The 57671-nt window shown below is 71.7% G+C and carries 42 protein-coding genes (1 of these 42 running past the window's edge); 17 read left to right on the top strand and 25 right to left on the bottom strand.

Annotated features, from left to right (window positions below; genetic code table 11):
* Window positions 1–242, bottom strand: the start of a protein-coding gene (locus QSK36_RS40630; RefSeq protein ID WP_285786095.1) for a family 43 glycosylhydrolase. 2692 nt of this gene lie to the left of the window's left edge; 242 of the gene's 2934 nt are visible here — the first part of the coding sequence; the start codon lies at window positions 240–242; its stop codon lies beyond the left edge, outside the window.
* Window positions 243–909: 667 nt separating this feature from the next.
* Here QSK36_RS40630 and QSK36_RS40625 point away from each other — a divergent pair.
* From QSK36_RS40625 to QSK36_RS40610, 4 genes are all read left to right on the top strand, one after another.
* Window positions 910–1716, top strand: a complete 807-nt coding sequence (locus QSK36_RS40625) for an SAM-dependent methyltransferase (RefSeq protein WP_285786094.1) — start codon at window positions 910–912, stop codon at window positions 1714–1716.
* Between the two features lie 498 nt (window positions 1717–2214).
* Window positions 2215–4263, top strand: a complete 2049-nt coding sequence (locus QSK36_RS40620) for a bifunctional aldolase/short-chain dehydrogenase (RefSeq protein WP_285786093.1) — start codon at window positions 2215–2217, stop codon at window positions 4261–4263.
* Window positions 4264–4841: 578 nt separating this feature from the next.
* On the top strand, window positions 4842–6935 hold the full coding sequence (locus QSK36_RS40615) for a S8 family peptidase (protein WP_285786092.1): 2094 nt from the start codon (window positions 4842–4844) through the stop codon (window positions 6933–6935).
* 720 nt (window positions 6936–7655) lie between these two features.
* Window positions 7656–11222, top strand: a complete 3567-nt coding sequence (locus tag QSK36_RS40610; protein WP_285786091.1) for a WD40 repeat domain-containing serine/threonine protein kinase — start codon at window positions 7656–7658, stop codon at window positions 11220–11222.
* A gap of 41 nt (window positions 11223–11263) precedes the next feature.
* On the opposite strand, the gene QSK36_RS40605 is transcribed toward QSK36_RS40610, so the two are convergent.
* The 6 genes from QSK36_RS40605 to QSK36_RS40580 are packed head-to-tail and all read right to left on the bottom strand — an operon-like array spanning window position 11264 to window position 17263.
* Window positions 11264–12211, bottom strand: a complete 948-nt coding sequence (locus QSK36_RS40605) for a fumarylacetoacetate hydrolase family protein (protein WP_285786090.1) — start codon at window positions 12209–12211, stop codon at window positions 11264–11266.
* A 13-nt stretch (window positions 12212–12224) separates the two neighbouring features.
* On the bottom strand, window positions 12225–13160 hold the full coding sequence (locus tag QSK36_RS40600) for a VOC family protein (RefSeq protein ID WP_285786089.1): 936 nt from the start codon (window positions 13158–13160) through the stop codon (window positions 12225–12227).
* A gap of 1 nt (window position 13161) precedes the next feature.
* Complete coding sequence (locus QSK36_RS40595; protein WP_285786088.1) at window positions 13162–14190, bottom strand: amidohydrolase family protein; 1029 nt, start codon at window positions 14188–14190, stop codon at window positions 13162–13164.
* A complete protein-coding gene (locus tag QSK36_RS40590; protein WP_285786087.1) occupies window positions 14187–15308 on the bottom strand; it encodes an FAD-dependent monooxygenase in 1122 nt (373 codons plus the stop codon). Before QSK36_RS40590 ends, QSK36_RS40595 begins: the two co-directional genes overlap by 4 nt.
* A gap of 6 nt (window positions 15309–15314) precedes the next feature.
* Window positions 15315–16259 (bottom strand): cyclase family protein, encoded by a 945-nt coding sequence (locus tag QSK36_RS40585; RefSeq protein WP_285786086.1) that lies wholly within the window; start codon window positions 16257–16259, stop codon window positions 15315–15317.
* Window positions 16256–17263, bottom strand: coding sequence for a fumarylacetoacetate hydrolase family protein (locus tag QSK36_RS40580; protein WP_285786085.1), 1008 nt, complete (start codon window positions 17261–17263; stop codon window positions 16256–16258). The genes QSK36_RS40585 and QSK36_RS40580 overlap by 4 nt, the downstream gene beginning before the upstream one ends.
* A gap of 106 nt (window positions 17264–17369) precedes the next feature.
* Between QSK36_RS40580 and QSK36_RS40575 the strand changes: the two genes are divergently transcribed.
* Together QSK36_RS40575 and QSK36_RS40570 are read left to right on the top strand one after the other, a co-directional pair.
* The gene (locus QSK36_RS40575; protein ID WP_182903492.1) at window positions 17370–18299 is read left to right on the top strand and encodes a LysR family transcriptional regulator; all 930 of its coding nucleotides are present in this window, start codon (window positions 17370–17372) and stop codon (window positions 18297–18299) included.
* A 91-nt stretch (window positions 18300–18390) separates the two neighbouring features.
* Window positions 18391–19581, top strand: a complete 1191-nt coding sequence (locus QSK36_RS40570; RefSeq protein WP_285786084.1) for an MFS transporter — start codon at window positions 18391–18393, stop codon at window positions 19579–19581.
* Between the two features lie 8 nt (window positions 19582–19589).
* On the opposite strand, the gene QSK36_RS40565 is transcribed toward QSK36_RS40570, so the two are convergent.
* From QSK36_RS40565 to QSK36_RS40555, 3 genes are read right to left on the bottom strand one after another with little or no spacing between them, the layout of a single operon-like run.
* On the bottom strand, window positions 19590–20162 hold the full coding sequence (locus tag QSK36_RS40565) for a maleylpyruvate isomerase family mycothiol-dependent enzyme (protein WP_285786083.1): 573 nt from the start codon (window positions 20160–20162) through the stop codon (window positions 19590–19592).
* Window positions 20149–20631 carry an SRPBCC family protein gene (locus QSK36_RS40560; protein ID WP_285786082.1) on the bottom strand — a complete coding sequence of 161 codons (483 nt, stop codon included), beginning with the start codon at window positions 20629–20631 and terminating at the stop codon, window positions 20149–20151. Before QSK36_RS40560 ends, QSK36_RS40565 begins: the two co-directional genes overlap by 14 nt.
* Complete coding sequence (locus tag QSK36_RS40555) at window positions 20564–20935, bottom strand: ArsR/SmtB family transcription factor (RefSeq protein ID WP_352241801.1); 372 nt, start codon at window positions 20933–20935, stop codon at window positions 20564–20566. Before QSK36_RS40555 ends, QSK36_RS40560 begins: the two co-directional genes overlap by 68 nt.
* A gap of 404 nt (window positions 20936–21339) precedes the next feature.
* Between QSK36_RS40555 and QSK36_RS40550 the strand changes: the two genes are divergently transcribed.
* Window positions 21340–21711, top strand: a complete 372-nt coding sequence (locus tag QSK36_RS40550; RefSeq protein ID WP_285786081.1) for a cupin domain-containing protein — start codon at window positions 21340–21342, stop codon at window positions 21709–21711.
* Between the two features lie 57 nt (window positions 21712–21768).
* On the opposite strand, the gene QSK36_RS40545 is transcribed toward QSK36_RS40550, so the two are convergent.
* On the bottom strand, window positions 21769–22476 hold the full coding sequence (locus QSK36_RS40545) for a sulfotransferase family protein (protein WP_285786080.1): 708 nt from the start codon (window positions 22474–22476) through the stop codon (window positions 21769–21771).
* Window positions 22477–22857: 381 nt separating this feature from the next.
* Between QSK36_RS40545 and QSK36_RS40540 the strand changes: the two genes are divergently transcribed.
* Complete coding sequence (locus QSK36_RS40540) at window positions 22858–25224, top strand: extracellular catalytic domain type 1 short-chain-length polyhydroxyalkanoate depolymerase (protein ID WP_285786079.1); 2367 nt, start codon at window positions 22858–22860, stop codon at window positions 25222–25224.
* Window positions 25225–25323: 99 nt separating this feature from the next.
* Here the strand turns inward: QSK36_RS40540 and QSK36_RS40535 are convergent, their stop codons facing one another.
* Window positions 25324–26490: a serine hydrolase domain-containing protein gene (locus QSK36_RS40535; RefSeq protein ID WP_285786078.1), complete on the bottom strand. Its 1167-nt coding sequence runs from the start codon at window positions 26488–26490 to the stop codon at window positions 25324–25326.
* A 230-nt stretch (window positions 26491–26720) separates the two neighbouring features.
* On the opposite strand from QSK36_RS40535, the gene QSK36_RS40530 reads away from it, so the two are divergent.
* The gene (locus QSK36_RS40530; protein ID WP_285786077.1) at window positions 26721–29771 is read left to right on the top strand and encodes an MGH1-like glycoside hydrolase domain-containing protein; all 3051 of its coding nucleotides are present in this window, start codon (window positions 26721–26723) and stop codon (window positions 29769–29771) included.
* 66 nt (window positions 29772–29837) lie between these two features.
* Here the strand turns inward: QSK36_RS40530 and ilvD are convergent, their stop codons facing one another.
* Window positions 29838–31679, bottom strand: coding sequence for a dihydroxy-acid dehydratase (gene ilvD / locus QSK36_RS40525; RefSeq protein WP_285786076.1), 1842 nt, complete (start codon window positions 31677–31679; stop codon window positions 29838–29840).
* Between the two features lie 84 nt (window positions 31680–31763).
* Between ilvD and QSK36_RS40520 the strand changes: the two genes are divergently transcribed.
* The gene (locus tag QSK36_RS40520; RefSeq protein WP_285786075.1) at window positions 31764–32597 is read left to right on the top strand and encodes a helix-turn-helix transcriptional regulator; all 834 of its coding nucleotides are present in this window, start codon (window positions 31764–31766) and stop codon (window positions 32595–32597) included.
* Here the strand turns inward: QSK36_RS40520 and QSK36_RS40515 are convergent.
* Window positions 32575–35349, bottom strand: a complete 2775-nt coding sequence (locus tag QSK36_RS40515; protein ID WP_285786074.1) for an AbfB domain-containing protein — start codon at window positions 35347–35349, stop codon at window positions 32575–32577. The two genes, QSK36_RS40520 and QSK36_RS40515, sit on opposite strands and share 23 nt — an antisense overlap.
* A 5-nt stretch (window positions 35350–35354) precedes the next feature.
* Window positions 35355–36887 carry a ricin-type beta-trefoil lectin domain protein gene (locus tag QSK36_RS40510; protein WP_285786073.1) on the bottom strand — a complete coding sequence of 511 codons (1533 nt, stop codon included), beginning with the start codon at window positions 36885–36887 and terminating at the stop codon, window positions 35355–35357.
* A 223-nt stretch (window positions 36888–37110) separates the two neighbouring features.
* On the opposite strand from QSK36_RS40510, the gene QSK36_RS40505 reads away from it, so the two are divergent.
* Complete coding sequence (locus tag QSK36_RS40505; protein ID WP_285786072.1) at window positions 37111–38835, top strand: protein kinase domain-containing protein; 1725 nt, start codon at window positions 37111–37113, stop codon at window positions 38833–38835.
* A 21-nt stretch (window positions 38836–38856) separates the two neighbouring features.
* Here QSK36_RS40505 and QSK36_RS40500 read toward each other — a convergent pair whose 3' ends face one another.
* Window positions 38857–39897 (bottom strand): LacI family DNA-binding transcriptional regulator, encoded by a 1041-nt coding sequence (locus QSK36_RS40500; protein WP_285786071.1) that lies wholly within the window; start codon window positions 39895–39897, stop codon window positions 38857–38859.
* A gap of 138 nt (window positions 39898–40035) precedes the next feature.
* Between QSK36_RS40500 and QSK36_RS40495 the strand changes: the two genes are divergently transcribed.
* Genes QSK36_RS40495 through QSK36_RS40480 form a run of 4 tightly spaced genes read left to right on the top strand, consistent with a single transcriptional unit; the run spans window position 40036 to window position 45241 of the window.
* The gene (locus tag QSK36_RS40495) at window positions 40036–41406 is read left to right on the top strand and encodes an ABC transporter substrate-binding protein (RefSeq protein ID WP_285786070.1); all 1371 of its coding nucleotides are present in this window, start codon (window positions 40036–40038) and stop codon (window positions 41404–41406) included.
* Window positions 41406–42332: a carbohydrate ABC transporter permease gene (locus QSK36_RS40490; protein WP_285786069.1), complete on the top strand. Its 927-nt coding sequence runs from the start codon at window positions 41406–41408 to the stop codon at window positions 42330–42332. The genes QSK36_RS40495 and QSK36_RS40490 overlap by 1 nt, the downstream gene beginning before the upstream one ends.
* Window positions 42329–43171 (top strand): carbohydrate ABC transporter permease, encoded by an 843-nt coding sequence (locus tag QSK36_RS40485; protein ID WP_182903514.1) that lies wholly within the window; start codon window positions 42329–42331, stop codon window positions 43169–43171. Before QSK36_RS40490 ends, QSK36_RS40485 begins: the two co-directional genes overlap by 4 nt.
* 30 nt (window positions 43172–43201) lie before the next feature.
* A complete protein-coding gene (locus tag QSK36_RS40480) occupies window positions 43202–45241 on the top strand; it encodes a glycoside hydrolase family 2 protein (RefSeq protein ID WP_285786068.1) in 2040 nt (679 codons plus the stop codon).
* A 49-nt stretch (window positions 45242–45290) separates the two neighbouring features.
* On the opposite strand, the gene QSK36_RS40475 is transcribed toward QSK36_RS40480, so the two are convergent.
* From QSK36_RS40475 to QSK36_RS40445, 7 genes are all read right to left on the bottom strand, one after another.
* Entirely contained in the window at window positions 45291–45611 is a 321-nt protein-coding gene (locus QSK36_RS40475; protein ID WP_285786067.1) for a DUF6510 family protein, read from the bottom strand.
* A 1-nt stretch (window position 45612) separates the two neighbouring features.
* On the bottom strand, window positions 45613–46308 hold the full coding sequence (locus QSK36_RS40470) for a ferredoxin reductase (protein WP_285786066.1): 696 nt from the start codon (window positions 46306–46308) through the stop codon (window positions 45613–45615).
* Window positions 46301–46900: a sulfite oxidase-like oxidoreductase gene (locus QSK36_RS40465; RefSeq protein ID WP_182903518.1), complete on the bottom strand. Its 600-nt coding sequence runs from the start codon at window positions 46898–46900 to the stop codon at window positions 46301–46303. The genes QSK36_RS40470 and QSK36_RS40465 overlap by 8 nt, the downstream gene beginning before the upstream one ends.
* 67 nt (window positions 46901–46967) lie before the next feature.
* Complete coding sequence (locus QSK36_RS40460) at window positions 46968–48137, bottom strand: zinc-dependent alcohol dehydrogenase (protein ID WP_285786065.1); 1170 nt, start codon at window positions 48135–48137, stop codon at window positions 46968–46970.
* Window positions 48138–48146: 9 nt separating this feature from the next.
* A complete protein-coding gene (locus QSK36_RS40455) occupies window positions 48147–48884 on the bottom strand; it encodes an SRPBCC family protein (protein ID WP_285786064.1) in 738 nt (245 codons plus the stop codon).
* A 261-nt stretch (window positions 48885–49145) separates the two neighbouring features.
* A complete protein-coding gene (locus QSK36_RS40450) occupies window positions 49146–50519 on the bottom strand; it encodes a phenylacetate--CoA ligase family protein (RefSeq protein WP_285786063.1) in 1374 nt (457 codons plus the stop codon).
* A 112-nt stretch (window positions 50520–50631) separates the two neighbouring features.
* Complete coding sequence (locus QSK36_RS40445; protein WP_183532899.1) at window positions 50632–51261, bottom strand: TetR/AcrR family transcriptional regulator; 630 nt, start codon at window positions 51259–51261, stop codon at window positions 50632–50634.
* Between the two features lie 195 nt (window positions 51262–51456).
* On the opposite strand from QSK36_RS40445, the gene QSK36_RS40440 reads away from it, so the two are divergent.
* Together QSK36_RS40440 and QSK36_RS40435 are read left to right on the top strand one after the other, a co-directional pair.
* A complete protein-coding gene (locus QSK36_RS40440) occupies window positions 51457–53457 on the top strand; it encodes an erythromycin esterase family protein (protein WP_183532897.1) in 2001 nt (666 codons plus the stop codon).
* Window positions 53458–53589: 132 nt separating this feature from the next.
* On the top strand, window positions 53590–54600 hold the full coding sequence (locus QSK36_RS40435; protein ID WP_285786062.1) for an alpha/beta fold hydrolase: 1011 nt from the start codon (window positions 53590–53592) through the stop codon (window positions 54598–54600).
* 55 nt (window positions 54601–54655) lie between these two features.
* On the opposite strand, the gene katG is transcribed toward QSK36_RS40435, so the two are convergent.
* Together katG and QSK36_RS40425 are read right to left on the bottom strand one after the other, a co-directional pair.
* On the bottom strand, window positions 54656–56887 hold the full coding sequence (katG, locus tag QSK36_RS40430; RefSeq protein ID WP_285786061.1) for a catalase/peroxidase HPI: 2232 nt from the start codon (window positions 56885–56887) through the stop codon (window positions 54656–54658).
* Window positions 56888–56920: 33 nt separating this feature from the next.
* Entirely contained in the window at window positions 56921–57358 is a 438-nt protein-coding gene (locus QSK36_RS40425; RefSeq protein ID WP_139580746.1) for a Fur family transcriptional regulator, read from the bottom strand.
* Between the last annotated feature and the right edge of the window lie 313 nt (window positions 57359–57671).

Genomic DNA, 57671 nt, shown 5'->3' with positions numbered 1-57671 from the left:
TTCTCCGCGGCCGGAACGCGCTCCACGCTGATGTCCGGCACGTCGGAGTTGAGGATCGGCACGGTGTAGGTGCCGTCACCGCGGTCGGTCGAGGTGTACGACGACTTCGGCGACCATCCGTCGGAGGCGTTCGCCACACCACCGTTGGACACGAGACCGCCGCACACGAGCGTGGCGGCCGTCGCGAGCGAGATCGTCCGGAACCGTCGGGGGACCGCCGTGGATCGGCGATTTTCGGGCACGCGAAACTCCTCTGATGAGCAATGTCAGGAAATGCCTGACAGGAGTGGGGGGTGGGATCTGAGTGGGCGGTCGACTGGCATGCGGGCGAACCGTCGGCCCGCGAAGGAGGACTCGTCCCGGGTCCGGCCGGGGTGGCGGTCCCGCTGGGAGGAGCGGAGCGTGCGGACTCGCGGTGAAGGCGATGTCCTACCGGTTATGCCGTGTGGAGAGGGCGGCGTTCACCTCAGGTGCGCAGGTAAGGCGGTCATGAGGGGATCGCGCATGAGGGAGGCCGTATTCGTGAGGGCGGGGCGGCGTGAAACGTTCCCGCCGAGGGGCGGGGTGAGCTGCGGCGGGGGGACCGCTCTCATCAGTGGGGCTCCTCGACCTGTTAGCGCTAACATTTTGGGCTGCGAGTGGATGACGGCGATGTTCCCGTGACCGTAGGTGGGGACGGCGCGCACTGTCAAGAGTGTGAGACGTGCACCGAGGCCGGTAACGTACTGTCCGTAAGTCGGTAAATTACCGTCTCGGCACGTCAAGGAGCGGTCCAGCAAGGTGGATAACGGATTCGCCTACACTCAGCCTCTTCGTGCCGGTTTCTGGCGTTCGATGACAAATTGGTGACGTGCCCCCCTTGTCGTGATCAAGGCCGTACCATCCTTGATGTACGACGAGGGGAGTGTTGTGGACGAGCGTAAGGCGCCGGCGGGCGTCGACCCGTTTACGCCGAGCGTGGCCCGGATGTATGACTACTACCTGGGCGGCAAGGACAATTTCGCGGCGGATCGCGAGGCCGCCGAGAAGATCATCGAGATCCTGCCCAACCTCCCCGACATCGCCCGGGAGAACCGCGAGTTCCTGATCCGGGCCGTCACCTACCTCGCGCGGCAGGGCATCCGCCAGTTCCTCGACGTCGGCGCCGGGCTTCCGACGCAGCGCAACGTCCACCAGGTCGCCCAGGAACTGGCCCCTGAGTCCCGGGTCGTCTACGTGGACAACGACCCCATCGTCCTCGTCCACGCGCGGGCCATCCTCGCCGAGAACGAGCGGGTGCGCGCGGTCGAGGCGGACATGCGCGACCCCGAGGCGCTGCTGCGGCATCCGGAGGTCCGGGAGCACATCGACTTCTCCCAGCCGGTCGCCGTCCTCCTACTCGGCGTGCTGCACTTCATCCCGGACGACGACGAGGCGATGAAGATCGTCACGGCGCTCCGGGGCCCGCTCGTGCCGGGCGGCTACCTGGTCGTGTCGCACGGCTCCCTCGGCGACCTGAGCGACGACCAGGAGGAGGAGGGCCGCAAGGTCTTCAGCCGGACCTCCGTCCCCGGCACCACCTCCCGGTCGTACGACCAGATCCTCGCGTTCTTTGACGGTCTCGACCTGGTCGAGCCGGGAGTGGTGCCGCTGCAGGAGTGGAGGCCCGACACCGACTACCCCTTCGTACGGGAGGGGAAGGCCGGCGCGCTCGGCGGCGTGGCCCGCGTCCGCTGACGCCGAAGTGGGGCACCTCGGCTGACGGAAGAGTGGGCAGGCGGGCTTCGGCGTGGTTCTCAGGCGGTCTCCCCGCTGAGGGGACGACAGGTCTGGAGTGGTTCGCTGTGGCGCGCCGGGTCGCGGAGTCGTCCGGAGATGAGACTCGATCCCGATCCCATGCGGGCCTACGCCCGGTCGGGCTACATCGGCAAGATCAGGGCTAAGCGGGTCGGCGGCACCCGGGCCGGCTGGGGCGCCTGACGTCTCGCGGAATCCTTCCGCGCCTCACCGGTCGCGCCTTACCGCCTGCCAGGTTCGCCGGCTGGGGTGCCTGACGTCTCGCGGAATCCTTCCGTGCCTCACCCCTCGCGCCTTACCGCCTGCCAGGTCCGGGGGCCGGTCTCCGGCCGGTCGGCCCGTCGCTGTAGCCTGCCGCCCGTCGTCCGTTTTGCCCTAACTCGTCCCATGAGGCCATCATCGTCCGGACCCATCGAACCACTCGTAGGGGGAAATTTCATGACCACGCCGGTTGAGCAGCTGCTCGAACGCGCGCACCTGCTGGGAGCCGATCCCCGCAACACGAACTTCGCCGGGGGCAACGCCTCGGCCAAGGGAACGGCGGTGGATCCGGTCACCGGCTCCGACGTGGAACTGATGTGGGTGAAGGGGTCGGGCGGCGATCTCGGCACGCTCACCGAGGCCGGCCTGGCCGTGCTCCGGCTCGACCGGTTGCGCGCGCTCACCGGCGTCTATCCGGGCGTCGAACGCGAGGACGAGATGGTCGCGGTCTTCGACCACTGCGCCTTCGGCAAGGGCGGGGCCGCGCCGTCGATCGACACCACGATGCACGGCCTGGTCGACGCGGCGCACGTGGACCACCTTCACCCCGACGCGGGGCTCGCCATCGCGGCCGCCGCCGACGGCGAGGAGCTGACCCGGCGCGTCTACGGCGACCGGGTCGTCTGGGTGCCCTGGCGGCGGCCCGGTTTCCAGCTCGGCCTGGACATCGCCGCCATCAAGGACGCCAACCCCCAGGCCGTCGGCTGCGTCCTCGGCGGGCACGGCATCACCGCCTGGGGCGACACCTCCGCCGAGTGCGCGGACAACTCCCTGTGGATCATCCGCACGGCGGAGGCGTACATCGCCGAGCACGGCAGGCCCGAGCCGTTCGGGCCGGTGAAGCCGGGCTACGAGCCGCTGCCGGAGCAGGCCAGGAGCGAGCGGGCGGCGGCGCTGTTCCCGGTGCTGCGCGGCCTGTGCTCGACCGACGTCCGCCAGGTCGGCCACTACACCGACACCCCCGAGGTGCTCGACTTCCTGTCCCGCGAACGCCACCCCGAGCTCGCTGAGCGCGGCACCTCCTGCCCCGACCACTTCCTGCGCACCAAGGTCGCGCCGATGGTGCTCGACCTGCCCGCCGGCGCACCGCTGGAAGACGCGATCTCCCGCCTCGGCGAGCTGCACGCCGCCTACCGCGAGGACTACCGCGCCTACTACACCCGGCACGCCACCCCCACCTCGCCGCCGCTGCGTGGCGCCGACCCCGCCATCGTGCTGGTTCCGGGCGTCGGGATGTTCTCCTTCGGCAAGGACAAGCAGACCGCCCGCGTCGCCGGCGAGTTCTTCCTCAACGCGATCAACGTGATGCGCGGCGCCGAGGCGCTGTCGGTCTACGCACCCATCGAGGAGGCCGAGAAGTTCCGCATCGAATACTGGGAGCTGGAGGAGGCCAAGCTGCGCCGCCTGCCGGCGCCCAAGCCGCTGGCCACCCGGATCGCGCTGGTCACCGGCGGCGGCTCGGGCATCGGCGCGGCCACCGCCCGCCGCCTGGCCGCCGAGGGCGCCTGCGTGGTGGTCGCCGACCGCGATCTGGCCGCCGCGGAGAAGGTCGCCGCCGAGATCGGGGCCCGCGCGTACCGCCCCGCCGACGCCGCCGTGGCCGTGCAGGCCGACGTCACCGACGAGGCCCAGGTCACCGAGGCCGTACGGCAGGCCGTGCTGACCTTCGGCGGGGTGGACCTGGTGGTCAACAACGCCGGGCTGTCCCTGTCGCGCTCCCTGCTGGAGACCACCGCCGACGACTGGGACCGCCAGCACGACGTGATGGCCCGCGGCTCGTTCCTCGTCTCCCGCGAGAGTGCCCGCATCATGATCGAACAGGGCATGGGCGGCGACATCGTCTACATCGTCTCCACGAACGCCGTGTTCGCCGGGCCCGACAACGTGGCCTACGGCGCGGCCAAGGCCGACCAGGCCCACCAGGTGCGCCTGCTCGCAGCCGAGCTCGGCGAACACGGCATCCGCGTCAACGGGATCAACCCCGACGGGGTGGTCCGCGGCTCCGGCATCTTCGCCTCCGGCTGGGGCGCCAACCGGGCGGCCGTCTACGGCGTGCCGGAGGACAAGCTGGGCGAGTTCTACGCCCAGCGCACCCTGCTCAAGCGCGAGGTGCTGCCCGAGCACGTCGCCGCCGCCGTCTTCGCCGTCACCGGCGGCGACCTGTCGCTCACCACCGGCCTGCACATCCCCGTCGACGCCGGAGTGGCCGCCGCGTTCCTGCGCTGACGAGCCGGTGCCCGGCTGGCACGAGATGCCGGCCGGACCCGGCGGGCAGGTCGCAGCCGGGTTCGGCGCCGTGGTCGTGGGCGGCCTGACGGTCCAGGTCGCCATGCCACAGCTGGACGACGAGCGGCTTGGTTTGTCGGTGTTTCCGGGTTCGCGTAACCCGCCATCGCCACCCCGCCGCGCGAAGTAGTAGAAGGTTCATGAAATAAAAATCTGTTACATCTCTTTCACGCATTGTTCGGCAGCTTGAAACCTCTACTTGTTTTCGCGGTGGATAACGCGCTTCGCTTCCTTGTGGTGACACCGTGTGGCCCTCTACACCAGGGGCAACGAAGAAAACAATATCGGCAGATGTGATCGAAGCCACATGTCTGCGCACGTCTGCCGATCTCGTCATCCTGCGGGGCCGATCATCACGGAAACCGCTTACATCGGCGCGCGGCACGCCGACTTCGTGATCATGGACTCGATGAAATAACACGAATTCCGCACATTTCAGAATTGCGCGGAAAAACTTAGCCTGTTTCCCGTAGTGATCAACTCAACCACTCGGGAGACAACCCTTGCGGAGATCATCCGTGGCCGTCGTCGTCACGACGGCCGCCCTCCTCGGCCTGCCCGCCGTGTCCGCCGCGGCGCAGACCGGCCCCTCAAGCCCCTCGAGCCCCTCAAGCCCCTCTGCCCCCTCCGGTTCTTCCGCGGCGTCGGGAGCCGCCGCGGAAGGCGACCACACGGTCACCCTCGTCACCGGTGACACGGTGAAGGCGCACCTGGAGAACCACGACCTGCGCGTGCTGTCGGTCGAGCCGGGTGAGGGACGTACGGGCATCACCTTCGCGGTCACCGATCGCGGTGATCAGGTGTCGGTGGTCCCGTCGGACGCGGCCCCCCTCATCCGGGCCAACCGGCTCGACCCCCAGCTCTTCGAGGTGGGCACGCTGATCGCGGACGGCTACGACGACGCGCGCAGCCAGACCATCCCGGTCCTGACGACCTACCCCAAGAGCGCCGGCAGCCAGAACGCCGAGCGGGCCGACGCCGCGTTCGGTTCGGCGGCCAAGCGCCGGCATGCCTTCCCCCGCCTGGGTGTCAGCGCGTTCGCGGTCGGCAAGAAGTCCGCCCCCGCCGGCTGGCGCGGCCTGACCGGCGGCTCTGCCAAGCCCAGCGGCCTGCAGGGTGGTGTCACCAAGCTGTGGCTGGACGGCAAGGTGTCGGCCGGCCTCGACCAGAGCGTCCCGCACATCGGCGCGCCGACCGCGTGGGCGAGCGGATACGACGGAACCGGCGTCAAGGTCGCGGTGCTGGACACCGGATACGACACCGACCACCCCGACCTGCAGGGCAAGGTGGTGGCCTCCGCCGACTTCACCGGCAACGCCAACGGCGTCGAGGACGGCAATTCGCACGGCACCCACGTCGCCTCGACCGTCGCCGGGTCCGGCGCCGCCTCGGGCGGGCTGTACAAGGGGGTCGCCCCGGGCGCGAGCCTGGTCGTCGGCAAGGTCCTCGGCGACGACAGCTGGGGCACCAGTTCCGCGATCATCGCGGGCATGGAATGGGCGGTCGGAGAGGAGGGCGCGAAGATCGTCAGCATGAGCATCCAGAGCGACCCGGCCAACACCGACCACCCTGTCGCCGCGGCGATCAACACGCTGACCTCGCAGTACGACGCGCTGTTCGTGGTCTGCTCGGGCAACTACGGCCCCGGCACGTCCACCATCAGCTCCATCGGCGTCGCGGCGTCGGCGCTGACCGTGGGTGCGGTGGACCTGACGGACACCGTGGCGGGCTTCTCCAGCCGCGGCCCCGTCGGCACCCAGGGCCTGAAGCCCGACATGACCGGGCCGGGGGTGGACATCACCGCGGCCGTGCCCGGTGGTGGCTACGGCACGATGAGCGGATGCTCGATGGCCACCCCGCACGTCGCGGGCACCGCCGCGCTCGTCAAGCAGCGGCACCCCGCCTGGGGCGCGCAGCGGCTGAAGGACGCCCTGATGGGCACGGCCGCGGCCGCCGCCGGGTCCACCCCCTACACCTACGGCACCGGGCGGGTCGACGCGGCCCGCGCGGTGAGCCAGCAGGTCACCGCGAACCCGCCGAGCGCCGCCCTGTCGGTCACCGCCGCCCAGCCCACGGCCACGCAGACCGTGACCTACACCAACGACTCCGCGACCCCGGTCACGCTCAACCTGGCCGTGTCGGCCACCGACTCCACCGGCAGCACGTCCGCCCCGTCCGGCCTGTTCACCCTGAGCGGCAACCAGGTGACGGTGCCGGCCAACGGCACCGCCCAGGCCACCGTCACCCTGCACCAGGTGAACAGCACCACCAGCGTGTACGGGGGTGTGCTGACCGCCACCGCGACCGGCGGCGCGTCGCTGCGCACCGCGCTCGGCGCGAGCATCGAGGTGCCTTCCACCACGACCACCGTCCGCGTCCACTACAACCCGGGCGCGGGCAACAGGATCGTCCTCCGCGGTGACGCACCCCTGAGCTGGACGGCCGGCCAGGACTGTGTCAGCAAGGCGGCCGATCTGTGGGAGTGCGGGGTGAACGTCCCCGTGGGGCAGCAGTTCTTCTACAAGCCCCTGGTCAACGACAGCCTCTGGTCCACCGGCTCGAACTACTACGGCGTCGGCGGACAGACCTACGACATCTATCCCAGCTTCTGAACGTTCGCATCAGCGCCCTGCCGGCCGTGGCCGGCAGGGCGTTCGCGCGTCACGGGTCCGGGTCGCCCAATGCGTCGGAGACGGACTCGACCTTGGGGTGCGCGGTGGATCGGCCGCTGTATCGCATCCTGATTTTGATGTCGCCCTCATCGTGACGCGCCACTTCCTCCAGACCGAGTCGCTGATAGAGGGCGTGCGCGCGGTGGTTGGCCGCCAGCACGTCCAGGCGTCGGCGGTGATGATCCGCGTGTTGCCGGGGTCGAACACGCGTGTGTGATGGTCCCGCTGGTCCTGCTCGTCCCATCCCCAGATCGCGGCGACGATGTCGCCCATGGCGGCCTTGTGCAGGCGGAAGCAGAACTCGTTGTCGGCGGCCGTGGCCGGTCGCAGTTCGATGGCGGTCACGGGACCTCCTTCAGAACACTCCGCCGCCGGCGCCGATGTCCCGACCGGTGACCCGGCGTGCGGCGTGGCTCGCGAGAAGGAATCGTAATCCGGCGGGTCGAGGGCCACGACCCGGGCAGGCCGGTGTACTCGCGCAGCGGCCACACGATGTGCGCCCCGAGCCGGGCTGATCACGAGTGAGAAACGTCCCGGCACCCGCATGATGGAACGGGCGCCGGGACTGCCCGCCCCGCACCGTGAGTCGCGGGCAGAACTTCTCCGCCCCGACCGGTGTCCAACCGCTCGTACCGGTCACGAGACGGAGGGAGTGGTCGCATGGCCGCGGCGTCCGCCCTGATCCCCGGCGACCCGCCGCGCCTGGGGGACTTCTGGCTCGCCGGGCGTCTCGGCGCGGGCGGCCAGGGAGTCGTGTACGAGGCCTACGATCCCGACGGCGTCCGTGTCGCCGTCAAGGTCCTCCACGGCGACACGGCGAGCGATCCCGGCCTGCGGTCGCGCTTCGGCAAGGAGGCCATGGCGGCACGTCGTGTCGCCTCCTTCTGCACGGCCCGGGTTCTCGCCGTCGACCTCGTGGGGCCCAAGCCGTACATCGTCAGCGAGTACGTCGAGGGCCCCAGCCTGCGCCAGGCGATCGCGTCCGGCCGCCGGTTCCGCGGGGACGAGCTGCACCGCCTGGCGACAGGCGTCGCGACCGCGCTGGCGGCCATCCACGACGCCGGCGTCATCCACCGCGATCTCAAGCCCGACAACGTCCTGCTCGGGCCCGACGGCCCGCGGGTCATCGACTTCGGCATCGCCAGGACGCTGGAGATGTCCCTCACCGCGAGCGGGCTCGTGACCGGCACGCCCACCTACATGGCGCCGGAGGTCTTCATGGGCGGGCGCGCCGGAGCCCCGGCCGACGTCTTCTCCTGGGGAGCCGTCGTCCTGTACGCCGCGATCGGCGACGACCCCTTCCGGGCGGAGAGCCTCGGTGCGGTCATGCATCGCGTGCTGGCCACCGACCCCGATCTCGATGTGCTGCCCGGCTCGCTGCGCTCGCTCGTCGAGGCCGCTCTCAGCAAGGATCCGCTCGAACGGCCCGCAGCGCGGGACCTGCTCCTCAGCCTGATCGCCGGCGCCGGCGGGGCTCCCGCCGATCTGCTCAGGGCGGGCAGCGCCGCGGCCGGACGGCTGGCTCTCGACACGACCTCGGATCCCGGGCTCGGAACGCTCGCCGAAGACGCCTACGGGTTGCTCGGCGAGTCCGAGCGTGCCCTGGTGCCCGACGTCTTCCTCCGGATGGTGACCGCGAGCGAGGGCGGAGCGCTCTCACTACGACCACTCCCGCGCGACGAGTTGTTCGGCGGCAGGTCCCCCGACGAGGCGGCGGCTCTCGACCGGATCCTCGGCGTCTTCGCCTACCTGCTCACCAGGCGGGGCGGCGACATCGTCCTCGCCCGGCCCGGCCTGCTGCGCGCCTGGCCCCGGCTGCGCAGGTGGGTGGACGACGAGCGCGGCGGCCTGGCCGTACACGGGATGATCCGTACGGCGGCCCGGCAGTGGGACGGCCACGGACGGCGCGAGGGCGACGTGCTGCAAGGCGGTCGGCTGGAGTCCGCCATGCACTGGGCCGCCGCCGGGCGCCGGCATCTCACGCTGAGCCCGCTGGAACGCGACTTCCTCGACGCGTGCGAGGCGGCCACCCGCCGCCGCCTCCGCCGGCGGCGGCTGCTCACCACCGTCCTCGCCGTCCTGCTCGCCGTGTCCGTGGCGGCCGGTGCGACGGCCGTACGGCAGAGCGGGGTCGTCGCAGAGCAACGCGACCACGCTCTCGCCGGTCAGGCCGCGACCGAGGCCGACGGCATGCGGACGTCGGACCCGGTGCGGGCGATGCTGCTCGGCGTCGCCTCCTGGCGGCTCGCCCACACGCCGCAGACCCGGGCCGCGCTGCAGAACGCCTGGTACCAGCGTGAGCGCACGGTCTTCACCGATCCCCAGCCCGCCGGCGAGTCCGTACGGATGATCACTGCCGATGGGCGCAGGCTCTTCAGCGTGTCCCCCCGGGGTGTCCGGATCTACGACCTCAGGAGCGGGAAGCCGGTCGGCGGATGGGACGGCCTCGGCTTCCGGAACGGGGACACGCTGCTGGATGCGGCGCTCAGCGCGAGCGGCAGGATCCTCGCCGTGGCGTCCGGCCGGACGGACGGCCCGCCGACCGACGTCCGCGCGTGGGACACGACGACCGGCAGGCCGACCGGCAAGGTGTTCGCACTGGACCCCGGCGCGCCGTTCAACGGCCTGGAGGCCGGGGCCGTCGACCGCTATCTGCAGGTCCACCAGGGTGACGGCACCGCGCTGTGGGACATCCGCACCGGCGCGTCCTACTCCTCGCTATCCGGGGTCATGGACGCGTCCTTCGGCCCGTCGGGCGACCTGGTGGCGTTCGCGGACCTTCTCGGCGGGTTCCACCTGTGGCGCCTGCCGGGCGGCCGGCCGGTGACTCGCTGGCACGAGAAGGACGCCTGCACGGGCTCCGCCCGGTCCATCGCGATCGGCCCGGACGGTCACACCCTGGCCTGCGCCACGACGTCGGGCATCTCGCTGATCGACCTCAGGACCGGACGGCTGCTCCCGGCTCAGCCGGGCGCGGGCGGCGGCCGGGTCCTCTTCAGCCCGGACGGGCGGCTCCTCGTGGTCCACGGCGAGCACGAATTCCAGCTCGTGGAGGTCGCGACGGGGAACACGTTGCTGACCGACCGGGTGGACACGGAGGGATTCGGCTTCGACGGCGCCGCCCTGCGCTACCTGGCCGACGACACGGTCGTGACACTCGACATCTCGGATCTCCTCACCCGGAGGCGGCTGCCGGGGGCCACGCCCGATGCCGCGCTGTACAGCCCCGACGGCCGGCTCCTGGTGACGCACGAGTCCGCGGCTCGTGATCTGGTGCTGTGGGACGCCGCTCGGCTGCGCCCCTCCGGCCCGCCGATCCGGCTGATGGAAGCGGACGCGCCGATGCTGTCGCTCGCGTTCAGCGGCGACGGGCGCCTCCTCGCCTTCGCGGACGGCATGGGCGCCAATGTCATCCGCGTGTGGGACACGATGCGGCACGTCGAGACGCGTCGCATCACCCTCGCCGGGGACTGGTACGCGCGGGGCCTGGCCATGAACGCCGACGGAAGCCTCCTCGTCGTGACGGCCGAAACCCCCGAACAGGACGGGACGCAGGAGCAGCACCGCCGGTTGCTCGTCCGGGACCTGCGGCAGAACCGGTGGATCAAGACGATCGACGTGAACAGCGAGATGCAGGCCGTCTTCCGGCCCGGAAGCGCGATGGTCGCCCCGTTCGATTCGAGGGCCAACCGCCTCATAGACCTGTCCACCGGCCGCCAGGCCGGGCCGGCGACGACCTCCGGGACCACCGGCACGAACGCGGTCCGCATCATGGCGGCGGGGTTCAGCCCGGACGGCCGGACCCTCGCAGTCGAAGACGCCTCCGGCCGCCTGACCTTCTGGGAACTGGCCACGGGCCGCAGACGCGGCCCGGTCCTGAGGGACGCCGGCACCGAGGCGATCTCCAGCCTGCTGTTCTCGCCGGTGGGCGACGCGGCCGCCACCGTCTCGGTGGACGGGACCGTCCAGCTGTGGGACGTCGCGACGCCCGCCAAGCTCGGGAGGCCGACGCCCGGCACAGGCGCCGACCTGGTGGCCGCCGCCGCCTTCGCCTCCGGCGGCCGTGTCCTGCATGTGCTGGACGATGCCGGGGTGGTGCGTGAGGTCACGGTCGATCCCGTCGCCCTGGTCGCCGCCGTATGTTCCCGTGCGGGTCGCACGCTGACGGAGGCCGAGTGGACCCGCTACCTCCCCGGCGCGCCGTACCAGGACGTCTGCTCCACCTGACCGGACCGCACCTGTCACGGCCCCACGCTCCTTCTCGCGAGTCAGGGGCGGCTCCGGGGCCGCACGCGGGCAGGAGGGATGGGCAGGGGCTCGGCGCCGGCGACGACGGTGTTGCGCACGGCGCCGATGCCTTCGACGGTCAGCTCGACCACGTCGCCCGGCCGGAGCGGGGGCGGATCCTGGCGGCCCCGCAGGCCCCACAGCTCGGCGAGGCATCCGCCGTTGCCGCAGGTGCCCGAGCCGAGCACGTCGCCGGGGCGCACCCAGGTGCCGCGCGAGGCGTAGGCGACCAGGTCCTCGAACGGCCAGCTCATGTTCGACAGCAGGTCGCGGCCGACCTCGGCGCCGTTCACCGACGCGGTGAGCGCCAGGCGCAGGAAGCCGTCGCCGTCCCGGTACGGCTCCAGCTCGTCGGCGGTGACCAGCCACGGGCCGAGGGTGGTCGCGGTGTCCTTGCCCTTTGCCGGGCCGAGGCTGACCCGCATCTCGCGGCTCTGCAGGTCGCGGGCCGACCAGTCGTTCATGATCAGGTAACCGGCGATGTGGTCGCGGGCCGACTCCGGGGTGAGGTCGCGGCCCTCACGGCCGATCACGGCGGCGACCTCCAGCTCGAAGTCGAACGCCCGGCAGCCGGGCGGCAGCGGCACGTCGTCGTACGGTCCGGCGACGGCGTAGGGGTTGGTGAAGTAGAACGCGGGAGCGTCGTACCACGCGTCGGGCACCCCGCTGCCGCCGTCCACGCTCCTGCGCACGCCCTCGACGTGCTCCTCGAACGCGACGAAGTCCCGCACGGTGGGCGGCTGGAACGGCGCATGGAGGCGGACGTCGTCCAGCGGGATCGGGTCTGCGGCGAGGCTCGGCGCCTCGTGGAGGCGGCCGTCCACGAGAAGGTCGAGCAGGCCCAGCCCCTCGGGCAGCGGCAGGACGGATCCGGCGTCCACTACTCCGGCAAGCACGCGCCCATGATGGGCGAATGTGGCGATTCGCATCCGACGGCCCTCGTCAGACCGGCGGCGCGACGAACACGCCGCGGTCGACGTCGTTGAAGGACTCCTTGGCGATCAGTTCGTTCATGGGGTTGGCCGTGCCCCACTGGTCGGTGACCTCGGGCTGGGAGAAGTCGTAGACGTGCGGGTGCCAGGCGTCCTCGTCCAGCTCCTCCAACTCGGTCGTGTACTCGACGGTGTTGCCGTGCGGGTCGAGGAAGTAGGAGAAGGTGTTGTCGCCCGCGAGGTGCCGGCCGGGCCCCCAGATCATCCGGACTCCGGCGCGCAGCAGACGGCCGGTGCCGTACATGTACTCGTCCAGGCCGCGCATCTCGAAGCTGATGTGGTGCAGGGAGGCGTGCGGGCCGCGGGCGATGGCCATGCTGTGGTGCTGCGGGTTGCACCGCATGAAGTGCATGACCTGCCCCATGTGGGGGGAGGCGAGCGTGTCGGACAGCGCGAAGCCCAGGTGGGTCTCGTACCAGTCGCGGGTCGCGTCGATGTCGGGGGAGTTCAGCACGACGTGCGACAGCCGTACGGGGACCGACTCCTTGGGCTCCAGCCTGCGGTGGGTCCGTACGGCGACGTCGGCGGAGACCTCGATCGTGCGGCCGTCGAGGTCGAAGAAGCGGAAGCCGTACCCGCCGCCGGGGGTGGCGAGCGGGCCCGGCTCGCCGACGAGCGTGACCCCCGCGGCGCCCAGCCGCCCGGCGAGAGCGTCCACGTCGGCGGGTGTGGCCGCGCCGAAGGAGACCAGGTCGAGCCGCTTCTCCGCGGACTTGCGCAGCCGGATGACGTACTGCTCGGGCGAGCCCTCGGCGGCCAGGAAGCTGATGCCGGTGTCGCCGGCGACCTCGGTGAGGCCCCAGACCCCGGAGTAGAACGCGCGCTGCTTGTCGTAGTCGGGCACGGCGAGGTCCACGTGCCGCAGATGGGTGATCGAACGTGACATGTCAGTCCTTGAGATCGAACAGATGGAGGGCGTTGCCGCCGCGGACGGCGTCGAAGGCGTCCCCGGCCGGCAGCGCGGCGCGCAGCCGGTCGAGCGGGTCCTCGACGCCCATGTCGAAGGGGTGGTCGGAGCCGAGCACGACCCGGTCCGGCCCGGCGGCCTCGACCAGCGCGCGCAGCGCCGCGGGCTCGTAGACGAGGGAGTCGAACCAGATCCGCCGCAGGTAGGCGCTGGGCGGCTCGGCGCAGCCCCGCGCCTCGGGCCGCACGCGCCAGCCGTGGTCGGCCCGGCCCGTGTAGGCGGGCAGGTAGCCGCCGCCGTGCGCGGCCAGAAGCCTCAGATGCGGATGCCGGTCGAGCACGCCGGAGAAGATGAGGTGGGACAGCGCGACGGCGTTCTCCGCTGGCTGGCCCACGATGTTGGACAGATACCAGTGGTCCAGCCGCTCGTCGAGTGTGCAGCCGAACGGGTGGAGGAAGACGACCGCGCCGGTCGCCGCCGCGTGCGCCCAGAACGGCTCGTACGCCGGGTCGGACAGCTCGCGACCTGTGCCCTTTTCACGCCCTCCGCCATTGGGGACAGCGGGCGCGTGGGAGGAGATCTCCACGCCCTTCAGCCCGAGGCCGAGCGCGTGGACCAGCGCCTCCACCATGAGCTCGGGGTGCTGGAGCGGGACCAGGCCGAGGCCGTACAGCCGCCCGGGGGCCTGCGCGCAGTGCGCGGCGGTGCGCTCGTTCGCCAGGCGCCACACCGTACGCGCCAGATCGGGGTCGGCCCAGTAGTGGTAGTGCGACGGGGACGGGCTGACGATCTGCACGTCCACCGCGGCGCGGTCCATGTCGGCCAGCCGCGCCGGCACCTGGGTGAGCCTGGCGAGACGCTCGGAGATCATGCGCCCGGAGACCTCCAGGGACGCGGGGCCGTTGCGGCGCGCGTCCAGCTCCCGGTGCGCGGCGTGGCCGGGCCGCCCGGCGACGGCCCGCTCGATCTCCGGCAGCAGCACGTGCGCGTGCGCGTCGATCGTGATCACGGCAGCTCCGTCACGAGCGCGCTGATCCGGCCGATGAGGCCGGGCACGTCGGCGTCCGGCACCGGATTCGACTGCCAGTCGGCGAGCCGCAGGGACGCCTCGACCACCGCCTTGGCCCGTTCGTGACGGCGGTCCATGTACGCGTCGAACAGCGACTGGCCGAGCCGGTCGGCGGCGAGCAGCAGCTCGGCCAGGACGGCGGCGTCCTCCAGGCACTGGGCCGCGCCCTGAGCGAGGGTCGGCGGGCAGGCGTGCGCGGCGTCGCCGGCGAGCACGACGCGGCCGCGGTTCCACGGCCGGTCCACCAGCAGCGACTCGAACCACGTGTAGTTGATGCGGTCCGGGTCGGTGATGTCCTCCCGGATCTCGTCCCAGGTGCCGCCGTACCCCTCGGCGAGGGCCCGCATGTGCGCGACCTTGTCCCCGACCGCCTCCCGGGGGCGGGCCTTCTCCACCAGGTAGGCGTACATGGTGTCCGGGCCGGTCGGGCAGTATCCGGCGATGAAGCAGGGACCGCCGTAGACGAGGTCGGTGCGCTCGACTCCGGCGGGGCGGCGGGTGTGCACGCGCCAGATCCCCATGCCGGTCGGCTGCGGGGCGACGTCGATCCCGATCAGCCCGCGCACCGCCGAGCGGATGCCGTCGGCGCCCACCACCAGGTCGTACGTGCCGGTGGTGCCGTCGGACAGCCGCACCTCCACCTGGTCGCCGGTGTCGGTCAGCGCCTCGGCGGTCACCCCGAACCTGGTCCGCGCCCCGGCCTCGCGTACGGCGTCGGCGAGGATGGCGGCCAGCTCGGGGCGGTTCATGCCGACAGTGGCCGGCAGGCCGGGGCCGCCGGTGCGGGCGTCGGGGATCTCGGCGAGCAGCGTGCCGTCGGGCGCGCGCAGTCCGAGCGAGTCGAACGGGAAGCCCGCCGCACTGACCCGGTCCCACAGCCCGAGGTCGCGCAGCACCCGCAGCGCGTTGCCCTGCAGGGTGATGCCCGAGCCGAGCGCCGTGGTCCCGGGCTGGATCTCCGCGATGTCCACGGTGACACCGGCGCGGGCGAGCGGGATCGCCAGGGCCGATCCGGCGGTGCCGCCGCCGACGATGAGGACGTTGCCTACTGCTGGCATGAGGACTCACTTGATGGCGAGGGGGTTGACGGGGGAGCCGACCGCGCCCGTGATCGGGAGCGGGGCGGCGGCGAGGAAGAACTCGTACACGCCGTCGGCGGCGCAGTGCGCGGCGAGCGCGTCCAGGTCCCACATCTCGCCGACGAGCAGGCCGATGTGCGGGATGGCCACCTGGTGCAGCGGCTGGAAGGCGCCCTCGAACTCGTTGGGGCGCACCTCGAAGCCCCACGTGTCGGTGGCGACGGCGGCGATCTCGGTGCGGTGCAGCCAACCGGCGCTCCAGAACGACAGGCCGGGGGCGGGGCCGCCGGCGTAGTCGCCCCAGCCCTCCCTCCTGACGCGGCTCAGCTGCCCGGTGCGCACGCACACGATGTCACCGCGGCCGACCACGACGCCGTGCGCCTCGGCCGCGGCGTTCAGGTGCTCCTCGGTGATCGCGAATCCGTCCGGCAGCTCCCCGCCGCCGATCACGCGCCCCACGTCCAGCAGCACGCCGCGCCCGGCGAGCGGCGCGGCCATGTGCTCGATGCCGGTGACCTGGTCGCCCTCACTGGTGACGACCCGGTCGGCGGGCCGGCCGTTCCAGGCCCTGCCGTGGTCGAAGATGTGACCGAGGCCGTCCCATTGGGTGGAGCACTGCAGCGGCATCGCGATCACGTCGTCCGCGCCGCCGAACCCGTGCGGGAACCCCTGGTCGCCGTGGACCGCGTCCATCCCGGTGTCCAGCATCGTGTGCACCGGGTTGGTGCGGCGGCGCCAGCCCTTCTGCGGGCCGTTCATGTCGAACCGCTGGGCCAGCGAGAACGACACACCCGTGCGGGCGCACGCCGCACCCTGGCGGCGCTTGGCCTCGTCGATGAAGTTGACCGTGCCGAGCACGTCGCCGGCGCCCCAGCGGCCCCAGTTGGAGTATTCCGCCGCGGCCGCGGCGATCGCGTTCTCCGGTGTCATGCCGCCTCGCTCACGCAGCGGTTGCGCTGGACGCCCAGCCCGGTGATCGCGCCCTCCATCACGTCGCCCGGCCGCAGCAGCCGGCCCCAGTGCATGCCGTTGCCGGCCGGGCTGCCGGTGAGCACCAGGTCGCCGGGCAGCAGTTCGACGGTCTGCGAGGCGTACGACACCAGCCGCGCCACGTCGAAGATCATGTCCTTGGTGGTCTCGTCCTGCATGACCTTCCCGTTGAGCCGGAGCGTCACGCGCAGGTTCCCGGGGTCGCCGGCGAAGGCGGCCGGCACCAGGTAGGGCCCGACCGGGGTGAACGTCGGTGCGTTCTTGGCCCGCAGCCAGTCGGTGCCGATCTCCGGCATGTCGCGGCGGAACACCGCCTCGCGGGCGGTGACGTCGTTGGCGATCGTGTACGCGGCGACGTGCTCCAGGGCGTGCTCGGTGGGCACCCGGAAGGCCGGACGGCCGATCACCGCCGCCAGCTCCAGCTCCCAGTCGGGCTTCGTGCACCAGGCCGGGATGACCACGTCGTCGTACGGGCCGGTCACCGAGGAGGGCAGGCCCATGAACACGTACGGCTGGTCCTCGGCCGCGCGGCGGTCCATCATCGCGGCGGTCTCGGCCCGCACCTGTTCGGCGGGCCGGCCGTTCGCGGGCTCGTGCGCCACCGCCAGGTCGATCACGTGGGTGCGGTAGTTGGCGCCGGACTGCAGGATCTGCCGGGGCTCGACCGGGGCGTGCACCCGCAGGTCCGCCAGCGGCAGCCGCTCTCCGGGCGTCCCGGCGGCCCCGTGCGAGTGAAGGCCGTGGAGCAGCGGCAGGACGTCGTCCCAGCGCTCCAGCAGCGCCCGCGTGCTGTCGTACGCCTGAAGCTCCGGAACGGTGCGCAGATCCAGGACGTGATCGCCGGTGACCAGGCCGGGGAAGGCCGCGTCGGTCCCAACGGAAGAGGCGCCGGCGGAGAAGGTGCCGAGCGCGAACGGGCCGGCAAGGGGCGGGGATGTTTCCACGAGGTTTCCTCCCGGTGTGGTGCCCTTAACCTTGGACCTGACGCAACGATTTGGGAAATCGATTCTTCGGATCCGTTCGATCCGTGCCATGGATAGTGAGGGCGCCGTGAACCTCGAGAGGCTCGACCTCAACCTGCTGGTCGCCCTGTGCGCCCTGCTGGAGGAGCGCAACGTGACCCGGGCGGGCGCGAGGATCGGGCTGAGCCAGCCCGCGACGAGCGCCGCCCTGGCGAGGCTCCGCCGCCACTTCGGCGACGAACTGCTGGTCAGGCAGGGCAACCGCTACGAGCTGACACCCCTCGGCACCGCGCTGCGCGCCCCGGCCGCGAACGCCTACGCGATGCTGGAGCGGTTGTTCACCAGCCGCGCGGACTTCCATCCGGCGACCGAGCGGCACGAGTTCACCCTGCTGTCGTCCGACTACGCGATCGCGGTCTTCGGCGCGGAGCTCGCCCGCGTCCTGCACGCCGAGGCGCCCGGCGTACGGCTGCACTTCCTCCCCGCGTCGCCCGGCATCGTGGAGAACGCCGACTCCGAACTCGGCGGGGTGGACGGGATGCTGATGCCGCACGGCGTGATCAGCGACTTCCCGGCGGTGGAGCTGTACCGCGACGAGTGGGTCTGCCTGGTCTCCGCAGACAACCCCGAGGTGGGGGAGCGGCTCACTATGGACGACCTGGCCCGGCTGCCGTGGGTGGTCTACCAGCGGCCGTTCGACGCCCCGGTGGCCCGCCAGATGTCCATGCTCGGGCTGGAGCCGCACGTGGACGTGTCCGTGCACAGCTTCCAGCTCCTGCCGAGCCTGGTGGCGGGCACCCGCAGGATCGCGCTGATCCAGCGGCGCCTGGCCGGCCTGCTGCGCGACCTCGCCCCGGTCCGCACGCTGCCCTGCCCGTTCCCGGCCGTGCCGCTGCAGGAGGCCCTGTGGTGGCACCCCGTCCACACGCACGACGCCGCCCACATCTGGCTGCGCGAGACCGCCGCCCGGGTGGGCGCCGGCCTGCCCGCGCTGCCCGGCCATCCACCGGGTGGATGACGACCATCGGCACTTTCCGTCTTCCGCGCACCGCGCCGGATGTCTGACAGTGATGCCTGCCACATCCCCGCGACATCCAGCGAGGCCCCGTATGTCCCAATCGGTCTCCGCCACGCGGGCGGGTCTGCCCCAGCTCATCGTGCTGCTCGCCGGGAGCTGCATGCCCGTGCTCGGTGCCGTCCTGCTCTCCCCGGTCCTGCCCCGCATGAGCGAGCACTTCGCCGCCACCCCGGGCGCCGCCGTCCTGGTCCCGGTCGTCCTGACCGTTCCCGCGCTGTTCGTCGCGTTGGGGGCGCCCTTCGCCGGCGCCATCGCGGACCGGTTCGACCGCAAGCGGCTGCTGATCGTCACCATGGTCGCCTACTCGGTCTGCGGCACCGCGCCGCTCTACCTGGACTCGCTCCAGGCCGTCCTGGTCAGCCGGGTGCTCGTCGGCGTGTGCGAGGCGGCAATCATGACCTGCTGCACCACCCTGATCGCCGACTACTGGTCCGGGCCGCGCCGCGCCCACTACCTCGGCATGCAGACCCTCGCCACCACCGTCGCCGCGACCGTCTTCTTCGCGCTCGGCGGCCTGCTCGGCGCCGGCGGCTGGCGCACGCCCTTCTGGATGTACGCCGCCGCCGCGCTCATCGCGGTCCCCATGGCGTTCCTGCTGTGGCAGCCCGCCGCCTCCCGCCACGGGGACCGGCAGTCCTGGCCATGGCGTGCTCTCGCCGTGCCCTCCCTGGTGACGGTCGGCGGAGGCGTCGTCTTCTACGCGCTGATCGTGCAGCTGTCGTACGTGCTGGACGGGGCGGGGGTCGCCGACACCGCCGCCATCGGCGCCGTCACCGCGGTGATGTCCCTGGCGACCGCGGTCGGGGCAGGCCTGTTCGCCAAGGCGGCGGGCCGCGGCGCGCGGGTGCTGCTCGTCGCGGAGTTCGCGCTGTCCGGGCTCGGCCTGCTGCTGATCTTCGCCACCGAGTCCCTGCCCGTGATCGTCGCGGGCGCCGTGCTCACCGGGTTCGCCACCGGGCTGCTGCTGCCGACCCTGCTCACGTGGGCGGTCGGCGGGCTGCCGTTCGCGCGGCGGGGCCGCGGCACCGGGCTGTGGACCGCCGCGCTGTTCCTCGGCGAGTTCCTGTCCCCGTTGCTCGTCAGCGCCCTGACCGCGGTGACCGGCGGGCTCGGCACGTCCCTCGCGGTGATCGGCGTCGCGTCGCTGGCACTGGCCGCCCTGGTCGCCACCGTCCTGACCGTCCCGGCGTCACCTCTCGACGCCGCCACCACCGCGCGGTAGTGCCGGGGTCACCGCTCCGGCCAGAACGGGTCCCGGCCGATGAAACCCAGCAGTTTGGCCTGGGTATCCGCATCGCCGGGCACCTCGACCCGGGCGCCGAACTGGCCGGAGGAGCGGATGACCTGCTCCATCTGCTCCATCTCAGCGAGGAGGCGAGCGCAGAAGCCGGCGTCCAGCCGGTCGTCCTGGCCGGTGGCTCTGGACAGGTCCCAGGTGTGCATGAACACATCGGCGGTGTAGAACCGGTCGATCGCGGTCGCCAGAGGCAGGCTGCCGATGTGCGGGTTGGCGAGTTCCCGGTGCGCCGTCTCCGGATCGTCCAGGACCGCCTGCACACCGTCACAGTGAACCTGCCACGCGGCGGCCGGGTTCTCGTTCACCGGCGGGCCGCAGGGCAGTTCGATGCCGGTGCCGGCGGCGAGAAACCCGGGGAACCATTCGGTCAGGTGGCGGACGACATCGCGGGCGGCCCAGCCGGCGACGGGGGAGGGCACGTCCCACGACCTGGTGCCGCGTACCCGTTCGGTGAACAATCCGGCGACCTGCCGGTGCCGCTCGGCCGGACGGTCAGACAGCGCCATCGGTGAGCATCCTCTCCAGCTTCGCGTACCCCTCGTCGACACCGACCTCCATACCGCTGCGCAGCCACGCATCGCGGCTTTCGAAGCTGTCGACCAGCGACTGCGTCCGCAGCCGCGTACGGCCGTCGCCGAGGTCCTCGAACCGCAGCGTCTCCAGCGCGACTCCCTCGGGGTCGCCCTCGAACGTGAAGGTCTGCACGATACGGTCCGGCCGTACCTCGTGGAAGCAGCCGTGGAACCCGTACTCCGCGCCGTCGTGCATCGAGACGTACCGCCAGTTGCCGCCGGTGCGCGCATCCCAGTGCTCGATCCGGGTGACGGTAGCGTCGGGACCCACCCACCGGGCGAACAGCGCGGGATCGGTGTGGGCGCGCAACAGCTGCTCGGGCGTCGCCGCGAAGTCACGGGTCATCCGGATGACCGGTAGCCGCGGGTCGGCCTCGATGGCTGTCTCCGTGATCCTGTTCATGATCATCTCCGTTCATCTCCGCCAGGACGGCGTCAAGGCGGCGGTAGCGCTGCTCGACGCGGTCCCGGTGCCGCTCGATCCAGGTGTCCATCAGGTCGAAGGCATGGATCTCCAGTCGCACCGGGCGGGGCTGCGGCCCTCGCACCCGGCTGACGAGCCCGGCGTCCTCGAGCACCCGCAAGTGCTTGTAGACGGCCTGGAGCGTCATCCGGTACGGCTCGGCCAGCTGGCTCACGGTCGCGTCGCTCTCCGAGAGCCGCGCGATCATGTCGCGCCGGGTCGGATCGGCGAGGGCGGCGAAGATTCGAGACAGCGCGTCCGTGATTACCGCCCTCCCTTGGTTTCAACCCGATGGTTGAAAGGATCGTAGACCGTGAGCACCCGTCCGACAACCATGTGGTTGAAAGCGCTGCTGATGCACCCTTTACATCAGCCGAAAGGCCCGGCGGCTCTGCCAGGTCGCCGGTCGCCGGGCGGTCCTCATACGGTTCATGAGCCGAGCCCGACGTCGCCGCGCTGCGCTCCGGTCCCGTGCCGGTCGCGGTCGGCGTCGGAGGGCCTGGCCCTCCGACGTCGCCGCCTGCGCCGATATCATCCACGCGGCCCTCGCCTGACCGCGCCGGCAGGGCGGGTCTGAGGCCTGGCCGGAGGCCTCGCGGGAATGACGAGGCCCGGCCGTACGATTCCGACGATGGGACCTGATCGAGGATGAACCGACACGACAAACCGTTCACCGGCACCCCGCGCGTGGTGCGGGCGGCGGCCCTGGCCGACGCCGACCTCGATCCGGACCCGCTCGACCCCGCGCAAGTCGTGTCCGGAACCCCCGAGGTCCGTCACCTGGAGCTGGCGTCAAGCACGGACCTGGCGGTCGGCGTCTGGCAGCACGGGCCGGGTGTGAGCACCGACACCGAGGCGGACGAGGTCTTCGTCGTGCTCTGCGGCAGCGCGACGATCGAGGTCGAGAACGGCCCGGTGCTCGACGTCGGCCCGGGCGACGTCGTCCTGATGCCCGGTGGCGCGCGCACGGTGTGGACGGTGCACGAGACGCTCCGCAAGGTGTACGCCGTGCGCCCCTGACCACTGCACGGCGTCCCGGCTGCTCGAGTTGTTCCCGGAGGACGCGTCCGCCCGGCGTCAGCCTCCGCGCGGGAAGGGGACGTGGACGCGGCCCTCGGTGTGCATGAGCTCGAACGTCCTGCGGATCGACGCGGCGTCGTTGAGGTGCGGGAACGGGGCGTCCGGGGGAGCGGCGACCCCGAGGAAGGCGCACAGCGGTCCCCAACCCTCGCGCACGTCGAAGACCAGGAGCCGCTCGGCGGGAAGGGCGGCCTGCACCGTGGCGACGTGCCGGTGGTAGGCCGCGACGGCCCGCTGCTCGTCCGGAGTGTGACCGGGCCGCCAGTCCTCGCCGAAGACCGATCCGCTGATCCGCTCGAAGAGCGGCCGGAGGCTCGTCATCGCGGCGACGACGGGACGAATGGCATCCGGCGCCTCGTCCTCCCGCATCGGCTCGCGCGGGCTGAGCGAGCCCAGCACGCGGAAGCTGGCATACCAGCTGCGCGGGTCGCGGATCGTGAGGACGACCTTGGCGTCCGGATAGGCCCGTGCCAGCTCCTGCCAGAAGAAGCTGGCGGGCCAGTCCACGCAGGACCGGAAGCCCTCGAAGACGCGTTCCCAGTCGGCCGGCCCGCCCGAGCAGACGGGCAGCCATCGTTCGGCGAGCTCCGGGCGGAGCAGGACCTCGAAGGTGTGGTAACAGGGCCCGAAGCCGAGCCGTTCCAGGGCCGCCTTCGTCGACGTCGTTCCGGTGCGCGGAAGTCCCGCGCCGATGACCTCCAGCATGTGCAGGCTCCCGTCGTCGCCCCTGCCGGCTGACGCGGTAGACCATGCCCGGCCGCCGGGTGTTCTCACGGCGCGTCCGCACTCCCGCGGCATACGGCCTCCACGATCTGACAATATTTCGGCGTCTCCATGAAACTTTCCAATCGCCGCCGGCCTCCAGGCGGGGTGGAGTGCCCCTGACGTCCTCGTCTTCGTCGGCACAGAAGTCACGGTGATCTGTGGCTTGAGTCGCCAGAAAGTTTTAGGCACGCTTCGGAAACATTCACGTCGTCGGATCCGGTGAGGGTGTGGCATCCGCGATCTGCGAGCAGTACGGAAGCCCGGTCCCGGGCGCCACGGCCACACGTCCCGGCCGGCGCAACCGGAGGAAGGACAGCTCACGTGAGACGACGCATCGTGGCCTTACTGGCCGCCGTGCTGATGCCCGTGGTCGCGGCGACCACGTTGCTGGTCACCCAACCGGCCGCCGCGGCCTCGCTGACCCGGGTGACCAGCTTCGGCAACAACCCGAGCAACCTGAACATGTACATCTACGTGCCGGACCGGGTGGCCGCCCGGCCCGCGCTGCTGGTCGCGGTCCACTACTGCACGGGCACCGCGTCGGCGCTGTTCAGCGGATACTTCCGCGACTACGTGACCGCGGCCGACCAGTACGGGTTCATCATCGTGTTCCCCGAGGCCACGCGCAGCGGCCAGTGCTTCGACGTGTACTCCCCTCAGGCGCTGAAGCGGGGCGGCGGCAGCGACCCGGTCGGCATCATGTCGATGGTCGACTACGCCAAGTCGCGCTACAACGTGGACCCCGGCCGCGTCTACGTCAGCGGCGTCTCCTCCGGCGCGATGATGACCAACGTGCTGGCGGCCGAGTATCCGGACGTCTTCAACGCGGGCTCGGCCTTCATGGGCGTCCCGGCGGGCTGCTTCGCCACCACCGACGGCTCCACCTGGAACAGCCAGTGCTCCGGCGGGCAGAGCATCAAGTCCGCCCAGCAGTGGGGTGACCTGGCCCGTTCGATGTACTCCGGCTACAGCGGCTCCTACCCGCGCATGCAGCTGTGGCACGGCACCTCCGACACGACGCTGAACTACAACAACTTCGGCGAAGAGATCAAGCAGTGGACCAACCTCAACGGCGTCAGCCAGACGCCCGTGTCCACCGACAGCCCCTCGTCGGGGTGGACCCGCACCCGGTACGGCAACACCGGCACCCAGCCGCCGGTCGAGGGCATCAGCGTCTCCGGTCAGGGGCACTCGCTGCCCCTCAACGGCATGATCGCCTATGCGATCAACTTCCTCGGCCTCAACAGCACCACGCCGAGCTCTCCGTCGCCCACCCCGTCGCCCACCCCGTCGCCCACGCCGCCGAGCAGCCCGTCTCCGAGCCCGTCGTCCGGCCCGAGCGGCGGCCCCCCGGCCACGACCCTCGGCGCGGCCGCGGCCCGCAGCGGCCGTTACTTCGGTACGGCGATCAGCGCGAACAAGCTCGGTGACTCGGCGTACACGACGATCGCGAATCGTGAGTTCAACATGGTGACGGCCGAGAACGAGATGAAGATCGACGCCACCGAGCCGAACCAGAACCAGTTCAACTTCACCAACGCCGACCGGATCTACAACTGGGCGGTGCAGAACGGCAAGCAGGTGCGCGGGCACACGCTGGCCTGGTACTCCCAGCAGCCGGGCTGGATGCAGTCGCTGTCGGGCAGCGCGTTGCGCCAGGCGATGATCAATCACATCAACGGCGTGATGGCCCATTACAAGGGCAAGATCCCCTACTGGGACGTCGTCAACGAGGCCTTCGACGACAGCACCGGCGGCCGGCGTGACTCCAACCTGCAGCGCACCGGCAACGACTGGATCGAGGTCGCCTTCCGCACCGCGCGGGCCGCCGACCCCGCGGCCAAGCTGTGCTACAACGACTACAACATCGACAACTGGACCTGGGCCAAGACGCAGGGCGTCTACAACATGGTCAAGGACTTCAAGCAGCGCGGCGTGCCGATCGACTGCGTCGGGCTCCAGGGTCACTTCAACAGCGGCAGCGCCTACAACAGCAACTACCGCACCACGCTGCAGAGCTTCGCCGCTCTGGGTGTCGACGTGGCCATCACCGAGCTGGACGTCGAGGGCGCCTCGGCCACCACCTACGCCAACATCGTCAACGACTGCCTGGCGGTCTCGCGCTGCGTCGGCATCACCGTGTGGGGCGTGCGCGACAGCGACTCCTGGCGCTCCAGCCAGACCCCGCTGCTGTTCGACGGCAACGGCAACAAGAAGCCCGCCTACACCGCGGTCCTCAACGCCCTCAACGCCGCCGTACCCGACACCTCGCCCAGCCCCACCCCGCCGGTCAGCCCCAGCCCGACTCCGCCCGACAGCCCCAGCCCGACCCCGCCGGTCAGCCCGAGCCCGACTCCTCCGGTCAGCCCGTCGCCCGATACCTCGCCGGAACCGGGCGGGTGCAGCGCGACGATGCGTACGGTGAACTCCTGGCCCGGCGGCTTCCAGTCCGAGGTCACGGTCAGCGCCGGCAGCTCGGCGGTCAGCGGCTGGACGGTGAACTGGAGCTGGTCCGGCTCCCCGTCCATCACCCAGCTGTGGGGCGGCCTCAAGTCCGGATCCGGCGCCTCGGTCTCCGTGCGCAACGAGTCGTGGAACGGCACGCTGTCCGCCAACGGCACCACCACCTTCGGGTTCACCGCCAACGGAAGTCCGGAGACGCCGACGCTGACGTGCGGCGCCTCCTGACCGGTGGAACCGCGATGACGCGCTCCTGACCAGGAGGAGCGTGCAGGGGCACCCCCGCCACCCGCGGGGGTGCCCCGCTGCATGTGTCCGTCCGTCCACTCATCCGCCGCAAAGGGCCGTCTGGATGGCCGCGTCGAGGTGCTTCTCTGCGGCGTCGGAGGGGAGGGGGGTCCGGGTGACGGCGATCGCGGCGGCGCGGCCGTCGTCGGTGACCGAGTTCCAGGTCGAGTAGCCGGGGATGTCGCCTCCGTGCCCCCAGCTCTGGCCGCCGCATTTCAGCGGCCGGCGGAACAGCCCGAGTCCGTAGCCCATGCCGGGTGCGCGTGGGGAGACGGCGACGGTGCGGCGCATCTCCTTCAACTGCTCGGGCTTGAGCAGCTTGCCGCCGACGACGGCGCCGAAGAAACGGTTGATCTCGGCCGGGGTGGAGACCATCTGCCCGGCGGCCCATGCCCACGAGGGATCCAGGTCGGTCATGTCGACGAGCGGTTTGTCCGGGTCCTGCTGATAGCCGTCCGGGTGGGGTCCCCTGATGCCTCGCTCGCCGACCGCGGGAAAGTAGGTGTGGCGCAGGCCGAGCCGCCTGATCACCCGGTTGGTGATCTCCTCGGCGACCGGTCGGCCGGTGACCCGCTCGATGAGCAGCCCGGCGACGATGTAGTTGGTGTTGGTGTACTTCCACCGGGCGCCGGGCGCGAAGGCCGGCTTCTGTTGCAGGGCCATGTCCAGCAGCCGCCGGGGTTCGTAATAGTCGTACCGGTACGGCGCGACGGCCAGGTCCAGGAACGCCGCGTACTCGGGGAGGCCGCTGGTGTGCTGCAGCAGTTGCCGCACGGTGACGCGTCGACCGTCGTTCCCGTTCCCGCGGATGAGGCCGGGCAGATAGGTCTCGACCGGCTCGTCCAGGCGGACCTTCCCCTCGCCCGCCAGCTGCAGGACGACCACGGAGACGAAGGTCTTGGTGTTGCTGCCGATCCGGACCTCCCCGTCGACCGGCGTCCTGGCCCTGGTCCGCAGGTCGCCCACTCCCGCGGTGTAGTCGCGGACGCGCCCGTCCCTGCTCCGTACGGCGGCGAGGGCGGCGGGGAATCCGTCCCTGTGCACCAGGTCGTCCAGCAGTTTCTGGACGACGTCGGCGTCCGGCCGCATCAGGGGCGCGGCCGATGGCGCCTGGACGCCGAGGACGGCGAGTACGGCGGCGCACGCGCCGGTCCACCGGCGTGAACGGGAGTGCGCGCACCTGAAACGCGACGTGGAACACCGCATGACCCACCTCGCAAGCGCAGGCATGTGTGTCAGGGGGGTGGTACCCAGGGGAGGCGGCAGGAACCGGCACGCGGTGCTGAAGTTCGGTCGAAAGCAAGCAGACCTGTCTTGTATTTCTGTCAAAACTGCTCAACACTGTGCAACATCGAACATATTCGGTCGTACCCGATCGCATGTGAGAGAGCCGGGCACCGCCCGGTCGCCGTCACCCCCTGAGAACGCTGAGAACGGTGAGAACGCCCGTGGTGACCATGAGACACGGCGTCGCGGTGCTCGCGACGCTCGCGGCGCTGGCCGCGCCGACCGCCCTGATCCCCGCCCAGGCCGAGGCCGCCCACGCCCAGGCGCCTTCCGCGGCGTACCCGGAGGTCGGCAGGGGCACCGCCTTCCTGGACCACGACGCCCTCGTGTCGGGCTACGCCGAGCCGGAGTGGTACAAGGCCAACATCCCGTTCCTGGAGGTCCCCGACCGGGAGATCCAGAACGTCTACTACTACCGCTGGAGCACCTACAAGCGGCACATCCGCTACACCGACTCCGCGACCGGCGACGTCATCACCGAGTTCCACAACCCGCCCGGCTACTCCGCCCCGCTCGGCGGCATCGTCGCCGCCGCGGGTCACCACGTGTACGAGGGGCGCTGGCTGCGCGACACCCGCCCTGTCGACGACTACCTCACGTACTGGCTGCAGGGACCGGGCGCCGGCCCCAAGCCGAAGGAGGACTACGTCAACAAGGACACCGACGACTGGGCTCACCAGTATTCCTGGTGGGCGGCCGACGCCGCCTACCAGCGTTATCTGGTCACCGGCGACGCGTCCTTCGTCGAGGGGCTACTGCCCGACCTGGTCCGGCAGTACGACAAATGGGGCGGCCAGTACGACAAGACGCTGGGCCTCTACTGGTCGGTGCCGGTGTGGGACGCGATGGAGTACACCGCCTCCTCCTACGAGACCGACCCGGCCGATCCCTACCACGGCGGCGCGGGCTACCGGCCGACGCTGAACGCCTACCAGTACGGCGACGCGAAGGCGATCGCCGCCATCGCGGACATGGGCGGCGACACGACCTTGGCCAGGAAGTTCGAGAAGCGGGCGGCGTCGCTGCGGGACGCGCTGCACCGCTACCTGTGGGACCCGGAGCGGTCCTTCTTCTACCACAAGGCCCGCGCCGACCTTGATCCCAAGCAGCGGCTGGTGTCGACGCGAGAGCAGATCGGGTTCGTGCCGTGGGCGTTCGACATGGCCGAGCCCGGCACGGAGAAGGCGTGGGCGCAGCTGCTCGACCCGCAGGGGTTCGCCGCGCCCTACGGGCCGACCACCGCGGAGCGCCGCAGCCCGCTGTTCATGCGCGACGCGCTGAGCGGCTGCTGCCGCTGGGACGGGCCGAGCTGGCCCTACTCCACCTCGACGACGCTCACCGCGATGGCCAACCTGCTCGACGACTACGACCAGGACGTGGTCACCGCCGCCGACTACTACAGCGTGCTGCGCGGCTACGCGCTCACCCAGTACAAGGACGGGCACCCGTACGTCGCCGAGGCGCACCACCCGGACGAGCCGCGATGGATCTACGACTCCCGTGGGCACAGCGAGCACTACAACCACTCGACCTTCAACGACCTGGTGATCAGCGGGCTGATCGGGCTGCGCCCGCAGCCGGACGGCGAGGTCGTGCTGAACCCGCTCGTCCCGGCCGGGTGGGACTACTTCGCGCTGGAGAACGTGCCCTACCACGGGCACAACGTGACGGTCCTGTGGGACCGCGACGGCAGCAGATACGGCCAGGGCGCGGGCATGCGCGTCTACGTGGACGGCAGGCAGGCCGCCCGCCGGGCCACGGTCGGCGAGCTGACCGCCCGTGTGCCGGCCGCCGTGACACCCGGCCGGTCCTCCCGGCCGAGCGACGACGCCGCCAACCCGTACGGCACCGGCTACCCCAAGCCGTTCGCGTCGTACACCAACGGCATCGACAACGTGTGGGACGCCGTGGACGGGCGGATCTTCTACGACGACATCCCGCACAACCGGTGGACCAACTACCGCTCCCCGAACGCCGAGGACCATCTCGGCGTGGACTTCGGCGTGCCGACCCGGGTGAGCGACGTGCGGTTCTACGCCTACGACGACGGCGGCGGGGTGAAGGCCCCGGCGTCGTACCGGCTGGAGTTCTGGGACGGCGCGGCGTGGCGCGAGGTGCCGGACCAGACGCGCACGCCCGAACGGCCCGTGGGCGCGGCGCTGAACCGCGTCACGTTCCCGGCCCTGACCACGACCAGGATCCGGCTGGTGTTCGGCAACCCGCCCGGTGCGTACGTCGGCGTCACCGAACTGCAGGCGTGGTCGCCCGCCGCGGGCGACACCACGGTGGACGCGGCGGTCGCCGGGCAGGCGCGTCCGGGCGTGCCCGCCGAGGTGACCACCACCTTCGCCAACCGGGGACGCGCGCCCGCCACCCGGGTCACCGCGTCGCTGGCCGTGCCGCCGGGCTGGTCGGCCGAGCCGGTCGGCAGCCCGCGGACCCCGGTGGTGCGGCCGGGAGGCGAGTTCACCGTACGCTGGCGGGTCGCGCCGCCCGCCGGAACCGCGCCGCGCCCCGGCGCCCACCCGGTGCGCGCGATCGCCGAGTACGACGGGTCGGCGCGGGCCGTGAGCCCCTACGCCCAGGTGACCGTGGGGCTCGACCCGGACGCCTACGGGACGGCGGAGGTCGATGACGACTTCGGCGCCGACACCTCGGCGGGCTACACCCTCTACAGACCCGAGGGCGGCGAGGCCCTGCCGGCGGTCACGGCCGGCGGTGGCCGGTTCGCGGGCAGCGGCGCACAGCCGTTCTTCGGCCTGGCCGCCGGGCCGGCGGGGCTCTCGTCGGCCGACGCGATCAGCGTGGTGACGGCAGGGGAGTTCGCCGGCACCGGCAGCCCGGAGGACAGCGTGTTCGTCGGCTGGGTGAAGGACGCGGGCACCTACGTGACCGCCTGGTACAACAACACCCGCAAGCAGTCGGGCGTCAACGTGCGGGTCGGCGGCCGGTTCCTCGACACACCGGGCGACGCCCCGCTGACCCTGAAGCCGGGCGACCGGTTCGCGCTGGTGCTGTCCGGCGACACCGTCACCTCCTTCGCCCACACCGGCGGCCAGTGGCGTCCGCTGCGTACGGCGGACATCGGCGGCACGCTCGCCACCCCGCAGGCTCGCGAGGGCTTCCGCTACGGCTTCGGCCTGCGCGGCACGTCCGGCACGATCACGATCGCCGGCCTGGAGGGCCGCAGTTCCTCCTAGTGGGCCGCATGTGAAGTGCGGGCCGCATGTGAAGGACGCGCGCCGACACCGGCCGACGGGGCCCGATCACACGGGCAGCCGCACCGCTCCGGTGTCGGCGGACTGCGCCAGCGCCGCGTAGGCGCGCAGGGCCGTGGAGACGTGCCGTCCACGCTCGCGGGGCCGATAGCCGGTGCCCCGTTCCAGCCGGGCACGGCGGGCGGCGAGGTCCGAGTCGGGCACCCGGACGTGGAGGGCGCGTGCGGCGACGTCGACGGTGATGACGTCGCCGTCCTCGACGAGCGCGAGGGGACCGCCCGCCGCGGCCTCGGGTGAGACATGGCCGACCGACAGGCCGGAACTGCCGCCGGAGAAGCGGCCGTCGGTGACCACGGCGCACGTCTCGGCGAGACCGCGGCCCTTGAGGTAGGCGGTGGGGTAGAGCATCTCCTGCATGCCCGGGCCGCCGCGTGGGCCCTCGTAGCGGATGACCAGCACGCTGCCCGGCGTCACCCGCCCGGACAGGACCGCTTCCGCGGCTTCCTCCTGTGATTCGGTCACCACCGCGCGCCCGGTGAAGACGTGCAAGCCGTCGGGGACACCGGCCGATTTGATCACGGCGCCGTCGGGGGCGAGGTTGCCGCGCAGGACCGCCAGCCCGCCGTCCGGCGAGTAGGCGTGGGTCGTGTCGCGGATGCAGCCGCCCGCGGCGTCCGTGTCCAGGGACTCCCATCGCGCCGACTGGGAGAAGGCGGATGCGGAGCGGACGCCGCCGGGGGCGGCGTGGAAGAGGTCGAGGGCCTCGGGTGCGGGTGCCGCGCCGCGGATGTCCCAGGTGGCCAGCCACTGGGTGAGCGAGCCGGCGTGGACGGCGTGCACGTTCTCGTGGAGAAGCCCGGCGCGGTGCAACTCGCCCAGGATGGCGGGGACTCCGCCGGCCCGGTGGACGTCCTCCATCAGATAGGGGCTGTTGGGGGCGACCTTGCACAGGCACGGCACGGTGCGTGAGCGGGCCTCGATGTCGCGCAGGGTGTAGTCGAGTTCCGCCTCGTGGGCCGCGGCGAGCAGGTGGAGAACGGTGTTGGTGGAGCCTCCCATGGCCAGATCCAGGGCCATGGCGTTGTCGAAGGCCGCCCGTGAGGCGATGGCCCGGGGCAGCACGGAGGTGTCGTCCTTGTCGTAGTGGCGTGCGGCCAGCTCCACGACCGTACGGCCTGCCTGCTCGTACAGCCTCCGGCGGGCGGCGTGGGTGGCCAGGGTGGAGCCGTTGCCGGGCAGGGCCAGGCCGAGCGCCTCCACCAGGCAGTTCATCGAGTTGGCGGTGAACATGCCGGCGCACGAGCCGCAGGTGGGGCAGGCCGCCTCTTCGATGCGGGCGATGTCCGCGTCGGACACGGCCGGGTTGACCGCCTCGGACATCGCCGTGACCAGCTCCAGGCGGGTGCGCACCGTGCCGTCGGTCAGCACCGCCCGTCCGCCCTCCATGGGGCCGCCGGAGACGAACACGGTGGGGATGTTCAGCCGCAGCGCGGCCATCAGCATCCCCGGCGTGATCTTGTCGCAGTTCGAGACGCACACCAGGGCGTCGGCGCAGTGGGCCTGGACCATGTACTCGATGGAGTCGGCGATCAGGTCCCGGGACGGCAGCGAGTACAGCATCCCGGCGTGTCCCATCGCGATGCCGTCGTCGACCGCGATGGTGTTGAACTCCCGCGCGATGCCGCCCGCGCCGGCGATGGCCTCGCACACGACGCGGCCCACCGGCTGCAGGTGCGTGTGGCCGGGGACGAACTCGGTGAAGCTGTTGGCCACCGCGACAACCGGTTTGACACCGATGTCCTGGCTCGGCACGCCGGAGGCGCGCATCAGGGCGCGCGCTCCGGCCATGTTCCGTCCGTGGGTGACCGTACGTGATCTCAGCTGTGGCATGTCCCCATGCTTGCGGCGCGCGAGGGCGGGGCGAAGACGGCCACACTGCTAGTACTTCTACTACCAGCACTTACCCTGATCCCCGTGGGAACGGCATCGCAGCGGCAGGCGGAACTGGGCGGCTTCCTGCGTGCGAAGCGCACACGCCTGGACCCGACGGCGGTCGGGCTGCCCCCGGCCGGGCCCCGCCGCCGGGGCGGCCTGCGCCGTGAGGAGGTCGCCACGCTCTCCGGGGTCAGCGCCACCTGGTACACCTGGCTGGAGCAGGGCCGCGACATCCAGCCCTCCCGCCAGGTCCTGGACGCTCTCGCCCGCACCCTGCGCCTGACCGCCGCCGAGCACACCTATGTCCTCTCCCTGGCCGGCTACGCCCCTCAGCCCAGCCGGCCCGCGGGGCCGTCCGCGCACGCCGCGCCCGCTCACGTCCAGCGCCTCCTCGACGCGCTCGTCGGCTTCCCGGCCTACGCCATCGCCCCCGACTGGACGATCTGCGGATGGAACGCCGCCTACACGGCGCTGTATCCGAACGTGGCCGCGGCCGGGCCGGACGAGCGCAACCTGCTGTGGCTGGTCTTCACCGACCCTTACGTCCGCGACCTGCTGCCCGACTGGGAGACCACCAGCCGCCGGTTCCTCGCCGAGTTCCGCGCCGAGGCCGGGCCGCGCCTCGGCGACCTGGCCCGCTCGCCGGTCGTGCAGCGCCTGCTACGGGTCAGCGAACCGTTCCGCGACGCCTGGCAGAGCCATCACATCGAGGGCTTCACCTCCCGCGAGCGGGTCTTCAGGCACCCGGTCGCGGGCATGGTGCGCTTCGAGCACCACCGGCTGGCCCCCGCCGACCACCCCGACCTGCACCTGGTCGTCTACACCCCCGCTCCCGGGAGCGACGCCCCGGTCATGGAGCCCAGGCGGCGGTGACGGCCCAGCTCACGTCCTCGGCGTACGAGGCGGGGTTGTCGTAGGGATGCGCGCCGCCGCCGGAGGCGACCCAGACCTCCTCGGCGTAATGACGGACGTTCGTGCCCAGTTCGTTGAGCGACGCCAGGCGTACGCTTCCCGGCGTGCCGCCGGGCTGCGCGCAGAAGGTGGCGTCGCGGCGGAACAGTTCGCTGCCGTCCGGGGCGTCCAGGCGGACCCGGAAGTTGGAATGCCGCAGGTAGCGGCCCGGATAGTTGCGTGACTCCAGGGAGTAGCAGGTCGGCTGGGCCAGGCCGCGCCGTACGACGAAGGTGGCGTCGGACTTCAGCAGGGCGTCGCTTCCCGCGGTGACCACGTCGGTGCGGGCCAGGCTGCTGCGGTGCCGCAGGTAGCGGTCGGTGAACCCCGGAGTGGTGACCCGGAACGAGCGGGCCTGGTCGAGCGGCAGGTCGGCGCCGCTGCGCCACAGCGGGACGGTCACCGCCCACGTGGTGTCGGCGGCGAAGCTCGCGGCGGCGTCCCACGGATTGGCGCCGCCCTGCTTCGCGACGTAGACGAGCTCGTTGTAGTGGCGGATGTAGTGGCCGCGCAGGTTGTAGGACTCCAGCCTGGTCCCGCCCTGCCCCTCGCGCGGGCAGAACGTGGCGTCGGCCGCGAACAGGGCGGTGCCGTCCTGCCGGTCCTTGCGCAGCCGGTAGTCCGAGTGGCGCAGATAATCGCCCGGGAAGTCGCGCGACTCGAACGACACGCACGAGGAGTCGGCCAGGCCCGGGCGCGTCCAGAACGTCGCGTCCTGCTTGGCCAGGTCGGAGCTCCCGCCGTCGATCACGTCGGTGCGCGCGAGCCCGTCCCGGTGGCGCAGGGAGCGGCCGGTGAAGCCGGGCGTGGTCACCCGCAGCGACACCGGCTCGCCCCGGGGGACGTCGGTGCCCGCCGCGACCGCCAGCAGGTGCCGGTTGGCCTCCCGCACGCGCGACTCGGTCATCTTCAGCACCCGGCGGTCGTAGGTGAAGAACCCGTTGACCTCGTTCTCCACGTCGTACGGCTCGGTGTAGACCGAGGCGGACAGCCCTCGGGTGTGCACGAGCCGTTCCACCTGCCTGGTGACCTCGACGTAGCGGTTCGTCAGCGACGCTTCGTCGGGGTACAGGTCGCCGTAGGCGAACCCGGCGCCGGGCTGGTACTCGTGGTCCTGGACGCGCCTGCCGAGGCCGCCGAACTCGCCGAGCACGGCGATGCGGGTGGCCGAGGGAAGCCGGGTGTCGGTCTCGCCGGGGACCTGATACCAGTGGTCGTCGATCACGTCGCCGTTGGTCGGCTCGGGGTCGGAGACGCAGCAGTTCGATCCGGAGTCGTGATTGATCAGCCGGGTCGAGTCGACGGACCGGACCAGGTCGACGATGCGCTGGTTGTCGTACTCGCCCCAGCCCTCGTTGAACGGGACCCACATCACGATCGACGTGATGCCCTTGAGCTGCTCGACGATCCTGCGCAGCTCGGACTCGTAGTTGGCGTGGCTGCGCTCCGGCGTGTCGTCCACCGCGTCGAGCGAGGGCATGTCCTGCCACACCATCAGGCCCAGCTTGTCGGCCCAGTAGTACCAGCGGGCGGGTTCGACCTTGATGTGCTTGCGGACCATGGTGAAGCCCAGGGCCTTCTGCCGCTCCAGGTCGGAGCGCAGCGCCTCGTCCGTCGGCGCGGTGTAGATCCCGTCCGGCCAGTAGCCCTGGTCGAGGGTGCCGAGCTGGAACACGAACTTCCCGTTGAGCACGGGGCGCAGCACCCCGCCGGCCACCACCTTCCCGATCGACCGCATGCCGAAGTAGCCGGTCACGACGTCGCCGCCGCCGGCGCCGGTGAGCGTCACGCGCAGGTCGTACAGGAACGGGTCGTCGGGCGACCACAGGCGGGCGTCGGGCACGGGCACGCGGATGTGCGACCCGACCGCGCCGGTGGCCGAGCCGACGACCGTGCCGCCGCTCAGCACCTCGGCCCTGGCCTGGTCGCCGGTGCCCCGCACGACGAGGTCCAGGACCCCGGCGGGCACGTCGGGCGTGGTGTCGAGCCGGGTGACGTGGGCGGCGTTCACCGGTTCGAGCCACACCGTCTGCCAGATGCCCGACGACGCGGTGTACCAGATGCCGCCCGGGTTGCGGCGCTGCTTGCCGATGGGGAACGTGCTGCCGTCGATCGGCGAGGACACCCCGACGATCAGCTCGTTGTCCCCGGACCGCAGGGCGGAGGTGATGTCGAAGGAGAAGGCGTCGTAGCCGCCGGTGTGCCGGCCGACCTGGACGCCGTTCACCCACACCCGCGCCTCCCAGGTGACCGCCCCGAAGTTGAGCATCACCCGGCGCCCGGTCCAGCCGGACGGGACGGTGAAGGCGCGCCGATAGAACATGGTGTCCTCGTGGCGCTTGATCCCCGACAGGGCGGACTCGATCGGGTACGGCACGAGCACGCCCTCCGCGAGCGTGCGGCCGATGGGAGGCGAGTCGAGGGTGGGCGCGCCGGCGAACTCCCACACGCCGTTGAGGTTGAGCCATTCGGACCGGACGAGCTGGGGACGCGGATAGTCGGGCAGGGCGTTGGCGGGGGACACCTGGTCGGTCCAGGGCGTGGACAGGGGCGGCGTCTTCGGCTGCCAGACGGCGGCGGACGCGGCGGGCGCGGTGAGCGCGGCGAGGACCAGGCAGGCCGCCGTGAGCAGGAGGGCGGTCGCGGCGGCGAGAGTCCGGCGAAGCTGGATCATCGGTATCAGCCCCGCCGCCACTTCTGGTTGGCGCCGCCGTGGCACTCCCACTGGATCAGCCGGGCGCCGTCGTTCGGGTTCCAGCCGTCGATGTCGACGCACTTGCCGGACTGCGGGTTGACCAGGTCGCCCGCCGCGCTGAGCACGAACTGCTGAGCGGGGTTGCCGCTGCAGGTCGCGATCTGGATCACGGCGCCGTTGTCCCTGGACCCCCAGGCCACGTCCATGCACAGGTTGTTCTGCGTGCGCAGCGTGCCGCCGGTGAAGGTCCACCTTTGGGCGCTGGTGCCGTTGCAGGTGTACATCTGCAACGGCGCGCCGTCTCTGAAGTCGGCGCCCGGCACGTCGATGCACTTGTCGTTGAGGCTGCTGATCAGCGCGCTCGTGTCACCGCCCGTGGTGGTCAGGCTCAGGCCGTACGCGCCGAGGATCTCGTTGACCGGCTGGAAGAAGGTGGTGCCGCCGGTGGAGCAGTTCCCCGCGGCGCCGGAGGTGACGCCCTGGGCCTGGTCGCCGGACATGTAGGCGCCGCCCGAGTCGCCCCCCTCGGCGCAGGCGCTGGTCTGGGTGAGCCCGTAGACCAGCGAGCCGGAGTAGTTGACGGTCACGTTCCTGGCCTGGACGACCCCGCAGCGCCAGCCGGTGGTGCGCCCGGAGCGGCAGATCGACGCCCCGGCGGGCGCCTCCTGCGAGCCGGCCACCGAGACGGTGCCGCCGCCGTAGTCGTTGACCCAGGGGCGCGGCGTCCAGTCGCCGTTGGTACGCACCCAGGCGTAGTCGTTGTCGGGGAACGACGAGGCGGCGAAGGTGCCCTGGGCGACGTTGTTGTATCCCAGCGTCGGGTTGCCGGCGCGCCCGCAGTGCCCGGCGGTGACGAAGCCGCCGTTGTTCACCGAGAACCCGACGGAGCACAGCACGTTGCCGTTGATGACGTACTGGTCGCCGCCCCGGATGTCGTAGACGAGGCGGGGAGCTTGGGCGACGGAGATCCGCGTCGCCGCGGCGTCGGCGGACGCGGCCCGCACGAATCCCGCCGCCGTGGCCTGATCGGTGGCCGACACGACGACCGCGTTGGCGGCCGGGTCGACGTACCAGCCGTAGACGCCGGTGCCTGCGGCGCCGGCGGCCTGGTCGAGCGCGGCCTTGACGGTGTTCAGCTGCCTGTCGCTGCGCTTCACGGAGACGGGCACGGCGCCCGCCTCGCGTACGCGCTCGGCGTCGCCCGCGTCCAGGGCACCGGCGGCCAGGCGCTGTCGCGCCGGGTCGTACCAGGCGCCGGCGAAGCGGTCGCCGAGCTCGGCGCGGACCCGCCGTTCGACGGCCGCCGCCGCGGCTTCGTGGGTCTGGCGGGCCCGCGCCTGCTCGGGGGTCAGGTGCAGGTCGCGCTGCAGCGCCTGCTGCATCGTCGCCGGGGTGCCGCTGGAGGTGGCGCCGGGATCGGGCGGGGGGACGGGGGAGGGGGCGGCATGCGCGGACACGGAGGGGAGGGCGAGCGCGACGGCGAACACCGCCGCGCCGGTCAGCACGGTGAGTCTCACGGCAGTCCTTCTGGGGGGGTGACGAGACGTGAGAGCGCTCTCTGAAAAGAACCTTTACAGTGGTAGGACCGTCCGTCAAGACCCAACATTTCCCAACACATCCCGCCGTTCGCGAGGATGGGATGCGTAGGAAAGCGCGCCTGTCTACCGAATCCGGTCCCGTCGTCGATCTTCGGCGGGATACTGGAGTCGCCGAACGTGCCCCCCGACCCACCGGAGAGTCATGCCGCAGCCGCTGGAGCCGAGCGATCCCGCACGCCTGGGCTCCTACCGCATCACCGGCAGGATCGGCGAGGGTGGGCAGGGCGTGGTCTACCTCGGCGAGGCCGAGTCCGGCGACCTCGTCGCGGTCAAGCTCTTCCACGCGCGGCTCGGCCGGGACGCCGCGGCCCGCGCCGACTTCACCCGCGAGGCGGAGCTCGCCCGCAGGGTCGCGCGGTTCTGCACGGCCCAGGTGCTGGAGTCCGGCATGGACGGCGGCCGGCCGTACATCGCGAGCGAGTACGTCGAGGGGCCTCCGCTGAACCAGGTGGTGGCCGCGCGGGGGCCGTTGTCGGGCGGTGCGCTCGAACGGCTCGCCATCGGCGCGGCCACCGCTCTGGTCGCCCTGCACGACGCCGGGGTCCTCCACCGGGACTTCAAACCGCAGAACGTGCTGATCGGGCCGGACGGGCCGCGCGTCATCGACTTCGGGATCGCCCGCGCCCTCGCCGCCACGAGCACGATGACCAGCCAGATCGTCGGTACGCCCGCCTACATGGCGCCCGAGCAGCTCGCGGCCGGCGAGCTCGGCTTCGCCCTCGACGTGTTCGCCTGGGCGTCCACGATCACGTTCGCCGCCACGGGCCGCCCGCCGTTCGGCGCCGACGCCATCCCCGCCATCATCAACAGGATCCTCAACCAGGAGCCCGACCTGGAGGGGATCGAGGCGCCGCTGCGCGCCCTGCTCGCGGCCTGCCTCGCCAAGGACCCCGGACGGCGGCCGACCGCGCGGGAGATCGTCGACCGTCTCGTCCGCCCGCGCCACGACGCGCAAGCCGCACCGGCCGTACCCGCCCCGCCGGGTGTGCCGGCCGCGCCGCCTGTGTCCGCCGCGCCCGCTGTGCCGGCTGTGCCGGGTGTGCCGGCTGTGCCGGCCGTGCAGGGTGGCCCGGCCGAATCTCCTTCCGCAGGGTCGCCCGCCCCGGCGACGTCCCCGCCCGGCCCGCCCGGCCTGGCTGGCCCGTCTGACTCGTCGTCCGGGGCGTCCGCGGCGTCCGGGCCGGTCACCGTGCCGGGCGGCGGGCGGCGCAGGCGGGTCCGGGCCGTCGTCGCCGCCGTGGTCGTGGCCGTGGCGGCCACGGTGGCCGCCGCCGTCGCGCTGCTGCCGTCCGTGCATCTGCCGTTCCTGGGGGCCGGGTCCTCGGCGACGGAGCGAGCGGCGGCGGAGCGGGCGGCGGCGGTCGGCACGGCCCCGGCCGCCTCTGCGGACACCGCCGGAGGCTCGTCTCCGTCCGGGGCCCCTTCGCCCACCGCCGCCGCGCGATCCGCGTCGCCCGCCTCCTCGAACCGGCCGCGGGTGAGCCGGTCCACGGCCAGGCCGGACACCACCCGGCCGGCCCCGACGCGGACGGTCACCGCACGGCCGACCGTCCGCCACTCGAAGACGATCGTGCCGGTCCCCGCCGACTCTCCGGCCGCGAAGCCGGCGAATCCCTCGCCCACGCCGGTCAAGCGGGTCGTGGAGCTGGGACCCGGACACTTCACCGAGTACTGCGTGAGCCTCGGCTGGGAATGGGTCGAGTACCGGGAGACGCCCACGCCCGGCGCCTACTGCATCAAGCGGAAGGGCGACACCATGTACCTCACCCAGAGCCGGCGCGACGCGGGCTGCCGCTGGCGCTATCCCGACCAGAACGCCTTCCACCGGTTCAAGAACAAGTCGAACTACTGCTACACGTATCGCTGACCCTTCGCCGGCGCCGCCCGCTCAGGACGGGATCGCGGGCGACGCGGGCACCTGGCCGGTCGTGCTCTCCCGGACGATCAGGCGATGCGGCACCACGATTTCGGCGGGCGGGCGGGCCGCCCCGCTGATCGACTCCATGAGGACGTCCACCGCCATGCGGGCGATCTCCTTCTTGTCCGGGGCGATGGTGGTGAGGCTGGGGGTGCTGTACTGACCTTCCTCGATGTCGTCCATGCCGACCACGGCGACGTCGTCGGGGACGCGCAGCCCCGCACGGGTCAGCGCCCGCATCGCGCCGAGGGCGAGCAGGTCGTTGTAGCAGAACACGGCGTCGGGCGGCTCGGGCAGGGCGAGGAGCTGCTCCATGGCCGCGGCGCCCTGGCGGCGGTGGAAGCGCGGAGTCGGCACGACGAGCCGCTCGTCCACCTCCAGGCCCTCCCGCACGTGCGCCTGCCGGTAACCGCTGGTGCGAAGCTGCGCGGTCTCGCCGGTGGCGTACGGCTGGTCGCCGACGGCGGCGACGCGACGCCGGCCGAGGCCCAGCAGGTGCGCGGTGGCCTCCCGGGCGGCGGCCACGTTGTCGATGGCCACGTGATGGAAGCTGCCGTTGAAGATGTGCTCGCCCAGCAGCACGATCGGGACCCGGTTGCCCCGGGCCCGCAACTCCTCGGCCGAGACGCTCAGCGGGCTCAGCAGTAGTCCGTCGAACATCGTGGCCCGCGAGTCCCGGCCCAGCAGTTCGCGCTCGCGCTCGCCGTCTCCGTCGGTCTGGTCGACCATCACGACGTAGCCGCGGGCGCGGGCGGCGGTGATCACCTCGCGGGCGAGCTCCGCGAAGTAGGGGACGTCCAGCTCGGGCACGACCAGGGCGATCATCCCGCTGCGGCCCTGCTTGAGGTTGCGGGCGATGAGGTTGGGGCGGTAGTCGAGCTCGTCCAGCGCGGCCTGCACGCGTGCGCGCAACTCGTCCGACACTGGTGCGTACCCGTTGACCACGTTGGACACTGTGCGGATGGACACGTTCGCCCGCTTGGCGACGTCACGCAGGGTTGGACCGGCCATGCGTCTCCTATACCTCCGGCTGCTGGGGTTGGGAAGATCCTAAACCCGCGCTTGCATCGTTGCAGACAAGCATGCACTATGTCTGCATCGTTGCAGAGCCCTCACAACGTCTTTTCCCGGACGGCGAGGAGTACTTAGATGACCCCATCCCCCATGGATCGCCGCGGGTTTCTCAAGGGAGCCCTCGGAGTCGGAGCCCTCGCCGCCGCGGGCGGCGCGCTGACCGCCTGCGCTCCCGGCACGGGCGGCGCGGCGGCGCCGAGCAGGCTGGCCAAGCCCTCCGCCTCCGCTACGGCGGCCAAGGGCGAGATCACCGTATGGAACCGGTCCGGCGACCTGTTCAAGGTGTTCGACGCGGCGATCGGCAGATTCCGCGAGGCCTACCCGGGCGTCAAGGTCAACCACATGGCCGTGGACATCGACGCCAAGCTGGCCAATACGCTGATCAGCGGCACGGACGTGCCCGACGGCAGCTTCTGGGACGACGCCAAGATCGGCGGCCAGGCCGAGCACCTCTACGATCTCTCCGACCTGATCGCGCCCTACCGGGACCAGATCGCGCCGTACAAGCTGTCGGTGAACACCGTGGCGGGCAAGATCTACGGCGTGCCCTGGGATCTCGACCCGGGGCTGCTGTGGTACCGGGAGGACATCCTCCAGGAGGCCGGGGTCGACCCCGCCGGGCTGGCGACCTACGACGACCTGCTGACCGCGGCCGGGACGGTCCGGGACAAGTTCCCGAAGACCAAGCCCATCCACCTGGACAAGAGCCCGTTCCTCGGCCAGCTGTGGCTCGAGATGCTGGCCAACCAGCAGGGCACGAGCCTCACCGACGCGCAGGGCAAGCTGCGGCTGGACTCGGCGGAGTACCGGCGGATCTTCACCTGGATCCAGGCCGCGGTCAAGGACGGGCTCGCCACCCGGGCGCCCTACCTGGAGCCCGCCGACGTCAACACGCTCGACGGCGGCCAGCAGGTGTTCGTGCCGTGGGCGATCTGGTGGTCCTTCGCGCCGCAGCAGCTTCTCAAGGCCACCAAGGGCAAGTGGCGGGCGGCCCCGCTCCCGGCCTGGACGCCGGGCGGCCCGCGCAGCGGCGCCATGGGCGGCAGCAGCTTCGTCATCCCGGCCAAGGCCAAGAACCCGGAGCTGGCCTGGCTGCTGTACGAGTTCCTGTGCTTCGAGGAGCCCGGATACACCGCGCTGTACGGCCCGAGCAGCGTGTACCCCGGGGGCCTGTCGACGTCGGTCCCGAGTTTCACCCCCGCGCTCGATCCCGCCAAGCCGCTGTTCCAGCCGATCGACGCCCTCGGTGGTCAGGACCTGTGGAAGGTCGCCGTCGAGGCCGCCGGCACCATCCCGGCCGCGGCACCGATCCCGGCATGGTGGGCCAAGTCGGTGGACTACCTGGGCGACAACATGCAGCGCCTCATGGACGGCACGATGTCGCCCGACGACGTGATCGGCGAGTCGGCCGAGAAGATCCAGCGCAACCTGATCGACCGCTCCTGATGTCGGCTCTCACCACGATGGCGAGGTCCGGGCGGGCCGCCGGCGCGCGGCCGAGGTCGCGACGCGGCACCCGGCTGTCGCCGTACCTGTTCGTCGCCCCGTTCTTCCTGGTCTTCGCCGCCTTCGGGATCTACCCGCTCGTCTTCGCGCTGCAGCTCAGCTTCACCCGCTGGCACGGCGCCGGCGCGGCCACCTGGGTGGGCCTGGGCAACTACGCCTACCTGCTGACCAGCCCGGAGTTCTGGGCCTCGCTCGGCAACAGCGCGGTGATGTGGCTGCTCATCGTGCCGATCCAGATCGTGGCCGGGCTCGCCGGCGCGGTGCTGCTGGCCAACGCGAAGCTGCGGTTGCGCGGGCTGTTCAGAGTCGCCTTCCTCGCGCCGTTCGTGACCCCGCTGGTGGCCATGGCACAGGTCTGGATCGTCGTGTTCGACCAGGACTACGGCCTGGTCAACCACCTGCTCAACCTCGTCGGCCTGCCCGATGTGGGGTGGCTGACCTCGACGGCGTGGTCCAAGCCGACGCTCGCGCTGCTGTTCCTGTGGAAGACGACCGGATTCGCGATCATCATCCTGCTGGCCGGGCTGCAGGCGGTGCCGGCCGCCGTGTACGAGGCCGCCGCGATCGACGGGGCGTCTCGCCGGCGGCAGTTCTGGTCGCTGACCGTTCCTCTGGTGCGCCGGAGCATGGCCTTCCTCGTGGTCGTGCAGACCCTCGCCGTGTTCCAGATGTTCGCCGAGCCGTTCGTGGTCACCGAAGGCGGCCCGTACGGCTCGACCACCACCGCCGGGCTCTACCTCTACGACCACATCACCGCCTCGGACCTGGGCACCGGCGCCGCGAACTCGTTCCTGCTGGTGCTGCTGGTCTTCGGACTCTCCCTCGGCGCGGTCAGGCTGCTGCGCCCGAAAGACGAGGTGTCATGAACCAGACCAGGCCGGGCCCGGTGCAGTACGCCCTGCTGGCGCTGCTCGCCGCGGCGTTCCTCTACCCGATCTGGTGGGCGGTCAGCTCCTCGCTCAAGCCGGCCGCCGACATCATCACCGATCCCCTCTCACCGGGGCCCGTCACGCTGGACAACTACAGGGCGATGTTCGCCGACGTGCCGATCGGCACCGGCTTCGCGAACACCGCGCTGGTGCTGGCCGTCAAGGGCGCGATGACGATGTTCTTCTGCCCACTGGCCGGATACGCCTTCGCCAAGTACGCCTTCCCCGGCAAGAACCTGCTGTTCGGGATCGTGCTGCTCACCCTCATGCTGCCGACCCTGGTGCTGATCATCCCGCTGCTGCTGGAGATGAGCGCTCTCGGCTGGGTCAACACCTACCAGGCGCTGATCCTGCCGGGCAGCATCGACGCGTTCAGCATCTTCTGGATGCGCCAGACCATCGCCGCCATCCCCGACGAGCTGATCGATGCCGGACGTGTGGACGGCGCGAGCGAGTTCGGCGTCTTCGCCAGGGTCGTGCTGCCGGTGATCCGCCCCGGACTGGCCGCGCTGGCCGTGCTGACCACCATGAACATCTACAACGACTTCGTCTGGCCGGTCGTCGCCGTCAACGACACCTCGCACCAGACGCTCCAGGTGGTGCTGTCCACCCTGGCGCAGAACGTCACCGGCAACCGGATCGGCGCGGACTTCGCCGCCGTCTGGGGCGAGTTGCTCGCCGCGGGCAGCATCGCCATGCTGCCGCTCCTGGTGATCTTCGTTCTCCTCCAGCGCCACTTTATCAACGGCATCCTCGCCGGCAGCGTCAAAGGCTGACCAGGCACATCTCTCATGAAACGGAGCACCATGACCCCGCGCGCGGAATACCCCCGGCCCCACTTCGACCGATCGCACTCCTGGTCAAGCCTCAACGGCGAGTGGGACTTCCGGGCCGACACCGAGCAGGGCTGGAATCGGACCATCACCGTGCCCTTCGCCTGGGAGACCCCCGCCTCCGGCGTCGAGGCCCACTGGCTGCCCGTGGCCTGGTATCGCCGCCGTGTCACCGTGCCGGCGGCCTGGGCGGGGCAGCGGGTCGTGCTCCACTTCGGCGCCGTGCACCACGAGGCCACCGTGTGGGTCAACGGCGTCGAGGTGGCCGCGCACCGCGGCGGCTACACGCCGTTCGAGGCCGACGTCACCGAGGCGTTGCGCGAGGGCGAGCAGGAGATCGTGGTGCGGGTCGCCGCGCCGCTCGACAAGCGGGACATCGCGCACGGCAAGCAGCGCAGCGTTCCCCGCGACGACTTCGACGGCGTGTGCTTCACCCCCTCGTCGGGCATCTGGCAGAGCGTCTGGATGGAGGCGCGGCCGGTCACCCACCTCGCCGCGCTGAAGCTGCGCCCCGCCGAGGGCCTGACCGGCATCGTGGCCGAGGCGCGCGTCGAGGGCCCGGTGGCGGAGACCAGGCTGCGACTGTCCGTACGCGGGTGCGACACGTCGATCGAGGTGCCGGTCGGTCACGGGCCGGTGCGGGTGGAGCTGCCGATCGAGGAGCCGCGGCTGTGGTCGCCGGACGACCCGCACCTCTACCACGTGGACGCCGAGCTCGTCTCGCCCGGCGGCACCGACCGGGTCACCGGGTACACCGGGCTGCGCACGATCGACGTGGTGGGGGAGGATCTGTACCTCAACGGCCGCCGGCTGTTCGTACGCGGGGTGCTCGACCAGGGCTACTGGCCGCGCACCGGCATCACGGCCCCCGACGACGCGGCGCTGCGCCGCGACATCGAACTGGCCGCCGCCGCGGGGTACAACCTGGTGCGCAAGCATCTCAAGCTGGAGGATCCCCGCTTCGTCTACCACGCCGACACCCTCGGCATGCTGGTCTGGGCCGAACCCGCCGCCACCGGGCGCTTCTCACCCGAGTCCGTGGCCGCTTTCGAGGAGCAGATCGCTCCCATGGTCGAGCGCGACGGCAACTCCCCGGCGATCGTCATCTGGGGCCTGTACAACGAGGAGTGGGGCCTGGACTGGGACATCCCGGGCGACCCCGCCAAGCAGCAGGCGGCCGCGCGGGCGTACGACCTGCTCAAGAGCCTCGACGCGACCCGGCCCGCCGTGGACAACTCCGGCTGGACCCACGTCAGGACCGACCTGCTCGACTGGCACTACTACGACGAGTCCGCCGCGTCCTGGGGCAGGACCGTGGCCGCGCTGCTCGACGGCGAGCAGGACGACTTCCCCGTGCGGCTCGGCCCCGACTTCGTCGTACGCAAGAAGCTGGCCGGCACGCCGTCCCAGCCCCTGCGCGGGCTCCCCAACCTGAACAGCGAGTACGGCGGCGGCTTCACCTCGGTGGAACGCGCCTGGCATCTGCGCTGGCAGACCCAGGAGCTGCGCCGCCACGACCGGCTGGCCGGGTACGTCTACACGGAGCTGTACGACATCGAGCACGAGTCGGCCGGACTGCTCGACTTCGAACGCCGCCCCAAGGACCTGGCCGGTGTGAACCCGGCCCATGCCAACGCCACCACGACACTCGTGCTCGACGTCGTCCCGGTCGCGCCCGGCCGAGACCTGCTCAGCACCTCGCGCGAGGTCGCCGTCGGCGTGCGGGTCTCCCACCACGGCGCCGAGCCCGTGACCGGCCACCTGCACACCGCCTGGACCCCGGTCTTCGGCCCCGCCCCCGAGAGCCCGGGAGAGCCGGGCCCCGCCGCGGAGGCGAAGCCGTTCCTGCTCGGCGCGCCCACCCAGGTCCGCGCCGTGCTTCCGGACGGCTGGACCAGCGGGCGGCTGCACATCGCTCTGGTCGGCGACGGGGCCGTCGTCGCCCGCTCCGCCCTGGACGTGGACACCCACACCGCCCTCGTCATCGGCGACGACGCGCGGGCCCGCGCCTGAGGCGGTGAGGGGGTGAGCCGCCGGGCGAGCCCGGCTGCCGGCCTGATCGTCATCGGTCCGCGCCGGGTTGTCCCCCCTCGTCCGCGGCGACCGCGCCCGGGCTCGCGCCGCCCAGCGGGATGCGCAGGGTGACGGCGCCGCGCAGGTCGAGCCAGGCCGCGTCCGGGCTCAGGACCAGGCGCAGCACGACCTCCTCGCATCCCGGGCAGCGGGCGACGAGGCCGGGGGCCCGGTCGTAGACGCGCAGGGAGGCCACCGGGCCGGTCAGGCCACAGGCGGCGCAGCGGCTGACGGCGGCCGAGACGTCGGCCGCGAAGATCTCGGCCAGCGGACCGGCCAGTGCGTTCCCGTCGAGGTGGTCGGCCTGCATGTCAGTCTCCCGTGGGGCCGAAGCGTTCGGTTCTGATGCGGGCGGGGTCGTGGCCGAGCCCCACCAGGAGCGCCGCCGCGGCCTCCACGAAGCCGGTGGGGCCGCACACGTAGCAGTCGGCCTCGACGTACGGGCCGAGATCGGCGGCGGTGAGGCGGCCGGGCGGCCTCGGGTGCCCCTCGGGGACCCGGCGCGTGTAGGCGAACGTGACCGACACGCCCGGATCCGGCCTCAGCAGCTCGTCGGCGTAGCAGAGCCGCTCGGGCGAGCGCACGGCGTAGACCAGCCGGAACGGCGTGTCCGCACCGGCGGCGCGGCGGGCCCTGATCATGGCCATCAGCGGCACGATGCCCGCGCCTCCCGCGACCAGCAGCACCGGCGCGGGGCCGTCCGGGCGCCAGACGAACCAGCCGCCCACCGGGCCGCGCAGCTCCAGCTCGTCGCCGGGCTCCATGTCCAGGGTGAGGTACGGCGAGACCTCGCCGTCGGGCACCCGCTGCACGGTCAGCTCCACGCCACCGGGCCCGGCGAGGGAGTAGCTGCGGCGGGCGGAGTAGCCGTCTTCGGCGGTGAGCTTGACGTCGACGTGCTGACCGGCCAGGTGGCCCGGCCAGCCGGGCACGTCGAAGAGCAGCGTGCGGGCCGTGGCGTTCTCGTCGCGCACCTCGACCAGGCGCGCGACGTGCCATCTAGTCATCGGCGTAGCGCTGCTCGCGCCACGGGTCGCCGTAGTTGTGGTAGCCCGCGGTCTCCCAGAAACCCGGCCAGTCCTCGGTCAGCAGCCGGATGCCGCGCACCCACTTCGCCGATTTCCAGAAGTACAGATGCGGCACCAGCAGCCTGGCCGGTCCGCCGTGGCTCGGCGTCAGATCCTCGCCCTCGTAGCGGTAGGCGATCCACGCCTTGCCGTCCAGCAGGTCGTCGAGCGGCAGGTTCGTCGTGTAGCCGCCGTACGAGTGGACCAGCGCGTAGTCCGCCGTCGACTCGACGTCCTCGAAGAGCACGTCGAGGGAGACGCCCCGCCAGGTGGTGCCGAGCTTGGACCAGCTGGTCACGCAGTGGATGTCGACGGCCGGCTCCTCGTACGGCAGCGCCGTCAGCTCCTGCCACGTCCACCGGTGCGTCTGCCCGGCCTCGGTGTCGATCGTGAACTCCCACCGGTCGAGCGGCACGTGCGGCGTGGGCCCGGCCGACAGCACGGGGAAGTCCTCGGTGAGGTACTGGCCGGGCGGGAGCCGGTCGTCCTCGCCCCTGCGTCTGCCGCGGAACCCGCGGGTGAAGGTGGTCACCGGAGGATCGTAGAGTCCGGCGGGACGCCCGCACCGCCCGGGGGCGGGGGAAACCTCCGGAACCCGGTCACGGCGTCAGGACGACCTTGTTGCACTCGTCCTGCTTGTCCCTGAACAGCTGGTAGCCGCGCGGGGCCTCGTCGAGCGGCAGGCGGTGGGTGATCACGAAACTCGGGTCGATGTCGCCCTCGCGGATCCGCGCGAGCAGCGGCTTCAGATAGCGCTGCACGTGGCACTGGCCGGCCTTCAGCGTCAGCGACCGGTTCATGACCGCGCCCATCGGGAACTTGTCGAGGAAGCCGGCGTAGAGCCCGATCACCGCCACGATCCCGCCGTTCCTGCAGGACATGACGGCCTCGCGCAGGGCGTACGGCCGGTCGGTCTCCAGGCGGGTCGCCTGCTTGGTGCGGTCGTAGGCGTACAGCGCGGGGTTGGCGTAGTGGGCCTCCATGCCGACGGCGTCGATGCACGCGTCCGGGCCGCGGCCCGCGGTCAGGTCGAGCAGGGCGTCCCTGACGTCGACCTCCTCGTAGTCGAGCGTGGTCGCGCCCGCGCGCTCGGCGATCCGCAGGCGGTAGGCGAAGCGGTCGATGCAGACGACCTGCTCCGCGCCCATGAGGTAGGCGCCGGCGACCGCGAACTGGCCGACCGGTCCCGCTCCCCACACGGCGACGACGTCGCCGGGCTTGATGTCGCACATCTCGGCGCCCATCCACCCGGCGGGCAGGATGTCGGACAGGAACAGCACCTGCTCGTCCGCCAGCCCGTCCTCGATCTTGATAGGGCCGACGTCCGCGAACGGCACGCGGGCGTACTCCGCCTGGCCGCCGGGGTAGCCGCCCAGCATGTGGGAGTAGCCGAAGGCGCCGGCGGGGGAGTGGCCCAGGAACCTCTCCGCCAGGCCGGCATTGGGATTGGAGTTCTCGCACACGGAGTAGAGGCCGAGCGCGCAGGCGGCGCATCGGCCGCAGGCGATCGGGAACGGGACGACCACGCGGTCGCCGACGTGGAGGTTCCGCACGCGGGGGCCCACCTCCACGACCTCGCCCATGAACTCGTGGCCGAGGATGTCGCCCTTCTTCATCGTCGGGATGAACCCGTCGTACAGGTGGAGGTCGGAGCCGCAGATGGCGGTCGAGGTCACCCGCACGACGGCGTCGTGGCCGTTCAGGATCCGCGGGTCGGGCACCTCGCGGACCTCGACGCTGCCGCGGCCCATCCAGCAGTTGGCCTTCATGGCGACTCCTCACCGCACCGGCCGGGCCGGACGCCGTCTCAGCTGCCGCACGGCCCGCGCCCCTTCCGGGCTGCCCTCCGACCGGACGACCTCGCCGGTCTCCATGACCTGCTTGAACCGGCGCAGGTCGTCGCGCACCTGCTGCTCGGGGTGCTCGCCCAGCAGCCTGGCGACGGCGAGGCCGGCCCTGCCTCCGGGCGGGTCGTACCGCAGGTGCACCCGCACCTCGGTGCCGCGCCCGCCGGGCGCCTCACAGAACCGCACGGTTCCGCTGTTCGGCACCAGGGCGGTGCCCGTCGAGCGCCAGGAGATCACTTCGTCCCGGAGATCCTCGACGATCTCCGCGTCCCACTCGACCGCCTTCCCCGCGGGGCCCCTGGCCGTCCAGTGGGTGACGCCGCCGACCGTCGTCACACTTTCCACGTGCGTCATGAAGGTCGGCAGCCGCTCGAACCGGTGCCAGAACCGGTACACCTGGTCACGGGGGCGTCTCACCGTGACGGCGGCGTGCAGGTCCAGTCCTTCGTCGGGTGCGGCCTCGGGGCGCCGCCCGCATGCCCGCGCCGCCGCGTACACGCCGGCTCCGGTGGCGGCGACCGCTCCCGCCACCGCCGCCGGGGGGCCGAAACGCCGGACGGTGGACGGCGCGGCGAGCCGTACGCGTTCGAGGGCGGGACCCATCCGTTCCATCGCGCCGGACAGCGCCCGGGAGAGCCGCTCGGATGCGGGCTGGTGTTCTCCGGTCATGTCGGCTCGCCTCGCTCCCCGCTCGGGACGTAGGTGATGATCAGTGATAGACGGCGACGAAGCGGTCATAGGGCCGTACCCGCGATTCTCCGCTCGACACACCGCGGCCCGACTCTCAGCGACACGGGGCTCGGCGGCACAGGGCTCGGGCGACACGGGGCCCGCTGCTCCTCGTCCGGCGATGCAGCGACCTGCTGGAGAACGGCTCAGGCGAGGCCGGCAGGCACCGGTTCGTCGCGCATGCGGGCCGTGTCGTCCCGTTCACGCGTCCTGCAGGGGAACGACCCTGCGGAACTTGCCGCCGGGCGACTGCTCGGGTGGCTCCTCGGCGCGTTCGAGCGTGACGTGGCCGGCGTTGTGCGCGGCCAGCAGCCGACCGATCTCGTCGCGCACCGCCTGCCACACCTGCTCGGGGTCGGCGCCGTCCGCGGGCTTCAAGCGTACGCGCAGGGTGGTGGACGCGGTCTGGACGAGCTGGAACTGCTCGATGCCGGGGAGACGGTCCAGCAGGGTGCCGAAGAGCATCGGGGAGATGCCGGCGTGCCCGCCGCCGCCGGTGGGGATGGCGAGCATTTCGGCCGCGCGGCCCTGCACCCGGACGGCGGGCAGCGGGCTGCCGCACGGGCAGGGGCCGGGGCGCAGCAGGACGTTGTCGCCCAGGTCGTAGCGCAGGATCGGCTGGACCTGGTTGGCGAGGTTGGTCAGCAGAACCGTGTGCGACGGCTGACCTGGCGGGACGGGCCGGTAATCGGCGTCGACCGGCTCCAGCACGGCCCAGTCGCTGTTGACGTGGAGCCAGTCGTCCGCGCAGCCGTACGCGAGGAAGCCGCACTCGGTGGCGGCGTAGGCGGAGCGGACCTGGGCGTGGAAGGCGCGGGCGATCCGGGCGCGGTTGTCCGCGGTCAGCGCCTCGCCGCCCGCGATGACCATCCCCGGGTGAATGCGCAAGCGGCCGGCCTCCTGCTCCCCGGCCAGCAGCCCGAGCATGCCGGAGAAGCCGGTGAGCGAGCTGGGCTTGTAACGGTCGAGCTCGGCGGCCAGGTCCGCGAGCGGCTGGTGTATCGAGAACTCTCGCAGCATCCAGCCGAGCCGCGGGTGGTCGTGGCGGAACCGCGCAGCCGACGCGACGGTGGCGAAGTGGCCGCCGGGTGCGGAGACGATGGCCGTGCGGCCGGCGCCGCGCAGGAGGCGCAGGACGTCTCCGGCCCCCAGCCCGGCGCTGGCCCGGCGTCCGACGGCGTTGCCCACGGCGACGCTCCGCTCGTCCTGCAGGAAGATGCCCCGCAGGCCGCTGGTGCCGGAGGTGGTGGTCACGAGGTAGCGCCCCTCGAACCGCTCACCCACGAGAGCCGGGTCGGCCACGAACGCCCGGGCCTTCTCGAGCGTCACGTCCCGGTCGGTGACCCACTCGTCGAAGCGGGCCATGAGCGTCTTCTTGTCGGTGACCGGGAGGAGCGCCGGGTCGGCGACATCCTCCGGCAGCGCCCGGTACAACTCGCGGAAGTACGGCGAGCGGGCGCGAGCAAAGGCCACGATCTCGGCCAGGCGGGCGTGTTGCCGCTGCCTGATCGCCGCGGGACCCTGCCGCAGGACGCGTCGTGCGTCGCGCGCGATTAGCCGCACGCTTTCGGTCATGGTGGGCCGTTCCTTCCTTCTGAGGGACCCCGGCGCGGATCGGCGGACGCCGCTCCCGCCCTGGTGGACGACTCGCCCGGATGATTCGCCCGAATGACTCGCCGGAAGCGCGTCACGGAGCGCCGGTGTCCGGCCGCACCGAGAGCAGGCCGTGCAGGGCGATGCCGAGGCCGTGCCGCGCGGCCTCCCACAGCTCGTCCTGGGATCGGCCGAGCTCGACGCTCGCCAGGCTCGCCTGCTGGATGGCGCCGATCAGGGATCCGGTCATCGCCGCCGCGGTGATCGGATCCAACCGGCCGGGGAACGCCTTCATCAGCTCGCCGGCGATCCGCCGCTGCAGATCCATCATCAGGTACAGGCCCTTGGCCTGGAGCGCCGGTGTCGTCAGCACCAGCCGGCTCGCCGCCGACAACTCCTCGGGCTCCTTGCGCGGCACGGCGGGTCGGCGGCGGGCGGCGTACTCCTGGACCATCCTCGCCAGCAACTCGCCGGGCCCCTCCTGCGGCCGTCGTTCCGCGAGTGTCCCGAGCAGCAGGTCGAAGATGTGCTCGGTGTCGGCGAGCACCACCTCGTCCTTGCTGCGGAAGTAGTTGAAGAACGTCTTGGGATCGACGTCCGCCGCCACGGCGATCTGCGCGACCGTGGTCTGCTCGTATCCCTGCTCGTCGAACAGCTTCATGGCCGCGGCGACGATCCGCTGCCTGGTCAGCCGCTTCTTGCGCTCGCGACGCGACTCCTGCACGATCCGAATCTACACCATATGGATTATTCCAGCCACTGGAACTATCCAGCGACTTGCATCATCGGCTCGGGGAGGCCGAGCACGATCCCGGGCGCCGTATCCCCGGCTGCACGTCATCCCCGGCTGCATGTGGGAGAGGCCGTGTTTGCGCTGCCGGGACGGGGGTATGCGCTGCGCGACCGGGAGGCGAGGCTCATGACTGATCGCCTGTTTTCGGATCGCCGGGACGCGGGCCGGGTGCTCGCGGGACTCCTCAACCACTACCGTGGGCTGCCCGACGTCGTCGTCCTCGGTCTGCCGCGCGGCGGCGTGCCGGTGGCGTACGAGGTGGCGACCGGCCTGGGTCACCCGCTCGACGTGTTCCTGGTGCGCAAGCTCGGCACGCCCGGCCGTGAGGAGCTCGCCATGGGGGCGATCGCCGGCGGCGGGGTGATCGTGCTCGACGAGGACGTCGTGCGCGGGCTCGGTCTCCAGTCCGACACCATCCGGCAGGTCGCCGAGCGGGAGGCCCGCGAGCTGGCGAGGCGGGAGCGGAGCTACCGGGGCGACACGCCCGCCACGGACCTGCGCGGCAAGATCGTCATCATCGTCGACGACGGGCTGGCGACCGGGGCGAGCATGCGCGCCGCCGTCCGCGCGGTCCGGCAGCGGAAGCCGGCCAGGATCGTGGTCGCCGTGCCCGCCGCGCCGGAGTCCACCTGCCAGGAGCTGTCCTCCCTGGTGGACGAGGCCGTCTGCGCGACCACTCCGACCCCGTTCTTCTCCGTGGGGGAGTCGTACTGGAACTTCACCCAGACCGCCGACGAGGAGGTGCGCAGGCTCCTCCGCGCGGCGGCCTCGGCGCGGGCCGGGGCCCCACCCGCCCGGACCGACCTCGCGATCCTGCGCTCGGAGCTCGTGCCCGCACAGGACGGCGTCCCCTCGGACGAGGTGCTGTTCGGCATCGTCGGCGACGCGCGGTTCGTGCTGATCGGCGAGGCGTCGCACGGCACCCACGAGTTCTACGCCGCGCGTGCCCGGATGACGCGGCGGCTGATCGAGGAGAAGGGCTTCGTCGCCGTGGCCGTGGAGGCCGACTGGCCCGACGCGTACCGGGTGAACCGGTACGTCCGGGGGCGCGGCGGCGACGCGACCGCCGAGGAGGCGCTCGGCGGCTTCCAGCGCTTTCCGGCATGGATGTGGCGGAACGCGGACGTGCTGGAGTTCGCCGGGTGGCTGCGCGAGCACAACGATCGGCTCGACGAGCGGGCGCGGGCCGGGTTCTACGGGCTCGACCTCTACAGCCTGCACCGGTCAGCCGACGAGGTCGTCGCCTACCTGGAGAAGGTCGATCCGGGCGCGGCGGAACGGGCCCGCGACCGCTACTCCTGCTTCGACCACAGCGACGGCGACGACGGGCAGGCGTACGGCTTCGCCGCCGCCTTCGGCGCGGGGGAGTCGTGCGAGCGGCGGGTGATCGACCAGCTCGTCGACCTCCAGCGCAACGCGCTGCGCTACCAGCGGGCACAGGGGCTGCTCGGCGAGGACGAGTTCTTCCACGCCGAGCGGAACGCCGCGGTGGTGGCGGCCGCGGAGCGCTACTACCGCACGATGTTCGGCGGCAGGGTGTCGTCGTGGAACCTGCGCGACCGGCACATGGCCGACACCCTGTTCGCGCTGGCCGAGCACCTCGGCTGGCAGCGCGGCGAGCCGGCGAGGATCGTGGTGTGGGCGCACAACTCCCATCTCGGCGACTCACGGGCGACGGAGATGGGCGCGCGCGGCGAGCTCAACCTCGGCCGGCTGGTGCGCGAGCACAACCCGGAGGACTGCCGGCTCATCGGCTTCACCACCTACACCGGCACCGTCACGGCCGCCGACGACTGGGGCCGCCCGGCCGAGCGGAAGAACGTGCGACCGGCGCTGCCCGACTCGGTCGAGGAGCTGTTCCACGAGGTCGGGCACAAGGAGTTCCTGGTCGACTTCACGCGTTCGGCCGGCGCGGCGGACCCACTGCGCAGGGCGCTGCTCGAACGGGCCATCGGCGTCGTCTACCGTCCGGGCACCGAGCGGCAGAGCCACTACTTCCAGACCCGCCTGCCCGACCAGTTCGACGCGGTGATCCACATCGACGAGACCGGCGCGCTGGAGCCCCTGGAGCGTACGGCCCGCTGGGAGCGCGGAGAGGTCCCGGAGACCTACCCGGTGGCGGTCTGAGATCCGGACGGCGAGGGCGGCGACGCGTCTCGGAACCTGGAGCGGTTTGCCGGACCGGCAACACGATTCACGGCGGCGGCACGGCCCGGTGGATGATCCACGCAGGAACCACCAGGACTTTTGGAGGAATCGATGGCGCAGCCCGCCCCCGCTGCGGCGATCACACATCGTCTGGTCCCGTCTCCCGCCGGTCGCATCCACGTGGTGGAGCAGGGCTCCGGGCCGCTGGTGCTGCTGGTGCACGGGTTCCCGGAGTCCTGGTATTCCTGGCGGCACCAGATGCCGGTGCTGGCCGCGGCCGGTTACCGGGCCGTCGCCCTGGACGTCCGGGGCTATGGCCGCTCCTCCAAGCCCGGGGACGTGGCCGCGTACCGGATGCTGGAACTGGTCGAGGACAACGTCGCCGTCGTGCACGCCCTGGGCGAGCGGACGGCGGTGATCGTGGGCCACGACTGGGGCGCGACCATCGCCGCGAACTCCGCCCTCGTGAGGCCCGAGGTCTTCCGCGCGGTCGGGTTGCTGAGCGTGCCGTACGCCCCGCGCGGCGGCCCGCGGCCCAGCGAGGTGTTCGCGCGGATGGGCGGAGAGGAGGAGTTCTATGTGCGCTACTTCCAGGAGCCCGGCCGGGCCGAGGCCGAGATCGAGCCGGACGTCCGCGGCTGGCTCGCCGGCTTCTACGCCGCCCTGTCCGCCGACACCATGCCGCCCGACGGCGCCCCGGACCCGCATTTCGTGTCCCGGGGCGGCAGGTTGCGCGACCGCTTCCCCGCCGACCGGCTGCCCGCCTGGCTCAGTACGGACGATCTCGACGTCTATGCGGCGGAGTTCGAACGGACCGGCCTGACCGGGGCGCTGAACCGCTACCGCAACATGGACCGGGACTGGGAGGACCTCGCCGGGTTCGACGGTGCTCCCATCACGCAGCCGTCGCTGTTCGTCGGCGGCGCGCTGGACGCCTCCACCACCTGGATGGCCGACGCCGTCGCGGCCTACCCGGTCACCCTGCCGGGCCTGGTCTCCTCGCGCGTACTCGACGGCTGCGGCCACTGGATCCAGCAGGAACGCCGAGACGAGGTCAACGAGATCCTCACCGGCTGGCTCGCCTCCCTGCCTGCCTGCCTGAACTCCTGCCTGCCCGTCTGAAATGGCGAACGTCCGGGCCGGCCCCGTGCGGGCCGGCCCGGACGTCATGTCACGCTCAGACCAGGTCGAACCGGTCGAGGTTCATCACCTTGTCCCACGCCCGGACGAAGTCCTTCACGAACTTCTCCTTGGCGTCGTCGCTCGCGTAGACCTCCGCGACCGCGCGCAGCTCGGAGTTCGCCCCGAAGACGAGGTCGGCCCGGCTGCCGGTCCACTTGACCTCGCCCGTAGCGGCGTCGCGGCCCTCGAACGCGGTCTGGTCCTCCGACGTCGACTTCCACTCCGTGCCCAGGTCGAGCAGGTTGACGAAGAAGTCGTTGGTCAGGACCCCGGGGGTCTCGGTGAAGACGCCGAGCTTCGTCTGCTGGTGGTTGGCGCCCAGGACGCGCAGGCCGCCGACGAGGACGGTCATCTCCGGGGCGCTGAGGTTCAGCAGGTTCGCCCGGTCGACCAGCAGGTATTCGGCCGGCAGGCGGTTGCCCTTCCCGTGGTAGTTGCGGAACCCGTCGGCGCTCGGCTCGAGCGCGGCGAACGACTCGACGTCCGTCTGCTCCTGCGACGCGTCCACGCGGCCCGGCGTGAAGGGGACCTCGACGTCGAAACCGGCGTCCTTGGCGGACTTCTCGACGGCGGCGCACCCGGCGAGCACGATCACGTCGGCGAGGGAGACCTGCTTGCCACCGGTCTGGGCGGCGTTGAACGACTGCTGGACGCCCTCCAGGGTGCGCAGCACGGTCGCGAGCTGGTCGGGGTCGTTGACCTCCCAGCCGCTCTGCGGCTGCAGGCGGATGCGCGCGCCGTTGGCGCCGCCGCGCTTGTCGCTGCCGCGGAAGGACGCGGCCGACGCCCACGCCGTGGACACGAGCTCGGAGACCGACAGGCCCGAGGCGAGGATCTGGTCCTTGAGGGCGGCGATGTCGCCGGCGTCGACGAGCTCGTACGTCCGCTCCGGGAGCGGGTCCTGCCACAGGAGCACCTCGGACGGGACCTCCGGGCCGAGGTAGCGCGCGACCGGGCCCATGTCGCGGTGGGTCAGCTTGTACCACGCGCGGGCGAAGGCGTCCGCGAACTCGTCGGGGTTCTCGTAGAAGCGCCGCGAGATCTGGCCGTAGATCGGGTCCACCTTGAGCGCGATGTCGGTCGTCAGCATGGCCGGTGCGTGACGCTTCGACGGGTCGTGGGCGTCGGGAACGGAGCCCTCACCGGCGCCGTTCTTCGGCTTCCACTGCCACGCGCCGGCCGGGCTCTTGGTCAGCTCCCACTCGTAGCCGAACAGGTTCCAGAAGAAGTTGGTGGACCACCTGGTCGGCGTCGAGGTCCAGGTGACCTCGAGACCGCTGGTGATCGTGTCGCCGCCCTTGCCGGTGCCGTAGCTGTTCTTCCAGCCCAGGCCCTGCTGCTCGATCGGAGAGGCCTCGGGGTCGGGGCCGACGTTGTCGGCCGGGCCGGCTCCGTGGGTCTTGCCGAAGGTGTGACCACCCGCGATGAGGGCGACCGTCTCCTCGTCGTTCATCGCCATGCGGCGGAACGTCTCACGGATGTCGCGGGCCGCGGCGAGCGGGTCCGGGTTGCCGTTCGGGCCCTCCGGGTTGACGTAGATGAGGCCCATCTGGACCGCGGCGAGCGGGTTCTCCAGCTCACGGTCGCCGCTGTAGCGCTCGTCGCCGAGCCAGGTGGTCTCCGGGCCCCAGTAGACGTCGTCGTCGGGCTCCCAGGCGTCCACGCGGCCGCCGGCGTAGCCGAAGGTCTTGAAGCCCATCGACTCCAGGGCGACGTTGCCGGTGAGGACCAGGAGGTCGGCCCAGGAGATCTTCTTGCCGTACTTCTTCTTGACCGGCCACAGCAGCCGGCGGGCCTTGTCGAGGTTCGCGTTGTCCGGCCAGCTGTTGAGCGGGGCGAAGCGCTGCTGGCCCGAGCCGGCGCCGCCGCGGCCGTCGCTGATCCGGTAGGTGCCCGCGGCGTGCCACGCCATCCGGACCATGAGCGGCCCGTAGTGGCCGAAGTCGGCCGGCCACCAGTCCTGCGAGGTCGTCAGCACCTCCGCGATGTCCCGCTTGACCGCCGCGAGGTCGAGGGACGTGAACGCCTCGGCGTAGTCGAAGTCCTGACCGAGGGGGTTGGCCACGGCGGGGTTCTTGGCGAGGATCTTCAGGTTGAGGCGCTCCGGCCACCACTGGTGGTTGGCGCTGCCCTGGGTCGGGTGCGGGGCGCGCGTGTGCGCGACCGGGCAGCCGCCTTCGCCCTCCGTCTTCGGGTCTACAACGATTGCGTCGTGGTTCTCAGTCAAGGCAATCCTTCTGGACTAGCTGGATCATGGGGCTCAGGAAGTGCGAACGGTGGAACAGCCGGGGCACAGGCCCCAGTAGATGACGTCGGCCTCGTCGATCGTGAAGCCGTGCGTGTCGGACGCGGAAAGGCACGGCGCCTCGCCGACCGCACAGTCGACGTCGGCGACGACACCACACGACCGGCACACGACGTGGTGGTGGTTGTCGCCGACGCGGCCCTCGAATCGCGCCGGGCTGCCGGCCGGTTCGATGCGGCGCACGAGTCCCGCCGCGGTGAGCGCGTGGAGAGCCTCGTACACGGCTTGCAGGGAGACGTGGCCCACGCGATCGCGCACCCCGGAGGCGATCGCCTCGACGTCGAGGTGGTCACCGCTGCGGACGGTCTCGAGCAGTGCGACGCGGGCGGCCGTCACCCGCAGGCCGGCCCCTCGCAGCTCCTCGGCGGGCGTCGGAGTCCTGGGCGCGATCATGGGACTAACCCTATCGCCCTAAACACGAAGAGTTCAAGAGAGCGAATCACCCAAATGTCTAGGTCTCTCAGGTGATGTCCGTCTCACTGCGGCATGCGCACCTTGCGAGCGATGCCGGGGGTGTCACGGACATGCCGATGCCCGCCCCCGGTAGATCGGGGGCGGGCACCGGGAGCCGGAAGCCTCACTTGAGGATCGGGAAGCGGCGGACCAGGGGAGTGGCGGCCCACTGTGTGCCGAGTCCGAGGGTGGTGCCGGCGCCGGTGAGGGTGAGGCCGGCCAGGACGATGGCGTAGACGATGTGCTCGTCCAT

Source organism: Microbispora sp. NBRC 16548, assembly GCF_030268985.1.
GTDB lineage: Bacteria > Actinomycetota > Actinomycetes > Streptosporangiales > Streptosporangiaceae > Microbispora > Microbispora catharanthi.
The sequence above is the reverse complement of the archived record's forward strand: the minus strand, read 5'-3'. Positions and strand labels throughout refer to the sequence as shown.

Excerpts from the sequence above, each read along its gene's own strand:
- QSK36_RS40590 (WP_285786087.1), bottom strand. The coding sequence starts at position 15,308 with ATGCCAGCAGTAGGCAACGTCCTCATCGTCGGCGGCGGCACCGCCGGA.
- QSK36_RS40515 (WP_285786074.1), bottom strand. The coding sequence starts at position 35,349 with ATGATCCAGCTTCGCCGGACTCTCGCCGCCGCGACCGCCCTCCTGCTC.
- QSK36_RS40475 (WP_285786067.1), bottom strand. The coding sequence starts at position 45,611 with ATGCAGGCCGACCACCTCGACGGGAACGCACTGGCCGGTCCGCTGGCC.
- QSK36_RS40455 (WP_285786064.1), bottom strand. The coding sequence starts at position 48,884 with ATGACCGGAGAACACCAGCCCGCATCCGAGCGGCTCTCCCGGGCGCTG.
- QSK36_RS40470 (WP_285786066.1), bottom strand. The coding sequence starts at position 46,308 with ATGACTAGATGGCACGTCGCGCGCCTGGTCGAGGTGCGCGACGAGAAC.
- QSK36_RS40605 (WP_285786090.1), bottom strand. The coding sequence starts at position 12,211 with ATGCGAATCGCCACATTCGCCCATCATGGGCGCGTGCTTGCCGGAGTA.
- QSK36_RS40500 (WP_285786071.1), bottom strand. The coding sequence starts at position 39,897 with ATGGCCGGTCCAACCCTGCGTGACGTCGCCAAGCGGGCGAACGTGTCC.
- QSK36_RS40560 (WP_285786082.1), bottom strand. The coding sequence starts at position 20,631 with ATGAACAGGATCACGGAGACAGCCATCGAGGCCGACCCGCGGCTACCG.
- QSK36_RS40435 (WP_285786062.1), top strand. The coding sequence starts at position 53,590 with ATGGCGCAGCCCGCCCCCGCTGCGGCGATCACACATCGTCTGGTCCCG.
- QSK36_RS40585 (WP_285786086.1), bottom strand. The coding sequence starts at position 16,259 with ATGACACCGGAGAACGCGATCGCCGCGGCCGCGGCGGAATACTCCAAC.
- QSK36_RS40545 (WP_285786080.1), bottom strand. The coding sequence starts at position 22,476 with ATGCTGGAGGTCATCGGCGCGGGACTTCCGCGCACCGGAACGACGTCG.
- QSK36_RS40610 (WP_285786091.1), top strand. The coding sequence starts at position 7,656 with ATGGCCGCGGCGTCCGCCCTGATCCCCGGCGACCCGCCGCGCCTGGGG.
- ilvD (WP_285786076.1), bottom strand. The coding sequence starts at position 31,679 with ATGCCACAGCTGAGATCACGTACGGTCACCCACGGACGGAACATGGCC.
- QSK36_RS40535 (WP_285786078.1), bottom strand. The coding sequence starts at position 26,490 with ATGCGGTGTTCCACGTCGCGTTTCAGGTGCGCGCACTCCCGTTCACGC.
- QSK36_RS40460 (WP_285786065.1), bottom strand. The coding sequence starts at position 48,137 with ATGAAGGCCAACTGCTGGATGGGCCGCGGCAGCGTCGAGGTCCGCGAG.
- QSK36_RS40565 (WP_285786083.1), bottom strand. The coding sequence starts at position 20,162 with ATGGCGCTGTCTGACCGTCCGGCCGAGCGGCACCGGCAGGTCGCCGGA.
- QSK36_RS40440 (WP_183532897.1), top strand. The coding sequence starts at position 51,457 with ATGACTGATCGCCTGTTTTCGGATCGCCGGGACGCGGGCCGGGTGCTC.
- QSK36_RS40505 (WP_285786072.1), top strand. The coding sequence starts at position 37,111 with ATGCCGCAGCCGCTGGAGCCGAGCGATCCCGCACGCCTGGGCTCCTAC.
- QSK36_RS40570 (WP_285786084.1), top strand. The coding sequence starts at position 18,391 with ATGTCCCAATCGGTCTCCGCCACGCGGGCGGGTCTGCCCCAGCTCATC.
- QSK36_RS40490 (WP_285786069.1), top strand. The coding sequence starts at position 41,406 with ATGTCGGCTCTCACCACGATGGCGAGGTCCGGGCGGGCCGCCGGCGCG.
- QSK36_RS40485 (WP_182903514.1), top strand. The coding sequence starts at position 42,329 with ATGAACCAGACCAGGCCGGGCCCGGTGCAGTACGCCCTGCTGGCGCTG.
- QSK36_RS40495 (WP_285786070.1), top strand. The coding sequence starts at position 40,036 with ATGACCCCATCCCCCATGGATCGCCGCGGGTTTCTCAAGGGAGCCCTC.
- QSK36_RS40600 (WP_285786089.1), bottom strand. The coding sequence starts at position 13,160 with ATGTCACGTTCGATCACCCATCTGCGGCACGTGGACCTCGCCGTGCCC.
- QSK36_RS40620 (WP_285786093.1), top strand. The coding sequence starts at position 2,215 with ATGACCACGCCGGTTGAGCAGCTGCTCGAACGCGCGCACCTGCTGGGA.
- QSK36_RS40425 (WP_139580746.1), bottom strand. The coding sequence starts at position 57,358 with ATGATCGCGCCCAGGACTCCGACGCCCGCCGAGGAGCTGCGAGGGGCC.
- QSK36_RS40550 (WP_285786081.1), top strand. The coding sequence starts at position 21,340 with ATGAACCGACACGACAAACCGTTCACCGGCACCCCGCGCGTGGTGCGG.
- QSK36_RS40450 (WP_285786063.1), bottom strand. The coding sequence starts at position 50,519 with ATGACCGAAAGCGTGCGGCTAATCGCGCGCGACGCACGACGCGTCCTG.
- QSK36_RS40480 (WP_285786068.1), top strand. The coding sequence starts at position 43,202 with ATGACCCCGCGCGCGGAATACCCCCGGCCCCACTTCGACCGATCGCAC.